We start from the raw sequence: 56,535 nt of genomic DNA, 5'->3' as shown, positions 1-56,535 counted from the left end.
CGGTGCTTGCGGGCATGTCGTTTCCATATCTCGGCGGGATCTCGGCAGGTGGTGCGTCCGGCGGGATCGTCAAACCATGGCAGCGTGACCAAAAGGCGGCAGCTTGCCGGCGTCGCGGGGGGCTGCGAGCCTCGGCGCCGTGACCGAAGGGGATTGGCGGATGCGGATCGGCGTGGTGGGGCTGGGGCAGATGGGCTTGGGCCTGGCCGGGCGGCTGGTGGCGCAGGGGGTGACGGTCTCCGGCTTCGACCTCGATGCCGGCCGCCGTGCCGCGGCGCAAGCCCTCGGCGTGCAGGTGGCGGATTCGGTCGCCGCGGTGGCGGCGCCCGTGGTGCTGCTCTCCCTGCCGCAGGACCGGGCGGTGGAGGAGGTGCTGCTGGCCCTGCTGCCGGCGCTGCCGAAGCAGGCGGTGGTGGCCGATACCTCGACGCTGGACCCCGAGGCGGCGCGGCGCTTCGCCGCCGCGGCGGCGGATTGGGGGGTGGACTACCTGGATGCGCCGGTCTCCGGCGGTCCGGCCGGGGCGGCCGCCGGCACGCTCGCCATGATGCTGGGCGGGGAGGCGGCCGCGATCGAGCGCGCCCGCCCGGCGCTGGCGCTGGTCGCCACCCGGCTGGTGCATGTCGGCGGGGCCGGGGCGGGGCAGGTGGCCAAGCTGGTGAACAACCTGCTGGTGGCGACGCATCTGGCCGCGGCCGGGGAGGCGCTGCGCCTCGGCGCGCTGGCCGGGGTGGCGCCGGAGGCGCTGCTGCCGGTGATCAACGCCGCCTCCGGCCGCTCCGCCGCGACCGAGGTGAATTTTCCGCGCTGGATCCTGCCGGGCGGCTTCGATTCGGGCTTTGCCGCGGGGCTGATGCGCAAGGATGTGCGCCTGGCGCAGGCGCTGGCGGGGGATGTCGGCGCGCAATTGCCTGCGAGGCGGCCGTGGCGCGATGGGAGGCGAGCGAGGTCCCGGACGGCGCCGATTTCAACCGGGTGCCCGCCGCCATCCTGGGGGGCGCATGAGCATGTTCGACGCGAAGGCGGTGCTGGCGGAAGAAGTGGCGCGGCTGCTCGGCGGGCGCATCGGCAGCGTGCTGCAGGGCGAGGTGACGGAGGGGCAGGGCGCCCCGATCACCCTGCAGGACCCTGCCACAGGCCAGGCCATGGCGGATTACGCCGATGCCGGCGCGGCAGTGGCGCGCGAGGCGGCGCGAGGCGCGGCGCGGGCGCAGCGGGACTGGATGGCGCTGAGCGCGGCGGAGCGCGGGCGCCGCATCTGGAAGCTCGGCACGCTGCTGCGCGCCAATGCCGAATCCCTGGCCCGCCTCGAATCGGCGAATGCCGGCAAGCCGCTGCGCGACTGCCGCGCGCAGGTGGCCCGGGTGGCGGAAATGGCGGAATACTGGGCCGGCTGGTGCGACAAGATCGAGGGGCGGACCGTGCCCGTGCCCTCCGGCCATACCGTGATCATCCGGCGGGAGCCGATGGGCGTGGTGTTGGCCATCACGCCCTGGAACGCGCCGATCTTCACCTGCGGCTGGAACGTGCTGCCGGCCATCGCGGCGGGCAATGCGGTGGTGCTGAAGCCCTCGGAATACACGCCGCTCACCTCGCTCGCCTTCGCGCTGCTGGCCGTGCAGGCGGGGTTGCCGCGCGGGCTGGTGCAGGTGGTGGCGGGGCTGGGGGCGACGAGCGGGGAGGCGCTGCTGGCGGCGCCGGAGGTCGCCATGGTGACCTTCGTCGGCGGCGCGGCGAGTGCCAGCCGCATCGCCGCCGCCTGCGCCGCGCGGATGATCCCCTGCGTGCTGGAGCTGGGCGGCAAGTCCGCCAATATCGTCTTCGCCGATGCCGACCTGCCGGCCGCCGTGCAGGGCGCCCAGCAGGCGATCTTCGCGAGTTCGGGCCAGAGCTGCGTCGCCGGGTCCCGGCTTCTGGTGCAGCGGTCCATCCACGACAAGTTCGTGGCGCTGCTGGCCAGGGCCTCCGCAAGAATCCGGATGGGCGATCCGCTGGATGTGGCGACGGAGGCCGGGCCTGTCGCGACCGCGCGGCAATTCGCGCATGTGACGGCGATGCTGGCGGCCGGGGTGGCGGAGGGGGGGCAGTTGCTGGCCGCGCCCCGGGCCAAGGCCCTGCCGGAGGAGGGCTTCTGGGTGATGCCGAGCATCCTCGCCGGCCTGTCGAACGACGCGCAGGCGGCGCAGACGGAAATCTTCGGCCCCGTCGTCACCGCCATCCCCTTCGAGGAGGAGGCGGAGGCCGTGGCATTGGCGAATGCCACCCCCTATGGCCTGGCGGGCGCGGTCTGGACCCGCGACCTCGGCCGGGCGCATCGGGTGGCGGCGGGGGTGCGGGCGGGCAGCTTCTGGGTGAATGGCTACGGCACCATCCATGTCTCCGTGCCCTTCGGCGGCTTCGGCGCCAGCGGCCATGGCCGGTCCTCGGGCGCGGAGGCGCTGGCCGCCTATACCCAGTCCAAGGCCGTCTGGATCGAGACCGCGGCGGACCCCGTTTTGGGCTTCGGCCATCGTCCCGGCTGATTGTTGCGGGCCTTGCATCGCGCCCGGGAAGCCTGTTCCCTTGAGGGGCGGGGGCGGCGCGGTGCCGCGTGATCCAATGCGGCGCCTCGAAGCGCCCCAACGTCTGGAGATGAGACAAGATGCTGCGACGCCACCTCTTGACCGGCGCCGGGGCGGCGCTGGGCGCCTCGACCCTCGGGGTGCCCGCCTTCGGCCAGGGCACCTCCGCCGCGTCCCGCGTGCTGAAGTTCATCCCGCAGGCGGACCTGGCGGTGGTCGATCCCATCGTCACCACCGCCTATGTCACGCGCAACCACGCCTATCTCATCTGGGATACGCTCTACGGCTTCGACGCCGACTACAAGGCGCAGCCGCAGATGGCGGCGGGCCATACGGTTGAGGATGACGGCAAGCGCGTCACCATCACCCTGCGCGACGGGCTGAAGTGGCATGACGGCACGGCGGTGACGGCGCGCGACTGCGTCGCCTCCATCCGACGCTGGGCGGCGCGGGATGCGCTGGGCCAGGTGCTGATGACGCAGACGGATGAGCTTGCGGCCTCCGGCGACAAGGCCATCGTCTTCCGCCTGAAGAAGCCTTTTCCCCTGTTGTTCGAGGCGCTGGGCAAGCCTTCCACGCCCGTTGCCTTCATGATGCCGGAGCGGTTGGCCAGCCAGGACCCGGCGACGCCGATCCGCGGCGACCTGATCGGCAGCGGGCCCTTCAAGTTCGTCGCCGGCGAACGCGTGCCAGGCGCCCGCATCGTCTATGAGCGTTTTGCGGATTACGTGCCGCGCACGGGTGGCGAGGCCAGCTGGACCGCCGGGCCGAAGGTGGCGCGCTTCGACCGCGTCGAGTGGCATGTGACGCCGGATGCGGCGACCGCGGCGGCCGCGCTGCAGAATGGCGAGATGGATTGGTGGGAGCAGCCGACCGGCGACCTGCAGCCGGTGCTCCGCCGCAACCGCAACGTGGTGCTGGAGATTCCGGACCCGACCGGGTTGCTGGCGATCGCGCGCTTCAATCACCTGCACGCGCCCTTCGACAAGCCGGCGGTGCGCCGCGCGCTGCTGGGCGCCGTCAACCAGGCGGATTTCATGACCGCCGTGATCGGCACGGATCGCAGCCTGTGGCGCGAGGGCATCGGCTATTTCCCACCCGGCACGCCGCTCGCCTCCGATGCCGGGCTCGAGGCCATCACCAGCCCGCGCAACATGGACAAGGTCAAGGCCGATCTGGCCGCGGCCGGCTATAACGGGGAGAAGGTGACGCTGATCGCGGCCTCCGACTTCCCCTCGCTGAACGCGCTGGCGCAGGTGGGCAACGACATGCTGCGGCGCGCCGGCATGAATGTGGACTATATCTCCACCGATTGGGGCACCGTGGTGCAGCGGCGCGCGAGCCGCGAGCCCGGGGAGCGCGGCGGCTGGAGCATGTTCTTCACCTTCTGGTCGGGCCTCGACATGTTCAACCCGGGCGTGCACCAGAGCCTGCGCGGCCATGGCCAGCAGGCCTGGTTCGGCTGGCCGACCATCCCGCGGCTGGAGGAGCTGCGCGCCGCCTGGTTCGACGCGCCGGACCTCGCGGCGCAGCAGGCGCTGGGCCGGCAGATCCAGGAAGTGGCCTTCCAGGAAGTGCCCTATCTGCCGCTCGGCCAGTACTTCCAGGCGACCGCCTATCGCCGCGACCTGACCGGCGTGCTGAAGGGCCTGCCGCTGTTCTGGAACGTGCAGCGCGGTTGAGTGCGGCGCGGGGGAGGGGTGCGCGGGCGCCCCTCCCAAGCGGTTACGGCTTGCGGGATGCGGCCAGGGCTGGTCTGATCCGTTCTCAGGAAGGCTTGAACGGGAGACTGGTATGCTTCGCAGGGACCTGCTGAAGGCAGGCGCGGCTGTGGCGGGCGCATCCGCATTGCCGCGCGTCGCGATCGCGCAGCCGGCACAGAATCGCGTCTTGAAGATGGTGCCGCAGGCGAATCTGACGAGCCTCGATCCGGTGTGGACCACCGCGAATATCACCCGCAACCACGGGCACATGATCTACGACACGCTGTATGGGCTGGACGCGCAGTTCCGCCCGCAGCCGCAGATGGCCGCGGGCCATGTGTCCGAGGATGGCGGCAAGCGCATCATCATCACGCTGCGCGAGGGTCTGCGTTTCCACGACGGCACGCCGGTTCTGGCGAAGGATGTCGTGGCGAGCGTGACGCGCTGGATGAAGCGCAACCCCTTCGGCCAGAAGCTGGCGACGCTGACGGAGGAGGTCTCCGCGCTGGATGACAAGCGCCTGCAGTTCAGCCTGAAGCGACCCTTCCCGCTGCTGTTTGCCGCGCTCGGCCAGGTCTCCAACAGCCCGGCCTTCATCATGCCGGAGCGCATCGCCAGCACGGATGCCTTCACGCAGATCCGCGAGACGGTGGGCAGCGGGCCCTTCCGCTTCAAGGCGGATGAATACAATTCCGGCTCGATGGTGGTCTATACGCGTAACCCCGACTACCTGCCCGTCTCGACCGGCACGCCGAGCCTGACGGCGGGCCCGAAGATCGTGAATTTCGACCGCGTCGAGTGGCACATCATCACGGATGCGGCGACGGCGGCCGCGGCGCTGCAGACCGGCGAGATTGACTGGTACGAGCAGCCGCCGCCCGAGATCCAGATGCTGCTCCGCCGCAACCGTAACGTGAAGATCGAGGCGATCGACCCGCTGCCGCTGACCGGCATCCTGCGCATGAACCACCTGCACGCGCCCTTCAACGACAAGAAGATGCGCCAGGCGCTGCTGCCGGCGATCAGCCAGTCCGACTTCATGCAGGCGATCGTCGGCACCGACCCGAACCACTTCAACGCGGCGACCGGCTTCTTCACCCCCGGCACGCCGCTGGCCAACGATGCCGGCATGGCGCCGCTGATGGGGCCGCGCAGCATCGACCGCGCGAAGGCCCTGATGCGCGAGGCCGGCTACACCAACGAGCCGATGCGCCTGATCGGCCCGACCGATATCCTGGCACCCTCCGCCATGACGCAGGTGGGCGCGGATCTGGTACGCCGCCTCGGCTTCAACGCGGATATCGTGCTGACCGACTGGGGCACCACTGTGCAGCGCCGCGCCTCGCGCGAGCCGATCTCGGCGGGCGGCTGGAGCATGCTCTTCACCAGCTTCTCCTCCTTCGACTTCGCCAATCCCGCGGCGCATTTCCCGCTGCGCGGCAATGGCGCCGGCGCCTGGTTCGGCTGGCCCAGCATTCCGAAGCTGGAGGAGCTGCGCGACGCCTGGTTCGAGGCGCCGGATGTCGCGGCCGAGCAGCGCCTGGGCCGCGAGATGCAGGAAGTGGCGATGGATGAGCTGCCCTATATCCCCGTCGGCGCCTACCTCTCGCTGACCGCCTTGCGCAGCAACCTCTCGGGCCGCGTGCCCGGGCTGGCGCTCTATTGGGGCATCAAGCGGGACTGATCGGCGACAACCCAGGAAGGGACGTGCAGATGATCGGACGGCGTGGATTGATGGCGGCCTCGGCCGCGGCGGTGGCGGCCCCCAGCGTAGTCTTGGCGCAGGGTGGCGCGCAGCGCGTGCTGCGGGTGATCCCGCAGGCGAACCTCACCTCGGTGGATCCGGTCTGGACCACGGCGGTGGTCACCCGCAACCACGCCTTCATGCTGTATGACCAGATCTGCGCGCAGGACAGCAACGGCGAGATCAAGCCGCAGATGGCGGAAGGCTGGACCGTCGCCGACGACCAGCTCAGCTGGACCTTCGTGCTGCGGGAGGGGCTGGCCTTCCATGATGGCGAGAAGGTCCTGGCCAAGGACTGCGTCGCCTCCATCAAGCGCTGGGCGCGGCGCGATCCCTTCATGCAGGTGCTCTCGGCCAATGTGGCGGAGGTGGAGGCGCTGGACGACCGCCGCTTCCGCTTCCGCCTGCACCGGCCGGTGCCGCTGCTGACCATGGCGCTGGGCCAGACGCAGTTTCCCTGCTTCATCATGCCGGAGCGCATCGCCGCGACGGATGCCTTCACCCAGATCCGCGACACGGTGGGCAGCGGTCCCTTCAAGTTCGTCCCCGGCGAATGGAATCCGGGCCAGCGCGCCGTCTGGGCGAAGAACGAGCGCTACGTGCCGCGCAGCGAGGCGGTGGATGGCCTGGCCGGCGGGCGGCGGCCGAATATCGACCGTATCGAATGGACCATCATCACGGACCCCGCCACCAGCGCCAATGCGATGATGCAGGGCGAGCAGGACTACTGGGAATATCCGCTGCACGACCTGCTGCCGCTGATGCGCCGGAACCGGGAGCTGGTGGTGCAGCAGCGGCTGCTGGATGGCACCTATGGCGTCTGCCGCTTCAACACGCTGCAGCCGCCCTTCAACAACCCCGCCATTCGCCGGGCGGTGGCCATGGCGGTGGACCAGCGGGACTATCTGCGCGCCGTCGCGGGCAATGATGCCGATGGCTGGGGCGTCTGCGAGGGTGTCTTCACCTGCGGCACGCCGCTGGCGAATGAGAGCGGCAGCGAGATCCTGAAGACGCGCAATATCGAGCGGGCCAGGGCCGCGCTGCGCCAGGCCGGCTACAATGGCGAGAAGGTGGTGCTGATCGCGCCGGGCGACTATCCGCAGATCAATGCGCTGTCGCTGGTCACCGCCGATATCCTGACGCGGATGGGCATGAACCTGGAGGTGGTCTCCACCGACTGGGGCACGCTGGTGCAGCGCCGCGCCAGCAAGGAGCCGGTGGAGCGTGGCGGCTGGAGCATCATCCACACCACCTCCTCCGGCCAGTCGCTGGCGCTGCCGGTCTACCACCTGTTCCTGCGCGCCAATGCCGATGCCGCCTGGTTCGGCTGGCCGAATGAGCCGGAGATCGAGCGGCTGCGCGGCGAATGGGTGCAGACCGGCGACCCGGCGCAAAGCCGCAGCATCGCGGAGCAGCTCAACGCCAAGGCGATGGAATCGATGTACTACATCCCGCTCGGCTACTACTGGCAGCCGAGCGCCTGGCGCCGCAATGTCACCGGCGTGTTCCGCGCGCCGGCCACCGTGTTCTGGAACATCGGCAAGGGCTGATCCCATGATGCAGGCGACCAGGCGTGGCGTGCTCGGTGCGGCAGGTGCGGCGCTGGTCGCGCCCCGCCTGGCATCGGGGCAGGTGGCGGCGCGCACGCTGCGCTTCGTGCCGCAGGCCAATCTCTCGAACATCGACCCCGTCTGGTCGACCGCCGTGGTGGTGCGCAACCACGGGCTGATGATCTACGACACGCTCTATGGCCTGGGCGCCGATTTCCAGCCGAAGCCGCAGATGGCGGCGGGGCATGAGATCAGCGAGGAGGGCCGGCGCTGGACCATCACGCTGCGGCCCGGGCTGCGTTTCCATGACGGCGCGCCGGTGCTGGCGCGGGACTGTGTGGCCTCGATCGCGCGCTGGTCGAAGCGGGACGTGCTGGGCCAGCGGCTGGACGGGCTGCTGGACGGCATGCGCGCCATCGACGATTCGCGCTTCGAGATCCGGATGAAGAAGGCCTGGCCCGGCCTGGCTTTCGCCTTGGGAAAACCGTCGGCCAATATCTGCGCCATCATGCCGGAACGCGTGGCGCAGACCGACCCCTTCCAGCAGATCCAGGACTTTACGGGGAGCGGGCCCTTCCGCTTCCTGCGCGACGAATTCCGCGCCGGCGACCGTGTGCATTACGCGCGCTTTGAAGGCTACGAATCGCGCAATGAGCCCACCGATTTCATGGCGGGCGGCAAGCCCGTGCACTTCGATCGCGTGGAATGGCGGGTGATGCCGGATCCCTCCACGGCCGCCGCCGCGCTGCAGAACAACGAGGTGGATTGGTGGGAGACGCCGCTCTCCGACCTGCTGCCGCTGCTGCGCCGGAACCGCGACATCGTCGTGGACCTGGTGAATGGCGCGGGCAATCTTGGCGTGCTGCGCTTCAACTTCCTGCATCCGCCCTTCGACAATGTCGCGGTGCGCCGCGCCATCCTGCCGGCGCTGGACCAGCGCGCCTTCATGGATGCCGCCATCGGCACGGATCCCGAGATGTCCCGCGTGCCGGCCGGTGCCTTCACGCCGGGCATGCCGCTCGCCAATGATGCGGGGCTGGAGGTGCTCTCCGGCCCGCGCAACCTGGCCGCCGCCCAGCGCGCGCTGCGCGAATCGGGCTATGCGGGGCAGCGCGTGGCGATGCTCTCGGGCACGGATATCCCGGTGCTGCAGAACCTGTCCGTGGTGGCGGCGGATCTGCTGACGCGCATCGGCTTCAACGTGGATCTGCAGGCGATGGATTGGGGCACCCATATCCAGCGCCGCACCAATCGCGGCCCGGTGGAGCAGGGCGGCTGGAGCGCCTTCTGCACGACCTGGGAGGGCTTCGATGTCTCCGTCCCCGGCAGCCACCAGCCGATCCGCGGCCATGGCGCCGCGGCCTGGGCCGGCTGGCCCACCATCCCGCGCCTGGAGGAACTGCGCGAGGCCTGGTTCGAAGCGCCGGACCTGGATTCGGAAAAGCGCATCGCGGCGGAGATGCAGCGCGTGGTCTGGCAGGAGGTGCCCTTCATCCCGCTCGGCCAGGTGCTGCCGCGCATGGCCTATCGCCGCAGCCTGGCGGGCGTGGTGAAGGGCGGGCCCGCGCTGTTCTGGGGCGTGCGGCGCGCCTGACCCCGCCGCTGGCACGGCGCGTGCACCGCAACGATGCCAGGCGCGCAACCCACCGATGAACGGTTCGGGATGCTGGCGCGCCGCACAGGGATAAGGCAGTCTGCCCGGAATAAGGGCGGCTGGGGCAAGGGGTTTGAGAAGATGGATCGCAGGTCGTTTCTGAAGACCGGTGCCGCGGCCGGCGCCGCGGCCGCCATCGGGGGCGGGACCGCCGCGCCGGCGCTGTCGCAGGGCGCCAATGCGCGCACCCTGCGCTTCGTGCCGCAGGCCAACCTGGCGAATTTCGACCCGATCTGGGGCACGCAATACGTCGTCCGCAACGCCTCCGTCCTGGTGTGGGACACGCTCTACGGCTTCGACGACAAGCTGGTGCCGCAGCGCCAGATGGTGGAAGGCGAGACCACCTCCTCGGACGGCCTGGTCTGGACCTTCAAGCTGCGCCCCGGCCTGCGCTTCCATGACAATGAGCCGGTGCGTGCGCGCGACGTCGTCGCCTCCATCAATCGCTGGATGCCGCGCGACCCGATGGGCCAGCTGCTGCGCACCATCCAGAACGAGCTGGTGGCGGTGGACGACCTGACCTTCCGCTGGTCGCTGAAGGTGCCCTTCCCGAAGATGACCATGGCGCTGGGCAAGAATGCCACGCCGATGTGCTTCATCATGCCGGAGCGGATCGCGACCCGCTTCGACAGCTTCACCCAGATCAACGAATATGTCGGCTCCGGCCCCATGCGCTTCCTGCGCGACGAATGGGTGCCGGGCGCGCGCGCCGTCTTCGGCAAGTTCGACGGCTATGTGCCGCGCAACGAGCCGGCGAGCTGGCTGGCCGGCGGCAAGCGCATGCTGGTGGACCGCGTGGAATGGGTGGTGATGCCGGACCCGGCCACCGCCTCCTCCGCCCTGCAGAATGGTGAGGTGGACTGGTGGGAGAATCCCATCACGGACCTGATCCCGCTGCTGCGGCGCAACCGCAACATCATGGTCGATATCGCGGACCCGCTGGGCAATATCGGCAGCTTCCGCATGAACCACCTGCACAAGCCCTTCAACGACGTGCGCATCCGCCGCGCCGTGCTGATGGCGATGAGCCAGGAAGACTACATGACCGCCCTGGTGGGCAGCGACGCCAATCTGTGGAAGCCGCTGCCGGGCTTCTTCACGCCGGGCACGCCGCTCTATACGGAGGAAGGCGGCGATATCCTGAAGGGGCCGCGCAACCTGGACGGGGCCAAGCGACTGCTGGCGGAGGCGGGCTATAACAACGAACCCGTCACCTGTGTCGTCGCGCAGGACCAGCCCATCACCAAGGCGCTGGGCGATGTCACGGCGGACCTGTTGAAGCGCATGGGCATGAACGTGGATTTCGTGGCGACCGACTGGGGCACCACGGGCCAGCGTCGCGCCATGAAGAACCCGCCCGGCCAGGGCGGCTGGAGCATGTTCCACACCTGGCATGCCGGCGCCGATGCCATCAACCCGGCCAGCTACAATGCCGTGCGCGCCAATGGCGACGGCGCCTGGTTCGGCTGGCCGAATATCCCGGCGGTGGAGGCGGAGGTGCCGAACTGGTACGCCGCCTCGACGCTCGAGGAGGAGCGTGCGGCGATCGGGCGGCTGAATCGTGCGGCGATGGAGGAAGTGGTCTATGCACCGACCGGCTTCTTCCTGAGCTACCAGGCCTGGCGCCGGAACGTCTCCGGCGTGGTGAAGGGGCCGATTCCCTTCGTCTGGGGCGTCAGCAAGACCTGAGTTGCATGCTGAGTTGAGAAAGGTCTGAGAAGCGGATGTTCGCCTATATTGTCCGAAGAGTCCTCGCCACCATCCCGGTGATGGCGATCGTCGCGTTGTTCGTCTTCTCCCTGCTCTATCTCGCGCCCGGCGATCCGGCCGCGGTGATCGCGGGGGACCAGGCAACGCCGGACGATGTGGAGCGCATCCGCGCCAGCCTCGGCCTGGACCGCCCCTATCTGGTGCGGTTCGGGACCTGGGTCTGGGACATCCTGCGGGGTGACCTCGGCGTCTCGATCTTCACCAACCTGCCGGTCAGCACCATGATCCAGCAGCGCATCGAGCCGACGCTCTCGCTGATGATCGTGACGCTGATCCTGGCCGTCTCCATCGCCGTGCCCATGGGCGTGGTGGCGGCCTGGCGGCAGGGCACGCTGATCGACCGCGCGGTGATGGGCTTCGCGGTGCTCGGCTTCTCCGTGCCGGTCTTCGTCGTGGGCTATGTGCTGGCCTATTTCTTCGCCCTCGAATGGGACCTGCTGCCGGTGCAGGGCTATACGCCCTTCGCGCGCGGCTTCTGGCCCTGGCTGCAGAACCTGATCCTGCCGGCCATCGCGCTCGGCTCCGTCTATATCGCGCTGATCGCGCGCATCACGCGCGCCACCATGCTGGAGGTGCTGCAGCAGGACTATGTCCGCACCGCCAAGGCCAAGGGCCTCGGCCAGCGCGCCATCCTCTTCGTGCATGCGCTGAAGAATGCGGCGGTGCCGATCATCACCGTCATCGGCATCGGCATCGCGCTGCTGATCGGCGGCGCCGTGGTGACGGAAAGCGTCTTCGCCATCCCGGGCCTCGGCCGCCTGACGGTGGATGCCATCCTGCGGCGCGACTACCCGGTCATCCAGGGCGTCGTGCTGCTGTTCAGCTTCGTCTATGTGCTGGTCAACCTTGCCATCGACCTGGCCTATACCCTGTTCGACCCGAGGATCCGGTATTGAGCACCACCACTCTCCCCCCCGGGGTGAACGCCGCCGTCCCGATGCCGGACATCATGCCGCCCGTGCGCGCGCGGCGTGGCGTCCTCGGCTTCATCCGCCGGAATCCCACCATCGCCATCGGCGGGTTCCTGATCTTCCTGATGGTCTTCATCGCGGTCTTCGCGCCCTTCCTGACCAGCAAGGACCCCACCGCGCTGGCGCCCGCGCTGCGCACCCGTGAACCTTCCGCGCAGTTCTGGTTCGGCAGCGACATGCTGGGCCGCGACATCTATTCGCGCGTGCTCTACGGCGCCCGCGTCTCGCTGACCGTGGGCTTCGCCGTGGCGATCTGCGCCAGCGCCATCGGGCTGTTCATCGGCCTGATCTCGGGCTTCATCCGGGTGGCGGATGGCATCATCATGCGGATCATGGACGGCATGATGTCCATCCCCTCCATCCTGCTGGCGATCGCGCTGATGGCGCTGACCCGCGGCAGCGTGGGCAATGTGGTGCTGGCCATCACCATCGCGGAAATCCCCCGTGTCTCCCGCCTGGTGCGCGGCGTGGTGCTGAGCCTGCGGGAGCAGCCCTATGTGGATGCGGCCATCGCCTCGGGCACCCGCACGCCGATGATCATCCTGCGCCACATCCTGCCGAATACGCTGGCGCCGCTGACCGTGCAGGCCACCTATATCTGCGCCAGCGCGATGATCACGGAGGCGATCCTGTCCTTCATCGGCGCCGGCACGCCGCCGATCATCCCGTCCTGGGGGAATATCATGGCGGAGGGCCGCGCCCTCTGGCAGGTGAAGCCCTATATCGTCTTCTTCCCGGCGCTGTTCCTGTCCATCACCGTGCTGGCCGTGAACCTGCTGGGCGACGGGCTGCGCGATGCGCTCGACCCGCGCATGGCCAAGAGGCTCTGACCCAGATGGCACTTCTCGAAGTCGATGCGCTGCAGACGCATTTCCGCACGCCGGACGGCATCAACCGTGCCGTGGACGGCGTCACCTTCCATGTGAATGCGGGGGAGACGCTGGCCATCGTGGGTGAGTCCGGTTGCGGCAAGTCCGTGACCGCCATGTCCATCCTGCGGCTGATCCCGGAACCGCCCGGCAAGCTGGCAGGCGCCATCCGCTTCAACGGCAAGAACCTGCTGGAAGCGACCGACAAGGAGATGCGGGCGATCCGCGGCAACGAGATCAGCATGATCTTCCAGGAGCCGATGACCAGCCTGAATCCGGTGCTGACGGTGGGCCGCCAGATCGGCGAGACGCTGCGACTGCACCAGGGCATGTCCGCCCAGGCCGCCGAGGATCGCGCGGTGGAGATGCTGAACCTGGTCGGCATCCCGGAGGCGAAGCGCCGCGTGCGCGAGTATCCGCACCAGCTTTCGGGCGGCATGCGCCAGCGCGTGATGATCGCCATCGCGCTGGCCTGCAACCCGAAGCTGCTGATCGCGGATGAGCCGACGACGGCGCTGGACGTCACCATCCAGGCGCAGATCCTGGACCTGATGCGCGACCTGAAGCACCGCGTCGGTGCCGCCATCGTCCTCATCACCCACGACCTCGGCGTGGTGGCGGAAGTCGCGGAACGGGTGGTCGTCATGTATGCGGGCCGGAAGGTGGAGGAGGCGCCGGTCAGGGCGCTCTTCAACACGCCGCGTCATCCCTATACCCAGGGGCTGCTCGGCTCCGTGCCGAAGCTCGGCTCATCCCTGACCGGGGAGGCGACGCGGCTGGCGGAAATTCCGGGCCTGGTGCCCAGCCTGAAGCAGAAGATCCCGGGCTGCGTCTTCGCCAGCCGCTGTGCGCATGCCACCGAACTCTGCACCGCCGTCGCGCCGGCGCTGGAGGAAAAGGCACCGGGGCATGTCGCCGCCTGCCACTACGCGCTGCGCGAAGGGGCCCTCGCGGCATGAGCACGCCGGTTTTGCAGGTCAACGACCTGAAGAAGCACTTCCCGATCCATGGCGGGTTCTTCGGCGGCGTCACCGCCAAGGTCTATGCCGTGGACGGCATTTCCTTCTCCATCGCGAAGGGGGAGACGCTGTCGCTGGTCGGTGAATCCGGCTGCGGCAAGTCCACCGTGGGCAAGGCACTGCTGCGGCTGTTCCCGCTGACCGATGGCCAGGTGATCCTGGACGGGCAGCGGATCGACGACATGCCCTCCGGCACGCTGCGGCCGCTGCGGCGGCGGATGCAGGTGGTGTTCCAGGACCCCTTCAGCAGCCTGAACCCGCGCATGCGGGTGCGCGACATCCTGGCCGAGCCGATCCGCAACTTCGGCCTGGCGAAGGGTTCGGCCGACCTCGAGGCACGGCTGGCCGCGCTGATGGACAAGGTCCGGCTGCCGCGGGATGCGATCAATCGCTGGCCGCATGAATTCTCCGGCGGCCAGCGGCAGCGCATCGGCATCGCGCGCGCGCTGGCCGGCGAGCCGGACCTGATCATCTGCGACGAGGCGGTCTCGGCGCTCGACGTCTCGGTGAAGGCGCAGATCGTGAACCTGCTGCAGGACCTGCAGAAGGAGCTCGGCCTGGCCATGCTCTTCATCAGCCACGACCTGGCGATCGTGGAGCACATGACGCACCGCGTCGCGGTGATGTATCTGGGAAAGATCGTGGAGGTGGCGCCGCGGCGCAGCCTCTTCGGGGCGCCGAAGCATCCCTATACGGAGGCGCTGCTCTCCGCCGTGCCGCAGCCGACGCCGGGCGTGCAGCGCCAGCGCATCATCCTCAAGGGCGATGTGCCCAGCCCGATCAACCCGCCCAAGGGCTGCCGCTTCCACACCCGCTGCCCCTATGCCTTCGACCGCTGCCGGGTGGAGGAGCCCGCCCTGCGGCCGGTTCAGGATGCGATGGGGGAGGGGCATGTCAGCGCCTGCCACCTGCACGACCTGCCGGCGGCGGAAAACCCGCTCTCCGGCGCCAAGGGGGCGCAGCTTCTGGCGGTCGGGTAGCGCGGCGCATCAGTTTCGCCATCGCCACGCTTGACGAGGCGCGGCACCGGGACGACTCTCCCAGGCCAGGGCGGCCCCCAAACCGGGGGGCCGGCAGGCCAAATTCGGGGAGAGGCGCGATGCCGCAGGTCACACTGACGGTCAACGGCACGAAACACACGGTCGAGGTCGAGGCCCGCACCCTGCTGGTCGAGACGCTGCGGGAGCAGCTGCGCCTCACCGGCACCCATGTCGGCTGCGACACCAGCCAGTGCGGCGCCTGCGTCGTCCATATGGGTGGGGATAGCGTGAAGTCCTGCACCATCCTGGCGGTGCAGTGCGACGGCAGCGAGATCACCACCATCGAGGGCCTGGCCGCCGCGGACGGCACGCTGCATCCGATGCAGGAAGCCTTTCGCGAATACCATGCGCTGCAATGCGGCTTCTGCACGCCGGGCATGGTCATGTCAGCCATCGACCTGGTGAACAAGCACCCGGATGGCATGAGCGAGAAGGAGATCCGGGAGGGGCTGGAGGGCAACCTCTGCCGCTGCACCGGCTACCACAACATCGTGAAGGCGATCGCCGCGGCGCAGGACGTGATGCATGGCCGGGTGAAGGAGCTGGCGCGCGCCGCCGCCGAATAGGCCGGAGTTCCGGTTGGGTGCTCCGCGGACCAGCCCCCCGGCAGAGGGGGCACCGCGGCGGGCCAGCCTGTTGCAACGCGACGGGGAGGATCTGAACCATGAACGTGGTGACGCCCTTCGAGGGCATCGGCGCCAGCCTGCGCCGCAAGGAGGATTTTCGCTTCCTGCAGGGCCGTGGGCAGTACACGGATGACATCAACCGGCCGGGCCAGACCCATGCGGTGATGCTGCGCAGCCCGCATGCGCATGCGACCATCGACCGGATCGACACCGCGGCCGCGAAGGTGATGCCCGGGGTGAAGGCCATCTTCACCGGCGCCGACATGGCCGCCGAATCCATCGGCGGCATTCCCTGCGGCTGGCAGATCCACAACAAGGACGGCTCGCCGATGGCGGAGCCGATGCACCCGGCGCTGGCCCTCGGCAAGGTGCGCCATGTGGGCGACCCGGTGGCGGTGGTGATCGCGGAAACCCGCCTGCAGGCGCGCGATGCGGCCGAAGCCATCATCGTGGACTATACGCCGCTGCCCGCCGTCTCCGGCACCGAGGCCGCAATCCAGCCCGGCGCGCCGCAGGTGCATGAGGGGGCGCCCGGCAACCTCTGCTACGACTGGCATATCGGCGACAAGGCGGCGCAGGAAGCGGCCTTCGCCCGCGCCGCGCGGGTGGTGAAGTTCGAGACGACGAACAACCGCCTGGTGCCGAATGCGATGGAGCCGCGCGTCGCCATCGGCGACTTCGACAGTTTCTCGGGCGACTACACCCTCTATACCACCAGCCAGAACCCGCATGTGATCCGGCTGCTGATGGGCGCCTTCGTGCTGCATATCCCGGAGAGCAAGCTGCGCGTGGTGGCGCCCGATGTGGGCGGCGGGTTTGGTTCCAAGATCTACCACTATGCCGAGGAGGCGATCGTCACCTGGGCCGCCGGCAAGGTGAAGCGCCCGGTCAAATGGACCTGCGAGCGGTCCGAATCCTTTATGTCCGACGCGCATGGGCGCGACCACGTTTCCATCGCCGAGCTGGCGCTGGATGCGGAGGGGAAGATCCTGGGCCTGAAGGTGCATACGCTCGCGAATATGGGCGCCTATCTCTCCACCTTCGCGCCCTGCGTGCCGACCTATCTCTACGCCACGCTGCTGTCGGGCGTGTATTCCACGCCGGTGATCTATGCCGAGGTGAAGGCGGTCTTCACCAACACGGTTCCTGTGGATGCCTATCGCGGCGCCGGGCGGCCGGAGGCGACCTATCTGCTGGAACGGCTGATGGACGTGGCGGCCGCCGAGGCCGGCATCGACAAGGTCGAGTTCCGACGCCGCAATTTCATCCGCCCCGACCAGTTCCCCTACCAGACGCCGGTGGCGCTCCAGTACGACAGCGGCAACTACCATGCGACGCTGGATGCCTGCCTGGAGACGGCGGGCTGGGCCGGCTTTGAGGCACGCCGGGCGGAGGCCAAGTCGCGCGGCAGGCTGCGCGGCATCGGCATCTCCACCTATGTCGAGGCCTGCGGCATCGCCCCCTCCGCCGTGGTCGGCTCGCTGGGCGCCCGGGCGGGGCTCTATGAGGTGGGCACCATCCGCGTGCATCCCACGGGCAGCGTCACCGTGCTGACGGGCGCGCATAGCCACGGGCAGGGCCACGAGACGACCTTCGCCCAGCTGGTGGCGGAAAAGCTCGGCGTGCCGACGGCCAATGTGGATATCGTCCACGGCGACACGGCCAAGGTGCCCTTCGGCATGGGCACCTACGGGTCCCGCAGCCTGGCCGTGGGTGGCTCCGCCATGGACAAGGCGATGGACAAGATCATCGCCAAGGGCAAGCGCATCGCCGCCCATCTGATGGAGGCCAGCGTCGAGGATATCGAATTCGAGCGCGGCACCTTCCGGGTGGCCGGCACGGACCGAACCAAAAGCCTCACGGACATCAGCCTGGCGGCCTATGTCCCGCACAACTACCCGATCGACGAGATCGAGCCGGGGCTGGAGGAGACGGCCTTCTACGACCCGAAGAACTTCACCTATCCCGGCGGCTGCCATATCTGCGAGGTGGAGATCGACCCGGATACGGGCCGTGTGGAGGTGGTGAACTTCACCGCGGTGGACGATGTGGGCCGCGTCATCAACCCGATGATCGTGGAGGGCCAGGTGCAGGGCGGCGTGGCGCAGGGCATCGGCCAGGCGTTGCTGGAGGCGGCGATCTATGACGCCCAGGGGCAGCTGATCTCCGGCTCCTTCATGGACTATACCATGCCGCGGGCCGGCGACCTGCCGGATGTCGGCGTCGCCACCCATACCACCCTCTGCACCCACAACCCGCTGGGCGTGAAGGGCTGCGGGGAGGTGGGGGCCATCGGGTCGCCGCCGGCGGTGATGAATGCGGTGGTGGATGCGCTGCGCGACTATGGCGTGCGCCATGTGGAAATGCCGGCGACGCCGCAGAAGATCTGGGGCATCGTCAATGCCCACAGGCTCGCGGCCGAATAGACAGGGGATTCGGAAGATGTACGATTTCGCTTACCACAAGCCGGCCTCGGTCGCGGATGCCGTGAAGATCCTGGCCGCCGACCCCGATGCGCGGCCGATCTCCGGCGGCATGACCCTGCTGCCCGCGCTGAAGCTGCGGCTGAACAAGCCGACCGCCGTGGTCGACCTCTCCGGCATCGCGGAACTCCGCGGTGTGAAGCGGGAAGGGGACAAGCTGGTGATCGGCGCCCTGACCCGGCACTACGAGGTGGCGACCTCGGCCGAGGTGAAGGCGGCGATCCCGACGCTGGCCGCCATGGCGGCCACCATCGGTGATACCCAGGTGCGCAACCGCGGCACCATGGGCGGCTCCGTCGCCAATAACGATCCCTCCGCCGATTACCCGGCCGCGCTGCTGGCGCTCGGCGCCACCATCCAGACCGACAAGCGCCAGCTTGCGGCGGAGGATTTCTTCACCGGCATGTTCACCACGGCGCTGGATGTGGGGGAGCTGGTGACGGCGATCCATATCCCGATCCCCGCCAAGGCCGGCTATGCCAAGATGCGCAACCCGGCCAGCCGCTATTCCATGGCCGGTGTCTTCGTGGCCAAGACCGCCTCCGGCGTGCGCGTGGCGGTGAACGGCGCCGGCGCCAATGGCGTCTTCCGCGAGGCGGCGATGGAAGCGGCGCTTGCCGCCAACTGGTCGCCGGATGCGGTGGCCGGCGTGAAGGTCGACCCCGGCCTGCTGAACGGTGATATCCATGGCAGCGCCGAATACCGCGCGCATCTGGTCACGGTGATGGCCAAGCGCGCGGTGGTGGATGCTGGCTGAGACTCCGGAGCCCAGCCTGCGGGACCTGCTGGTGGCGCGCCATGAGCGCGTCACCGAGGGCATCCGCTACCTGCATGTGCCGAACCCCGCGAATACGCAGAAGCGTCTGATCGTCACCTTCGCCACCCACAACAACAATGGCCGCTACGCCGCCATCGACAGCATCCATCGCAAGATGCCGATGGACCTGCTGGCCTTCTGCGATCCCGACAACAGCTACTATCTCTATGACGATGGCGGCGCCCGCTTCGGCGCGCTGCTGCGCGAGCTTATCCGGCCCTATGCCGCCCGCCGGGTGCTGTTCTTCGGCTCCTCCATGGCCGGCTATGCCGCACTGCGCTGGGCCATCGAGCTGGAGGCCGCCTGCGTCGTCTCCAACCCCCAGGTGAACCTGGATGCCTCCGTGCCGCATGCCTGGCGGCCGCTGCGCGACAATATCCTGCGCATTCCGCAGCGGGTGAACCTGGATGAGCTGCCGGCCCAGCCGCGCCGTGCGGCGCTGACGGTGCTGCATGGCCGGCACCCGCTGGACCTCGAGAATATGCGCCGCCTGTTCAGCCTGTGGCTGGCCTCGCCCGGCATGTCGCTGAACATCCGGCAGGTGGATGAGACGCAGCACGCCTATCTGATCCGCGATTTCCGGCACTTCACGCAGCTGGTGGAGCAGACCTATGAGCAGCGGGCGGCGCTCGAGGTGCCGGTGCTGAAGCCGTCGGCGTGAGGAGTCACGCCGCGCTCAGCGGCACCTGCAAGCACAGGCTCTGCGTCGGCAGCACCTCGCGCCAGGACTCGATGAGCCGCTTATAGGCCAGGCCGACGCGCCGCGGCTTGCGGTCCAGGTCGTAGAGGCCACGCGGATTCACCACGCCGGCCGGGTCCCGCAGCGCGCTGGTCCAGTCGATCTGGTCGGTCAGGGAATACCAGGTGAAGCCGAGCACCGGGATGCCCTCCCGCCGCAGGCGCAAAATGCCGGACCACTGCTTCCACAGCCAGCGCTCCGCCTCGTCGCCATTCGGGCCTTCGTCCAGGTTGGTCTCGGTGTGCATCACCGGCAGGCCGTAGCGGGCATGGTAGTCCCGCGTCACGGTGTCATACCCAAAAACCTCCCCGGCCCAGCGGCCATGGCCCTCGGCATTCAGCAGATGCTCGTTGGTCTGGTACCAGTCATTGCCCATGACGCAGTGGCGCTTCAGGCGGTTGTCGAGGAAGAAGTGGTACTCGGCCCGCGTCATGCCGTTATCCAGCAGGAACTCGTACATGCTGCTGTCGACGCGGCGGCCGTAATTCAGGTCCAGCGTCAGGAAGCGCTCCGCATTGCGGAAATCGGCGTGGGGGACGGAGGCGGGGCATTCCGGGTGGAAGGCCTCCGTGCTTTCGGACTGGATGAAGATGGCATCGGGCCGGTGCTTCAGGATCTCCCGCATCGCCAGGACATTGGCGCGCACCACATGCTTGATGGCGGTGACGTAGCTGCGGTCGTCGGTGCGCTGCTCGTTCCACCAGCCGTAGCGGGCGCTGAAGACGGCGGTGATGAACATCTCGTTCACGGGCGTGTAGAGCTGCACCCAGGGAAAGCGTTGTGCAAATGCGCCGGCATAGTCGGCGAAGAGCGCCGGGAAATCCGGGTTCTGGAAATCGCCGATCCAGTCCGGCACGCCGAAGTGGCAGAGGTCGACGATGGGGCGGATGCCGAGGCGGCGGATTTCGGCAAAGGTCTCGTCGGCGAAGGACCAGTCATGCAGCCCGGGGGCGCGCAGCGTGCTATGCAGCTGCGGCCCGTAGCGCAGGGCATCGCAGCCCAGCTCCCGCACCAGCGCGAAATCCTCCCGCCACCGGTCGTAATGCCCGCATTCGCGCATCTGGTCCCGGCGCAATCGGCCGCCCTGGATGGTGGGGGCGCTGTTCTCGATTCCGGTGGCAAATAGGAAGCCGTGTTGCGGCGCAGCGGCGTTGGAACCGAATTGGTTCTGTGGCATGGGCGCGTCGAGCATGCGCGTGTCCCGGTTTTTTTGTTGCGAAGCGGCGAATCCCCTCGTGATACTTATAGGTTACTGATCACGCCGGCGTGAAGCGGAATTTGCCCTCGGCTTTGCATCCCGGCCCGTGACGGGCATCCTGCCGCCGCAAGGCAGGAGAATGCGCGTGCAGATCGACGACCCGGCGGTGATCGCGGAGGTCCGCGCGGTCTTCGACCGCTACGAGGCCGCCCTGATGGCGAATGAGACGGCGACGCTGGACGCCATCTTCTGGGCCGATCCGCGCACCGTGCGCTTCGGCATCGGCGAGATCCTCTATGGCATCGAGGCGATCCGCGCCTTCCGCGCCTCCGTCCGCGCCTATGCCCAGCGCATCCAGCGCGAGGTACGCATCACCGCCTTCGGCCGGGATGTCGCGGCGACGCATCTGGAGTACGAACGCATCGGCACCGGACTCGTGGGCCGCGAGACGAAGATCATGGCGCGCATCCCAGGGCAGGGATGGCGGGTGGTCTCGGCCCATGTCTCGCTGCTGGCGGCAGAGGATCCGGGCCGTGTGATGGGGAACAAGGCGTGAGTACGGAATTTGCGATGCGGCCCGAGGCGAGTGCGCCCCCGCATGTGGTGGTGATCGGCGCCGGCATCATCGGCGCCGCGACGGCGCTGGGCGCGCTGCGCGAGGGCTTCCGGGTGACCATCCTGGAGCCGGGCGAGCCGGGCGGGGAACAGGCGGCGAGCTACGGCAATGGCTGCTGGCTCAGCCCCATGTCGGTCATCCCGCCCTCCAGCCCTGGGCTGTGGAAGAAGGTGCCGAAATTCCTGGCCGATCCGCTGGGGCCGCTGGCGATCCGCTGGTCCTATTTCCCGAGGGTGCTGCCCTGGCTGGCGCGCTACCTCTGGGCCGGCTGGACCGAGGCCAAGGTGCTGCGCGCTGCCCAGGCGCTGCGCCCGCTGCTGGTGGGCAGCCCGGCGCTGCACAAGCAGCTCGCCGAACAGGCCGGGGTCGGCCATCTGATCGAGCAGCGCGGTCTGGTCTATGTCTATGAGAACCGGGCGCAGTTCGAGGCCGAGGCGCTGGCCTGGCGGGTGCGCCGGCAGGTGGGCATCGAATGGCTCGAACTGGACGCGGATGAGATGCGCCAGCGGGAGCCGGAGCTCGACCGCCGCTACGGTTTTGGCGCGCTGGTGGAGGAAGGCGGACATTGCCGCGATCCCGGCGCCTATGTGGCCGCGCTGGTGGCCCAGGCCCGCGCGGAGGGCGCCGAACTGCGGCGGGAGGCGGCGACGGGATTCCGGCTGGAGGGTGGCCGGCTGCGCGCCGTGGTGACGGCCGCGGGCGAGGTGGCCTGCGACCGCGCCGTGATCTGCGCCGGCGCGCATTCGAAAAAACTCGCGGCCGCCGTGGGGTCCCGCGTGCCGCTGGAGACGGAGCGCGGCTACCACGCCATGGTCGCGGATGCCGAGGTCGGGCCGCGCACGCCGATGATGCCCTATGACGGCAAGATGTCGATCACCTGGACCGATCGCGGCCTGCGCTGCGCCGGCCAGGTGGAGATCGCGGGGCTGGAGGCGGCGCCGAACTGGAAGCGGGCGGAGATCCTGCGCGACCACCTGCTGCGCAGCTTTCCGGGCCTGCCGCGGGACCTGCCGGCGGAGCGGGTGAAGCTGTGGATGGGCCACCGCCCCTCCATGCCCGATGGCCTGCCCTGCCTCGGCGCTTCGGCGGCCACGCCGGATGTGCTGCTGGCCTTCGGCCATGGCCATACCGGGCTGGTGGCGGCGCCACGCACGGCGACGGCCATCGTCGATCTGCTGGCGGGACGGAAACCGGCGCTGCCGATGCAACCATTTCGGCCCGAGCGTTTCGCATAATCACGCTTTTCGCTGGTTTTTCTTGCGACGTGGTGCAATCTTGCATGGTGGCGGCCCTGCATCGTGTCGGGTCGTGTCCACAAGTACGGATTGCATAAGATCGTGTTTCCCGACAACGAGCAGGGCGGCGCCGGCCCCGTCGAAGCCGAAGTGAAGTGGTACAATGCCCGCAAGGGTTTCGGCTTCGTACTGGGTCCGGATGGACAGGACGTCTTCTTCCACGCCTCGGCCTTGACCGAGGCGGGCATCGAGCCGCCGGACACCGGCGACAAGCTGAACTGCGAGATCGGGACGGACCGCCAGGGTCGGCGCCTGGTCACGCGGATTCACTCCGTCATCAAGGGTCCGGGCGGCGACAGGGCCGCGCGTCCGGGCGGCTTCGGGGATCGTCCGCCGCGTCGGGATTTCGGCGGCGCGCCCGGTGGCTTCGGCGATCGTCCGCCGCGTCGGGATTTCGGCGGTGCGCCGGGTGGCTTCGGCGACCGGCCGCCGCGCCGCGATTTCGGCGGCGGTGGCTTCGGCGATCGTCCGCCGCGCCGGGATTTCGGTGGCCCGCCGGGTGGCGGCTTCGGTGGCGGCTTCGGCGCGCCGCGTGGCAATTTCGGCGACCGGCCGCCGCCGCGCCGCGACAACCGCGACGAGGGCGGCCCGACCTATGCCGTCAGCGGCACGGTGAAGTGGTTCGACCAGGTGCGCGGCTTCGGCTTCGTCACGCCCGAGGATGGCGGACAGGACGTCTTCCTGCACTCCTCCGTCCTGCAGCGCGCCGGCCGGGCCGATGTGCAGCAGGGTGAGAAGGTGGCGCTGGATGTGCGGGACGGGCAGCGCGGGCGCCAGGCCGTCAATATGAAGGAATAGTCCGACCCTCATCCGAGGTGGACGGCGGAACCCCGGTCACGCAAGTGGCCGGGGTTTTTGCGTTGATTTAACCCGTTTCGCGGACGAACCCCCCTCCGGGGGCGATTTCTTTACCAAGCGTTCATCATTTGCAGTCGATTGTGAGGCTTCCAGGACGGTAACCCCGGGACGACGGATGGTCGTCCGGCCCGCCTGACAGAAAGAAACCTGACGGGAAAACCCCGGAGGAAAGCACGATGTCGACCACGCATGTCATGCCCTCGCCCATGGCATCCTACCGCCCCATCCCCGAGGAGGGCGGGCTGTTCTACGACCCGGTGCTGCGCATGGGCATCTCCTGGCTCGACACGCCGGCCGGCCGGCCGGAGCCCCCGCCGCAGGGGACGGAGGCGCTGATCCACGCCGTTGCCGCCGTCCTGGCCATTGCCGCAGCCCGGACCCGGCATGCCGGCAATTTCCTGGCGCTGCGCGAAGCCGTGGACCGCGCCATGGGGCCGATGTCGGCCGAAGGTGAGGGCGCGCCCGATCCGCGCGAGGCCGGGCTTGAAGCCTTGCCCGCCATCCGCGACGTGCGCCCGGTGCAGGAGGTGCGGCGCCTGGCCGCCTTGCGGCAGCGCCAATCAGCCGCCTGACCCGGCGGCCGTCCCCGGCTCGGCTGCAGAAGGCCCGGCCGCGGAGGGTTCAGCCGAAGCGGGCGGGGCGCAGCCCGCCATGCAGCCAGGTCACCAGCGTGTAGATGTCATAGACCGGCAGGCCGAGCTCCGCCTGCAGGGCCGCCGCATAGGGCGGCATATTGGTGCATTCCAGGACAATGGCCCCGACTTCCGGATGACGCGCCAAAAGGGCGCGGCCGGCGTCCAGAATATCCTGCTCGGCCAGGGCCACATCCAGATCCGCCTTCTCCGCCTTGATGAGCACGCGGAAGAATTCGCGGCCGCCCTCCGTCCCCTCCATCGGCACATCCAGCGGCACGCCGGCCGCCTGCAGATGCGCGGGCGTCAGGGAGGCGCGGCTCACCGTCACCACACCCACCCGCTTGCCGGGCGGCAGCATGGCCTGCACCCAGGGCACCTGCATGAGGGAGGAGGTCGCGACCGGCACCTGCACCGCCGCCGCCAGCTCCGCCTGGAACAGCGACAGGAAGCCGCAATTGGTGGTAATCGCCTCCGCACCCAGATCCACCAGGTCCCGCGCGGCCGCGATGAAATCCGGCAGCAGGCCGCGCGCGCCCTGCAGCACCACCTTCTCCGGGCTCGCGCCGCGCACCACGCGGAACAGCACGGGGAAGGGCCAGGTGGTGCCATTGCCCATATCGCCGGCAATGCGCGGGAAACGTGCCTCCAGCATCAGGATGCCGAGCGGCGCGCCGTAGATGGATTTGCCGCCGCGGGCGATGCGGGGAGAATGGACGGGTTCTTGCATGGGCGAAGCCTAGCCGGCGGGTGCTTTCTGTCCAGCCTAGGGTGGCAAGGGGTTGCGCAGGGTGCGCGCCGGCGGCTTTTCTGCGCAGGAACAGGTTGAGGACTGACTTATGAAACTCCGACATCGCCTTCTGCTGCCACTGCTGGGCGGCCTTCTCGCCGCGATGCCGGCGCTGGCGCAGGACAACTGGCCCTCCCGCCCCATCGAGTTCCTCGGCGGCTTCCCGAATGGCTCGGGGGTCGACATCTATGCCCGCCGCATCGCCGCCCCGCTGTCCCAGGCGCTGGGCGTGCCGGTGGTGGTGAACAACCGCGTCGGCGCCGGCGGCAATATCGCCTCCGACTTCGTGGCCAAGGCGCGGCCGGATGGCTACGTGATCCTGTTCGGCACCGCGGGCACGCATGCGATCAACGCCACGCTGTACCGGCGCCTGCCCTTCGATCCGCTGCGCGACGTGACGCATATCGCGCATCTCGGCGACGTGCCGAATGTGCTGACCACCAGCATCCAGCACCGCCCCAACTACACCAGCTGCGCGGCGCTGGTGGCGGATGCCAAGGCGCGGCCCGGCGCGCTGAACTATGCCAGCACCGGCAATGGCGCCTCCACCCATCTCGCGGGCGCGCGATTCGCCACGGCGGCGGGGATCGACATGGTGCATGTGCCCTTCCCGGGTCAGGGTGGTGCCGTCACCTCCCTGCTCGGCGGGCAGACCGACCTCTTCTTCAACCAGGTCGGGCCGGCCATCGGCCTGATCCAGCAGGGTGCGGTCCGCGCCCTGGGCGTCACCACGCCGCAGCGCCTGGCCGCGCTGCCGGATGTGCCGACCATCGCCGAGGCCTGCAACCTGCCGGGCTTCGAGAGCACCACCTGGTACGGCGTCTTCGGCCCTCCCGGCCTGCCGGCGCCGATCCAGCAGCGGCTGAACATGGAGATCCGCAAGATCATCGAGGCGCCGGAGTTCCGGGACTGGCTGGTGAACAACCAGGGCATCTCGCCCTCCACCGTCACGACGCCGGAGGAGTTTCGCCGCGTGCATGAGCAGGACATCGCCCGCTGGGGCGAGGTGGTGCGCGCCGCGCGCGCCCAGGTGGACTGAGACGGGAAGGGGGGCTCGCGCCCCCCTTTTCAGTTCCGTCGCCGACGCTGCGCGGCCTCTTCCTGCCGCATGGTGACGAAGACCTCGTAATCCGAATGCTGGGTCGGCACCCAGCCGATGACGTTGCCGCGTTCAACCGCGCGGTGGATCTCCGGGTATGCAGCGGGCAGGGCCAGGTGGAAGGCGGTGATATCCGCCTTGAAGCCATCCGGCGTGTCCTTGCGGACGACGATCGGGCCGTTCTTGATTGGCCTGGACTGCCAGATGATGCGCAGGTCACGCATGTTCAGCAGGCCCTTCTCTGCCGTCGAGCGCAGCATCCCGCGCGTAAAACCTTCCGAGGCCTCGCCGACGCCGGAGGCCCAGGTGACGCCGGCATCGAATTGCCGCCCCATCACGGCGACGATGGCCTGTTCATGCCCGCCGGCGAAGCCTGTGCGGCCGAAGAACTGCTCGGGGTTGATGCCGGCGGCGCGCAGCTCCGCGCGGGGGATCAGGTAGCCGCTGGCGCTGTTCGGATCGGCCCAGGCCATGGTCCTGCCGCGCATCTGCTCCAGGCTGGTGATGCCGCTATCGGCGCGGGTGTACATCACCGCGATGTAGCTGGTGCTCTGGTCCGCCTCCTGCGTCACCAGGATGGGCTCGACATTGCCGTTGGATTCCATCCAGCTCGCCGCATAGGCGGCGGGCGACATGGAGGCCATCTCGATATGCCTGCCGGCAAAGGCCTGGACCACGCCGGAATAGTCGCTGGCCTGGAACAGGCGGACGGGGACGCCGAAGGTCTCCTCGATCAACCGGCCATAGGCGCCGTAGCGGCCGATGCGATCCGCCTCATTCTCCCCGCCCAGGATGCCGATGCGGATCTGCCCGAGCTGCTCCGCCCAGGGACGGCGCCCCTTCGCCGGCATGGCCGGCGCCTGGGCGCGGGCGGCGAGGGGGGTGAGGGCGGCGGCGGCGATCAGGGCGCGGCGGCGGATCAGCATGGTGCGAATGCCTCGGTGACGGAACCGCGACACTAACGTGACGCCGCGCGGGAATCACCAGGATTGGGCATCCGGACGCAGGATGGCCCTGGTCGTCGTCGCCAGGTTGCGCGGCGCGGGTTTCGGCATTTCGGGCCGCTCCATCCGGCCCCAGCCGGGCGCGTCCAGCACCGTGCCGCCTTCCATCACCACGCGGCCGCGGACGATGGTGGCCACCGGCAGGCCGACCGTCTCCATCCCCTCGAAGGGCGTGAAGCGGCTGCGCAGGCTGTGCAGCTCCGCGCCACGGATCACGCCTTCCTTGGCGGGGTCCACCACCGCGATATCCGCATCCGCGCCCGGCTGGATCACGCCCTTGCGCGGATAGAGCCCGAAAGCCTTGGCCGGCGCGGCGCAGGCCATGCGGACATACTGCTCCATGCTCATGCGGCCCTGATGCACCAGGGTGAGCATGAGGCGCATGGAGGTCTCGACGCCCGGGAAGCCGCAGGCATTGTCCCAGAAGCTGGCATGCTGCTTTTCCGCCATGGCATGCGGCGCATGGTCCGTGCCCAGCATGTCGATGGTGCGATCCAGCAGCGCGGCCAGGATGGGTTCCTGCTGCGCCCTTTCACGGATCGGCGGGTTGAGGCGGGCGATGCGGGCCTTGTCGCCGGTCAGGTCCTCGGCCGCGAGGAGAAAATACTGCGGTCCCGTCTCCACCGTCATCGGCACGCCGCGCGCCTTGGCATCGCGGATGATGGGGAGGGAGCGCATGCAGCTCTCATGCACGATATGGATGCGCGCGCCGGTCCATTCGGAGAGGGTGATGGAGCGGTTCAGGCTCTCCAGCGCGACGATATCGGCGCGCGCCGCCAGATGCGCCCAGGCGTCATCGCGCCCCGCGGCCTTCATGCGGTTCTCGCGCCAGAAGAGCATGGGCGAGTTCTCGGCATGGATCGAGCAGCGCAGGCCGAGCTCGGCCAAAATCTCGAAGCCTTCCAGCACCGCGCCATCATTCGGCGCGGGCAGGTTGCCGGTGGTATTGCCGTAGAACAGCTTCGTGCCAATGATCCCGGCCTCGGCGAGCTGCGGCAGGATGTCGAGCGTGCGTTCGTCCAGCAGGCCGTAGAGGCCGTAATTCACATGCGCCTGGCGGGCGGCGGCTTCCTGCTTGATGGCCAGCGCATCCAGCGACCAGACGGGCGGGTCGGTATTCGGCATGTCGAAGACGGTGGTGACGCCACCGGCCGCGGCGGCGCGGGTGCCGGTGGTCCAATCCTCCTTCTGCGTCATGCCGGGTTCGCGGATGTGGGTATGCACGTCGATGGCGCCGGGGATGACGAATTTCCCCGCCGCTTCCATGCTGCGGCGCGCGCGTGGCGCGAAATCCGGATGGCCGACGAAGACAATCAGCCCGTCCTTCACCGCGACATCGGCGACGAAGCGGCCGGTCTCGTTGATGACGGTGCCGCCGGTGATCAGCAGGTCTGCGAGTATGTCCTGCATGGTCAGATCACCCAGCCGCCATCGACGGTGAAATCCTGGCCCGTGGTCTGGCGGGACAGGTCGGAGGCGAAGAACAGCACGGCATTGGCCACGTCCACATCGGTGCTGATGCGGCGCAGCGCATATTCGCTGGCGTGCTTCACGCGCGCCTCATCGAGGCTGATGCCCTCCTTGCGCGCCATGGTGGCCAGCACATTGTCGAAGCGATCGCCCTCCACCATGCCCGGAGCCACGATATTCACGTTGATATTGTGCGGGCCGAGCTCCAGTGCCGCGGATTTGGTCAGGCCCCGCAGGCCCCATTTGCTGGCGGAATAGGCGCTGCGCCCGGCGCGGCCGCGCATGCCGAAGGTGCCGCCGACATTGACGATCTTGCCTGATTTCGCCGCGATCATCGTCGGCGCGAAGGCGCGCATTGTCAGGAAGCAGCCGGTGACGTTCAGGCGGAGGATTTCGTCGAATTCCTGCGGCGTCGTCTCCCAGAAGGTTTTCCCAAGCGGGCCCCGGCCGCCGGCGATATTGATGAGGGCATCGCAGCGGGTGAAGGAGGCGAGCACGGACTTCGCCATGGCCTCCACGCTGGCGGCCTCCATCAGGTCGCAGCCAAAGATCTCGGCGCGGCGGCCCATGGCGCGGACCTGTTCGGCGACGGGCTCGATGGCGGCGGTGTCGCGGCCAACGAGGGCGAGGTCGGCGCCATGCTCGGCCAGCAGCAGGGTGCAGGCAGCGCCCATGCCCTTGGCGGGGCCGGTCACCACCGCCACGCGGTTCTTCAACAGCATTCGTGGTTCCTCCACAATTGCCCCCACCCGAACCAGCCTTCGGCGTCGCGGCAGTGCCGCGACCCCCCGCTTCGCGGGGGAGGGTCGGGGTGGGGGGGCTCTGCCTTATTCCGCCTTCAACAGCCGCTTGGACCGCGTCCAGCCCTTCGCCATCGCCCGGCAATGGCAGGCCACATGCGGCGCCACCGCCTCGCACCATTCGCGCGCCCCGGCATTCACGCCGCGCAGCCGCTCCGCCGCCTCATTCGCCGCGGCCGCGAGCTTGGCCTCGTCGATGCCGAGGACCTTGCGGTCGCGCAGCTTCCACTGGCCGGCGACCATCACATCGGCGACCGCGCTGCCATCCTCGGTCCAGACCAGCTGGTTCGCCGCATCGTTCAGCGGCGCCCAGTTCACATGCGCCAGGTCCAGCAGCACCAGGTCCGCATTCTGGCCGGGCTCGATGGTGCCGCCGCCGAGGCCCATCAGCTTCGAGGAGCCTTGCGTCGCCAGCCGCACCGTCTCCGCCGTTCCCAGCCAGTCGTCATCCTCCGCATCCTCCCAGAGGCGGGAGGCGAAGGCGGCCAGGCGCATGGCCTCGAACATGTTCTGGTTGTCGGAGGAGGAGGAGCCATCGGTGCCGATGCCCACCGTCACGCCGGCCGCAATCGCCTTGCGCACCGGCGCGATGCCGGAGGCGAGGCGCATATTGGCGCCCGGATTGTGCGAGATGCCGGCGCCGCGTTCCGCCAGCAGCGCCAGGTCGCCCTCGGTCAGCCAGACGCCATGCGCCACGCTGAACCAGGGCCCGACCAGGCCGAGGCTGTCCATGTGGCCGAGAAGGGTCGCGCCTTCGTAGCGGATTTCGCCGCCCGCGGCCTGGTAGCGGCTTTCGGCGACGTGGCTCTGCATCGGCAGGCCGTGTTCCGCGGCCAACGCGCGGCAGGCCTTCAGGAAATCATCCGTCCCGTGCAGCGGGATGGTTGGCGCCACGCCGAAGCGGATGTTTTTCGACGTATGCGACCAGCCGCGGGCGATGGCGTCCATCGCGCCGAGGGTCTTCTCCGCCGGGGCCGCGGACATGGCCTCGACCTTGCTGCGAAAAGGTTCGGGCAGGCTCTCGATCAGGCCCGGCGTCGCCTGGAAGAAGGTGAGATCGCCCAGCATCGGCGCCAGCACGGCGCGGATGCCGACCGCGGCATAGGCCTCCGCCATCGCATCCAGCCCCTCGGCGGTGGGAAGCGGGATTTCGGAGGGCAGGTCATAGACCGCGGTGCAGCCCTTCTTCAGGTTTTCCAAGGCATTCAGGGCGGAGGACAGGTACTTGTCCTGCAGCAGCCGCCCGCCGGTGACCCAGGGCGCATGGGCCAGCAGCAGGGCCAGGTCCCATTTGTCGCCCGAGCCCTTGGCCAGGCCGCCATGGCCATGGCTATGGCCATTCACCAGCCCGGGGATGATGAGTCGGCCCCGGGCATCATGCGCCTGCGCGGAGTCCACCTTCGTGCCCGGCGGCAGCAGCGCGGCAATCTTGCCGTCCTCCACCAGCACGTCCTGGAAACGGGTGGAGAGCGCATCCGGCGCCAGGACGCGGGCGCCGGTCAGCAGAATCTTCGACATGGCCGCAGCCTCCGACTATTGGGCGGCCGGTGCTCTTCGCACCGGCTGAGCGGCCAGGTGGATCAAAGCATCCGCTCGGACTTCGGCGGCAGGTAGCGGTCGGTGAACATGGTCTCCGCCGCGGGCGGATTGGCCACGCCCAGGGCTTCCGCATTCACCTGCACCAACTGCTGCGCGCGCGCCATGTCGAGATAGCCCATGCCATTGGCGCGGCTGTTCGGGGTGATGATGGAGCGGTCGCGCGTCATGGCGAAGCGGCGGGATTCCAGCGCCTCGTCGAACAGCGGCTCGCGCCGCTTCAACGCCGCCATGCCGCCGGGGATGTCGTTCAGCAGCAGCTTGAGGCCCTCGATCGAGGCCTTCACGAAGCGCGCCGCCACCTCCTGGTTCCGCTCCAGCCATTCGGCGCGGACGAAGACGCCGGAGCCGTAGAGATCCAGCCCATGCTCGGCATAGGGCCAGGAGAGGATATTGTCCTCCGGGATGCCGAGGCCCACCAGGTTGAAATGCACGGTGAAGAGGAAGCCGGTCACGGCATCCACCTGGCCGGTGCGCAGCATGGTGTCGCGCAGGTTCGCGGCCATGGAGGTCCAGCGCACGCGGCTGGCATCGATGCCGGCCACCTTGGCGAAGGCCGGGAACAACAGCCGGGACCCTTCGCCTTCCGGCGCGCCCAGGCTCCTGCCCTGCACATCCTGCGGCTTCTCGATGCCCCGCCCGCGCATGGTGACGATGGCGGCCGCCGTGCGGTCGAAGACCGGATAGAGCATCACCAGCCGGCTGTTCGGATTCTCCGCATTGAACTTCACCGCGCCCGAGAAATCCGCGAAGCCGATGTCATAGGCGCCGGAGCCCACCTTCACGAGAGCATCGCCGGAGCCGAAGCCGCGATCCATGCGAACCGCCAGCTGCTCTCGCCGGAAGATCCCGCGATCCTCGGCGAGCGCCCACATGCCGTGATTGCCCTGCAGCGCCCAGTCCAGGGTGAAGCGCACGGCGGACTGCGCCTGGGCGGTGCGGATGGCGGGCAGGGCGAGCGTGGTGCCGGCGGCGGCAGCCATCAGGGTGCGGCGGGTCAGCATATGCGGGTCCTCCTCGGTGGCGGCACCATAGCCCGGAAATGCGCCCTGTCACCGCCCCGCGAGGCCCCGCGGCGGCTGTGTAGAGGCCGATCTGCCTTCGGGGCGTGCAGCGTGACCGCGCCTTGGGCAGCTCAGCCGCCGCGCTGGCTGCGCTGGGCGAGGTAGAGGGTGGCCGCCACCATGATGAGCGTGCCCCAGAGCAGGCTCCAGCCCGGCGCCTCCCCGAAGGCCACCAGGCCGATGAGGGCCGCGGCCGGGATCTGCACATATTCAATGGGGGCCAGCAGCCCGACGGGCGTGCGCCGCGCGGCCCAGGAGGCCAGGAAGTCGCCCAATATGGCGCAGGCGGACCCCGCCATCAGCAGCAGCAGCGCCGCCAGCGTCGGGGTCTGCCAGACGAAGGCGGAGACCGGTCCCCAGATGACTACGGAACAGATGGCATACCAGGCTACGACCCGCGCCGGCGGCTCGGTGGAGGACAGGTTCTTCACCGCCACCAGCACCATGGCCCCCGAAGCCCCGCCCGCCAGCGCCGCCAGCGTGCCGGACGAGGGCGGCCATTCCAGCCCGCCATCCGGCCCGATGATCACCAGCACACCCGCGAATCCGACCGCCGCCGCGATCGCGCGATCCCACCCCACCCTCTCCCCCAGGAGAAGAAAAGCCAGCGGCAGGGCCCAGAGCGGCTTGGCATGCAGGATCGCCACCGCATCGGCCAGCGGCAGCCAGAGCAGCGCGAACATGGAGAGGATGAAGCTGCAGGACCCGGCGGCGCAGCGCGCCACATGGGCGCCGGGGCGGCGTGTGGCCAGGGCAGCGGTGCCTTGGCGCAGCAGCCAGGGCAGCATGACCAGGGTGGTGAAGACGCCGCGGGCAAAGGGCACCAGCGGCACCGGCAGGCCTTCCTGCATCGCGGCGCGGAAGCAGGCGCCCATCACGGCGAAGACCAGGCAGCAGGCCAGCATCAGCCCCATGCCGGCCAGCAGGCGGCGCCTCTCCAGGGGGTGGGGCGCCGCCTGCGGCATGCAGGGCTACTTGCGTTCCGGCGCCAGCTCCGCCTCCAGCTCCTTGATCCGCGCCAGAAGCGTGGTGCGGAGGCTGGGGGAATTGTGCGGCTTGATCCCGGCCAGGGTCTCCTTCAACTCCGCCAGCAGGCGGCGCTTCTCCTGGGGAGACCGTTTGATGGGGCGGTTGTCGGAGAACTGGCCCTCATGCGAGCGCATCGGCGTGACCTTCCCGGGCTGTTGTTGATGGGGCTGGGGTTACGGGCAGGCGCGGCGGGCGTCAACGCGCGGCGGAAGCTGCCCCATCATGCGGCAGCCTGCCTTGCGCGGCGGCAGCCTGTGCCGGCAGGACGCAGCCGGCTTGTCCGGACAGCTTGCCGAAAAGAGCGCGGCAGCGCAGATATCGGCCCAACGCGGGGGTGCCGCGCCACAGGGATCACCAACAGGGGACCGAGACGATGCCGAACGCATTCCTGCCCTCCCGCCGCGCCGTGCTGCTGGGGGCTGCCGGAGCCTCCCTGGGCGCCCTGGCCGCGCCGGGCCTGCTGCGCGCCCAGCCGGCCGCCATCAAGCTCGGCATCCTGCAGCCCGTGACCGGCGCCCTGGCGCAGGACGGCGAATATGGCCGCCTGGGCGCGGAGCTCGCGATTGCCGAGATCAATGCGACCGGCGGCATCAAGGCCCTCGGTGGCGCGCCGATCCAGATGGTCTTCGGCGATGCCCGCTCCTCGCCCGAGGGCGGCACGGCCGAGGTGGAGCGCATGCAGGCGGAAGGCGTGGTGGCCGTGGTCGGCGGCTTCGCCAGCCCGATCTGCCTCGCCTCCTCCCAGGCCGCCTCGCGCTACGACCTGCCCTATGTGGCCGATGTCGGCGTCTCGGATGCCATCGTCACGCGCGGGCTGAAGAACACCTTCCGCTTCTCACCGGGCTTCGGCAGCATCACCGCGGCGGCGCTGGACAACCTGGTCAAGCTGAACGACGCGGCGGGCAAGCCGGCGAAGACCGTTGTGGTGGTCCATGAGGACGGGCTCTTCGGCTCGGGCATGGCGCGGCTGATGCAGGCCGAACTGCCGAAGCGCGGATTCGAGGTGCTGGAGACGATCAGCCATCCGACTCCGGCGCGCGACATGTCCAATATCGCGCTGCGCATCCGCAGCCTGAACCCGGACCTGATCATCCCCTCCAGCTACTACGCCGAATTCGTGCTGCTGAGCCGCACGCTGCAGCAGCGCCGCATCCGGCCGAAGGGCATCTACTGCGTGCTGAACGGCGCGGCCTCCAACTTCCGCTTCGTGCGCGAATTCCCGGAAGCGGCGAACCTGGTGATGGACGTGAATCACTGGGCCGATCCGCGCAAGCCGAAGACCGCGGAGCTGCGCCGGCAGGTGGAGGCGCAGGGGCGCTTCTGGCTCTACAACACGCCGATGAACTACTCCGCCGTGATGCTGGTGGCCGATGCGCTGGAGCGTGCGGGTGCGGCCGACCGCGCCAAGGTGACCGAGGCGCTGGCCGCGACCGATGGCAGGTTCGACCGCCACATCATGCCCTATGGCCCGACCAATTTCGTCAATGGCCAGAACCAGGCCGGCCAGGCGGTGAACACCCAGGTGCAGGGCAACGACATCAAGGTGATCTTCCCGACCGATTTCGCCGACGCCCAGGCCGTCTTCCCCTGGCCGGCCTGATTGATCTTGCGGTCCTTTCCACCTGAGATCGTGATGGAGGCCGTGGCGAACGGCCTCCTCACCGGTGCCGTCTACGGACTCGTCGCCCTGGGCCTGACCCTGGTCTATGGCGTGCTGCACATCATCAACTTCGCGCATGGCGCGCTGCTGACGCTGGCCATGTATGCCGCCTGGGTGTGCTGGGCCGCCTTCGGGCTGGATCCCTATGTCGCCATCCTGCCGCTGGTGCCGCTATTCTTCGCCCTCGGCTACGGCGTGCAGCGGCTGGTGATCGGCCCGGCGAGCGGCGGCAATGACCAGAATATCCTCCTGGTCACGCTCGGCCTTTCGATCGTGCTGGAGAACGCCATGCTGGCGATCTTCCGCTCCGACACCCTCTCCGTGCAGGTCGATTATGCGATGGAGGTGGTGGAGGCCGGGCCGATGCTGCTGTCCTTCCCGCGCCTGGTCGGCTTCGGCGTGGCCTTCGTGGTCGCGGCCGTTCTCTTCGTGCTGCTGCGGATGACGGATACCGGGCGCGCGATTCGCGCCGTGGCGAAGGAACGCACGGGCGCGGCGCTGGTCGGCATCGATGTCGGCCATGTCTATGCCGTGACCTTCGGCATCGGCACGGCCTGCCTGGCTGTGGCCGCCTGCCTGCTGCTGCCGTCCTTCTATGTGAATCCGCGCGTCGGCAATGCCTTCGTGCTGGTGGCCTTCACCATCGTCGTGCTGGGCGGCATGGGCAGCGTGCCCGGCGCGCTGCTGGGCGGGCTGGTGATCGGCGTGGTGGAGTCGCTCTCGGGCCTCTATCTCGGCGACAGCCTCGGCCAGCTCGGCATCTTCGTGATCTTCATCCTGGTGCTGCTGTTCAAGCCGACCGGCCTGTTCGGAGCGCGCGCATGACGGCGCGCGATGTCTGGCCCATCCTGCTGTTCGGCGCGATCGCGGCGCTGCTGCCGCTTTTCGTCACCGCCGGCACGCTGCTGAATTTTTCCATCTTCACGCTGATCCTCTGCCTCGCCGCCCAGGGCTGGAACATCCTCGGCGGCTTCGGCGGGCAGTATTCCTTCGGCCATGCGGCCTTCTTCGGCACGGGCGCCTATGCGGCCGCGGTGCTGCAGGTGCGCTATGGCGTGAACCCCTACATCACCTTCCTGGCCGGCATCGCGCTGGCGGCGCTGGTGGGCTGGGTGATCGGTTTCCTCTCCTTCCGCTCCGGCCTGCGCGGCAGCTATTTTGCGCTGGTCACGCTGGCCTTCGCGGAGGTCTTCCGGGTGCTGGCCAATGCTGCGGCCTTCACCGGCGGGGCGGCGGGGCTGCTGATCCCGCTGGACCAGCGCGCCGCCAATTTCCAGTTCGCCTCGCGCGGCTGGTTCTACCTGGTGGTGCTGGCGCTGGTGGTCGTTGCCTTGCTGATCACGCGCGCGCTCGAACGCTCGCGCCTCGGCGCGCAGCTGGTCGCGGTGCGGGAGAATGAGGAAGCGGCGCGCGCCGTCGGCGTGGATGCGCTGCGGGTGAAGCTCTCGGCCATCACGCTCTCGGCGGCCATGACCGGTGCGGCGGGCGGGCTCTATGCGCAGTATTTCCTCTATCTCGACAGCACCATCGCCTATGGCACCTGGATCTCGGTGGAGGCGCTGCTGGCGCCGATCATCGGCGGGGCAGGGACCGTCTTCGGCCCCGTCATCGGCGCGGTCATCCTGCATACTCTGGCGGAACTCACGCGCATGATGGTGGGCCGCATTCCCGGCATCGACCTGGTGATCTTCGGCGTGCTGCTGATCCTGGTGGTGCGCTATCCGCCACGACATCTGCTGCGCTTCCTGCGGTGGCGCCGATGAGCTTCCTGCAGGTTCGCAACATCTCGATGCGCTTCGGCGGGCTGCTCGCCGTCTCCGATGCCAGCTTCGAGGTGGCCGAGGGCAGCATCACCGGGCTGATCGGGCCGAATGGCGCGGGCAAGACCACGCTCTTCGCCATCGTCTCCGGCTTCCAGAAGCCGACCAGCGGCCAGGTGCTGTGGAAGGGGGCCGAGATCACCGCGCGCCCGCCGCATCTGCTGGCCGCGGAGGGCCTGTCCCGCACCTTCCAGATCGTGCAGCCCTTCGCCGGGCTGAGCGTGCGGGAGAATATCGCGGTCGGCGCCTTCCTGCGCCACAAGCGCCGCGCGGATGCCATCGCCCTCGCCGAGCAGGTGGCGGAGCAGGTCGGCCTCACGGCGGAACTGGACAAGCCCGCCGCCGCCCTGACGGTGTCCGGTCGCAAGCGCGTGGAGCTCGGCAAGGCGCTGGCCACCCAACCCAAGCTGCTGCTGCTGGATGAGGTGTTGGCGGGCCTCAACCCCAGCGAGGTGCGCGACATCGTCCCCGTGGTGCGCGCCATCCGCGATTCCGGCGTGACGGTGCTGATGATCGAGCACGTCATGCAGGCGGTGATGAACCTGTGTGAATCCGTTCATGTGCTGGCCCAGGGCCGCATCATCGCCAGCGGCACGCCGGCCGAGGTGGTGGCGACGCCCGCGGTGGTGGAAGCCTATCTCGGCCATGGCGCCGCAAGCCGGCTGACGGGAGGCGCACATGCTTGAGGTGCGGGACCTGGTCGCGGGCTATGGGCTGACGCGCGTGCTGGAGGGCGTCTCGCTCGACGTCACGGCGGGGGAGATCGTGGCCGTGTTGGGCTCCAACGGCGCGGGCAAGACCACGCTGAACATGGTGCTCTCCGGCCTGGTGAAGCCGCGCGGCGGCGAGGTGCGGTTTGGCGGCGAGCGCATCACCGGCCTCTCGCCGGCGCAGGTGATGGCGCGCGGCCTGATCCAGGTGCCGGAAGGCCGCAAGATCTTTCCCAATCTGAACGTGCGCGAGAACCTGGAGCTCGGCTCCTATCGCCGCGCCAAGGCGAACCGCGCGAAGAACCTGGAGAAGGTCTTTGCCACTTTCCCGCGCCTTCGCGAACGCGTGGCGCAGGCGGCGGGCACGCTTTCGGGTGGCGAGCAGCAGATGCTCGCGATTGGTCGTGGCATGATGGCCGAGCCAAAACTGCTGATCCTGGACGAGCCCTCGCTCGGCCTCTCGCCCCTGCTGGTGGAGGAGATGTTCGCGCTGATCCGCCGGCTGCATGGCGAGGGCCTGGCGATCATGCTGGTGGAGCAGAATGTCGCGCAATCGCTCGATATCGCGGATCGTGCCTATGTGCTGGAACACGGCGTCTTCGCGCTCGCCGGCCGCGCGGCCGAGGTGCGCGAGAATCCGGAACTGAAGCGCGCCTATCTCGGATTGTAGGGAAGGAAAAAGCCAGATGGCCATGGTGACGCCGGGCGTCGAGCCCGCCTCCACGCTGCTTGCCGCGCCGCCGCCCTCCTGGCTCGGCGAATGGGCCGGCTTCGCGGCGCGCGCGCGTTTCGCGGATCTGCCGGCGGAGGTGGCGCAGCGCACGCGGCTTGCGCTGCTGGACTGCATCGGCGCCATCGCGGCCGGTGCGCAGGAGGCCGAGACGCAGGCGCTCGCCGCGCGGATGATCGCGCGCGAGGGCGGCGGCGATTCGCCCGTGATCGGCTTCGCCGGCGGCGCACGGCCCGGCACCGCCGCCTTCCTCAACGGCACCGCCGGCACCATGCTGGAACTGGACGAGGGCAATCAGTACGCCCGCGGCCACCCGGCCATCCATGTGGTGCCGGCGCTGCTGGCCGCGCCGCGTGGCGATGGTGCTGGATTCCTGATGGCGCTGGCGCTGGGCTACGAGATGGGCAGCCGCGTCGGCATCGCGAGCAAGCTGAATGTCGCGATGCATCCCCACGGCACCTGGGGCACGCTTGGCGCGGCCGTGGCTGTAGCCAAGTTGCATGGAGGCAGCGCGGCGGAGTTCCGCGGCGTCATCAACATGGCCTCCTCCCTCGGCCTCGCGACCTCGCGCAACAACATGCTGGAAGGCGGCACGGTGCGGAACACCTATGCCGGCGTCTCCAATATGCTCGGCCTGACGGTCTGGGACCTGGCGCGTGCGGGCTTCGAGGCGGAGCGCGACGGTGTCGCCACCATCTTCGGCAAGGTTTCGGCCAGCGATTTCCGGCCGGAGGAGATGGTGGCGGAGCTCGGCACGCGTTGGGAAGTGGCGCGCAACTACTTCAAGCGCCACGCCGCCTGCCGCTACACGCATGGGGCGCTGGACGCGCTGGCGCGCATCACGGCCAGCACCGGCAAGCTGGACCCGGCGCAGGTGAAGTCCATTGCCGTGCAGACCTATGTCTGGGCCGCGCAGCTCGACAGCCCCGCGGCGCCGAACATGCTGGCCGCGAAGTTCAGCATTCCCTTCGCGCTGGCCACCTTCATCGTCCACGGCGCGGCGACCGTGCCGGCCTTCCGCGGACCAGCTCGCGAGAATCCCGAGATCCTGGCGCTGGCCTCGCGCGTCAACGTTGATGAGGAAGCGGCGATGACGGCGCAGCTGCCGGGCCTGCGCCCCGCGCGCGTCACCGTCACGATGCAGGACGGCACGCGCCATGTGGCCGAGGTGACGACGAATCGCGGCGACACCGAGGACCCTTTCACCGAGGCCGAGGTGCGCGAGAAATTCCATGAATTGACCGACCCGGTCTATGGCCGCGAACGCGCCGCGGCAATCGAAGGCGCAGTGATGGGAATGGGGCCGCATACCGAGGCCTCCGCATTGGTGGAACTGTTGAAATCATGAGTCTGGATGCCGTCACGCTGGCTGTCCTCAAGGGACGGCTGGAACAGATCGCCGATGAGATGGATGCGACGCTCTACCGCAGCGCCTTCAATCCCATCATCGCGGAGGCGCGCGACGCCTGCCACGGGCTGTACCAGGCCGAGACCGGCGCCACGCTGGTGCAGGGCACCAAGGGCCTGCCCATTTTCGTTGGCGCCATGTCGTTTGCCGTCCAGGCCGTGATCAAGCGCGTGCAGGCCGGCGCGGGGCTGGAGCCCGGCGATACCTTCATCTTCAACGACCCTTATGAGGGCGGCACCCACCTCAACGATTTCCGGCTGGTGCGCCCCGTGTTCCGTTCCGGAAAGCTGTTCTGCTGGCTGGCGAGTGTCGGCCACTGGCTCGACATCGGCGGCAATGTGCCCGGCAACTACAATCCGCGCGCGACCGAAAGCCACCAGGAAGGCGTGCGCTTCCCGCCCGTGAAGCTGTTCCGCGCCGGCGTGATCCAGCAGGACATCCTCGATATCCTGAGCGCGAATTCGCGCGTGCCGCAGTCCAATTGGGGCGACCTCAACGGCCAGCTCAATGCGCTGGACCTCGGCGAGCGCCGGCTGCTGGAACTGCTCGACGATACCGGTGACGATGTGGTGCAGGCCGCCTTCGGCGCGCTGGCCGACCGTGCCGCCGCGCTGATGCAGGCGGAGGTCGAGGCGCTGCCGGATGGCCACTACGCCTTCGAGGACTACCTCGACAATGACGGCGTGACGGATGAGCGGCTGACCATCGCGCTGGACATGACGGTGCAGGGCGGGCGGATGACGCTCGATTTTTCGCGCAGTTCCGCGGCTTGCCTCGGCCCGATCAATATCAGCTACGCCACGTCAGTGGCCGCCTGCTACGTCGCGCTGAAGCACGCCTTCCCGGATGTGCCCGCCAATGCCGGCGTGCTGCGGCCGATCGACTTCGTGATCCCCGACAATTCGCTTCTGGCCGTCGGTCCGCCGCGGCCTGTGGCCGGCTATACCGAGACGATCCTGCGACTGATCGGCGTGATCTTCGGCGCGCTCGGCAAGGCGGTGCCGGAACGCGCCACGGCGGCGCCCTTCGGCACCATCAATGCGCTGTCGCTCTCCGGCCAGCGGCAGGACGGCACGCGCTGGGTGATGTTCTCCTTCTTCGGCGGCGGGCTCGGCGGCAATCCGGAGACGGATGGGCTGCACCACGCGAACAATCCGATCTCCACCGCGACGATTCCGCCGGCGGAGATCATGGAGGCCGCCTATCCCGTGATGTTCACGCAATGGGCGCTGCGGCCGGACAGTGGCGGCGCCGGGCTGCATCGCGGCGGCGTCGGCGCGGTCTATGAGATCGAGGCGCTGTCGCCCGGCACCACGGAAGTGGCGCTGCTGGGCGAGCGCGGTCGCTACGCGCCCTTCGGTGTGACCGGCGGCAGCGAGGGCGCGCTGAACACCTTCGCCTGGCAGGACGGCACCGGCTGGCAGACGCCGCCCATGGCCAGCAAGATCGTCGGCGTGAAGCTGCAGCAGGGCCAGCGGCTGCGCCTGGAAAGCCCCGGCGGCGGCGGATGGGGGGATCCGAAGCAGCGGGCGAGGGAGGACGTGGCGCGTGACCTGCGCCTCGGCTTCGTGACGGCGGAAGTGGCGAAGCGCGAATACGGATACGAGGCATGAGCGGCGAGACCAAGGGCGGCCCGATCGTGGGCGTCGATGTCGGTGGCACTTTCACCGACCTGTTCCTCTTCGACCCGGCGAAGGGCACCTTCCGCACGGAGAAGGTTCCGTCCAATCGCGGCGACGAGGCGGTGGGCTTCATGTCCGGCCTGCGCAAGCTCGGCGGCCCCGCGGGCTTCGAGGCGATCGTGCATGGCACGACGGTCGGCACCAACGCGCTGCTGGAACGCAAGGGCTGCAAGCTCGGCGTCATCACCACCGCCGGTTTCCGGGATGTGCTGGAGATGCGCCGGCGCGATCGTCGCCACACCTGGGGCCTGTGGGGCGACTTCCTGCCGGTGACGGATCGCGACATGCGGCTGGAAGTGGCGGAGCGCGTGCTGGCCGATGGCACCATCCACACGCCGGTGCAGGCGGAGGAGGTCGCTGCTGTCGCGCGCGAATTGCTGGCGCGCGGCGCCGAGGCCTGCGCCATCATCTTCATCAACTCCTACGCCAATGCGGCGAATGAGCGTGCGGCGGCGGCGGCCGTGCGCGCCATCTGGCCGAATCCGCATGTCTCCGTCTCCGCGGAAATCCTGCCTGAGATCCGTGAATTCGAACGCGCCTCCACCACCGCGCTGAACGCCTATCTGCAGCCTGTTGTCGCCAGCTATCTCGGCAAGCTGGAATCGGCGCTGTCCGAGGATGGTTTCGGCGGCCGCTTCCACATCGTGCAGTCGAATGGCGGCATCATGTCCACCGCGACCGCGCGCAGCGTGCCGGTGCGCACCGCGCTGTCCGGCCCCGCGGCGGGCGTGATCGCCGCGGCGGCCATCGCCAAGGCGGCGGGTTTCGAGAACGCCATCACCTGCGACCTCGGCGGCACCAGCTTCGACGTCTCGCTGGTCAGCCGCGGGCGGATGGAGTTGGCGGCGCAGGCCACCATCGACTTCGGCCTGGTGATCCGCAGCCCGATGATCGAGATCACGACCATCGGCGCCGGCGGCGGCTCCATCGCGCATGTCGATCGCGGCGGGCTGCTGCAGGTCGGGCCGGAATCCGCCGGCAGCCGGCCGGGCCCGGTCTGCTACGGCCAGGGCAATACGCGGCCGACGCTGACGGATGCGAATGTCGTGCTCGGCCGCATCAATGCGGACAAGCCCATCGGCGGCGCGCTGGCGCGGCTGGATGTGGAGGGTGCGAAGGCGGCGATTGCCGAGCATGTCGGCAATCCGCTCGGCCTCGATCCGATGCAGGCCGCGGAGGCCATCGTTCGGCTGGCCAATGCGAAGATGGCCGGCGCCATCCGTCTTGTCTCGATCGAACGCGGTCATGATCCGCAAAAATTCGTGGCGCTGCCTTTCGGTGGCGGCGGCGCGCTGCATGTCGGCGCACTTATCAAGGAGGTCGGGCTGCGCGCCGCGCTGGTGCCGCGCTTCCCGGGCGTGACCTCGGCCATCGGCTGCGTCATCGCCGATGTGCGGCACGACCAGGTGCGCACGCTGAACCTGAACCTGGATGGCATCGACGCCGCCGCGCTGGATGCGCGCATGGTGGAGGAAGCCACCGCCGCGCGCGCCGTGGTGGATGGCGCCGGCCTGCCGGTGACGCGCACGGAAATCCGCTTCGAGCTCGACATGCACTATGCCGGCCAGACCCATACGGTGGGCGTGCCGGTGCCCGTTCATGTCATCGACGGCACCACCGGCGTGTCGGAGGCGATCATCCGCACCGCCTTCGAGGCCGCCTACCAGACCGCCTTCAGCCGGCTGCTGCCGGGCCTGCCCATCCGCATCGTCTCCCTGCGCACGGCGGCCATCGGCGTGCGGCCGGACTTCGACCTGAAGGCGCTGGCGCCGCCCAGGGATGCGACGGTGGAGGGTGCCGCGCGTGGCGTGCGCCAGGTGTGGTTCGACGGTGCCTGGCACACGGCGAATGTCTGGTCGCGCCTGGACCTGCCGGAAGGCGCGCGGGTGCATGGTCCCGCCATCCTGGAACAGGGCGATGCCACGGTGGTGGTGGACCCGGATCTGGTCGCGCGCGTCGACGGCTACGGCAATCTGATCATCGAGCGGGAGTGACGCCGTGCTGAGCGATACCGCGCTGCTGCTCTGCGACCTGCAGAACGACTTCATCCATCCCGATGGCGCCTATGGAAGGGCCGGGCAGGGGGCGGCGGAGATCGCCGCCATTCCGGCGCGGCTGAAGCCGCTGGCGGACAAGGTGCGGGAGAAGGGCGGCTGGATCGCCTCCACCCACTTCACCCTGTTCACCGGGAAGGGCGGCGAGCCCTTCATCGACCCGCATCTGCGCCATCTGCGGCCCTTCCTGAAGAAGGGGGATTTCGTGCAGGGCAGCTGGGGCCATGCGGTGGTGGAGGAACTCGCGCCCTCCGACCTTCCGGTGGAGAAGGTGGGCTACGACGCCTTCTACCAGACCCGCCTGGAATGGATCCTGCGCAAGGCGGGCGTGCGCAAACTGCTGGTGGCGGGCATCGTCACCAATGGTGGCGTGGCCTCCACCGTGCGCGGCGCGCATGTGCGGGAATTCGACGTGACCGTGCTGGAGGATGCCTGCGCCGCCTTCTCCCGCGAGGTGCATGAGACGGCCATCGCGGCGCTGCGCCCAGTGGCGAAGATCAGCACCGTGGCGGCCGAACTGGCGAAGCTGTCATGAGCATCAGCCGCGAGCAGGACCCGGTCTTCGATGCCGAGGTGCCGGTTGCCATCATCGGCGCCGGCGCCGCCGGCCTGGTCGCGGCGCTCGCCTGCCGCGGCGCGGGGGTGGAGCCGCTGGTGCTGGAGCGGGATGCGGTGCCGCGCGGCAGCACCTCGCTCTCCGCCGGGCTGATCCCCGCCGCCGGCACGCGCTTCCAGCGCGCGCATGGCATCGCGGACGACACCGAGACCTTCGCGGCGGATATCCAGCGCAAGGCGCATGGCGAGGCCGAGCCCGGTACTGTTGCCACCGTGGCGCGCGAGGCCGCGCCGACGCTGGAATGGCTGGCCGATACCCACGGCCTCGATTTCAGCGTGGTGCATGACTTCGACTATCCCGGCCACAGCCATCGTCGCATGCACGGCCTGCCGAGCCGCAGCGGCGCGGAGCTGGTGGACCGGCTGCGCACCGCGGCCGAGGCCGCGGAAGTGCCGCTGCTGACGGAAGCCCGCGTCACCACGCTGGTGCTGGACCAGCACGGCGCGATCCGCGGCCTGGTGGCTGAGCGGCCGGATGGCACGCTGGAACGCATCGGTGCCAAGGCCATCGTGCTGGCCTGCTGCGGCTATGCCGGCAACAAGGCGCTGGTCGCGCGCTACATCCCCGACCTCGCCGGGGCCGTCTATTTCGGCCATCCCGGCAATGAGGGCGAGGCGCTGGCCTGGGGTGAGGCGCTGGGTGCCGAGCTGCGCGACATGACCGGCCACCAGGGGCATGGTTCGGTCGCGCATCCGCAGGGCATCCTGGTCTCCTGGGCCGTCATCATGGAAGGCGGCTTCCAGGTGAATGCGAATGGCGTGCGCTTCTGGAATGAATCGAGCGGCTATTCCGAGGCCGGCCGCGCCGTGATGGGCCAGCCCGACCACATCGCCTGGGACATTTTTGACAACCGCATCGCCGGCATCACGCGGCAGTTCGAGGATTTCCGGCAGGCCGAGGCGCAGGGCGCCGTTCTGCGCGCGGACAGCATCGCGGATCTGGCGCGCATCACGAAGCTTCCACTGGAGTCCGAGATGCAGACGGTGGCCGCGCTGAAGCAGGCCGGCGCCACCGATGGTTTTGGGCGCAACTGGGCCGGTGTCGCGCAGCTCGCGCCGCCCTATTGCGCCGTGCGCGTCACCGGCGCGCTGTTCCACAGCCAGGGCGGCATGGTGGTGGATGATCGGGCGCGGGTGCGTCTTGCCGCCGGCGGGATCGTGCCGAATCTCTTTGCCGCCGGCGGCGCCGCCTGTGGCGTATCCGGGCCGGATGCTTCGGGCTATCTGTCGGGCAATGGCTTGCTCACCGCCGTCACCCTCGGCCGCATCGCCGGGGAACAGGCAGCGAGGCTCGCCCAAAACTAGGGGACGAACCAGGATGGACGCGAACGTGACGCAGACGGCCGAGGACCAGTTCGGCATCGGCCAGCCCGTGCGGCGGAAGGAGGATGTCCGCCTGCTGACCGGCGGCGGCACCTATACCGACGACATCAACCTGCCGGGCCAGGCGCATCTCGCCATCCTGCGTTCGCCGCATGCCCATGCGCGCATCCTCTCCCTCGATACCAGCGCGGCCAAGGCCGCGCCCGGCGTGCTGCTGGTGCTGACGGGGCATGACGCTGAAGCGGACGGGCTCGGCCTCTTCCCGGTGATGGTGGAGGTCCCCTCGATGGAGGGCACGCCGCCGCTGTTTGCCCCGCCGCGCAGCATCCTGCAGACGGAGGCCGTGCGCTTCGTCGGTGACCCCGTCGTCGCCATCGTGGCGGAGACCCGCGCCCAGGCGATGGATGCGGCGGAGCTGGTCGAGATCGACTACGAGATGCTGCCCTCCATCACCGACACGGCGCGCGCGCTGGATGCGGATGCGCCGGTGATCTGGCCGGAGCGCGGCAGCAATCTCTGCGTCACCTGGTCGAATGGCCGCGCCGCGGAAACGGATGCCGCCTTCGCCAAGGCGCATGCCATCGCCAAGGTCGAGCTGGTGCAGAACCGCCTGGTCGGCAATCCGATGGAGCCCCGCGTCGCCGTCGGCGCCTTCGACACGGCGCGTGACCGCTACGAGCTGCACAGCCCGAGCCAGGGCGTGATCCGCGTGCGGGAATCCCTGGCGAAATTCATCTTCAAGATCCCGATGGAAAAGCTGCGCGTCGTCTCCGGCGATGTCGGCGGTGGCTTTGGCCTGCGCGGCAAGAACTTTCCTGAATCCGCAATGGTGCTCTGGGCCGCGAAGAAGCTGGGGCGGCCGGTGAAGTGGCGTGCCGACCGGACGGAAACCTTCCTCTCCGATCCGCATGGCCGCGATCATGTGACGAAGGCGGAGATGGCCTTCGACGCCAATGGCAAGGCGCTCGGCATGCGCACCGAAACCTTCGCCGCGATGGGCGCCTACCTCTTCGATTTCGGCCCGCGCATCCCGACCGTCGCCGGCGCCCGCATCGCCGGCACGGTCTATGACCTGCAGGCGGTGAACCTGCAGGTGCATTGCGTCTTCACCAATACGCATTCGACGGACGCCTATCGCGGCGCCGGCCGGCCCGAGATCGCCTATACGGTGGAGCGCCTGCTGGATGTCGGCGCGCGCATCTTTGGCCTGGAGAAGGACGAGATCCGCCGCCGCAACTACATCCGCGCGGACCAGATGCCCTACGTCAATTGCGTGGGCAATGAGCTGGACAGCGGCGATTTCGCCGGCACGCAGCAGATGGCGCTGGACCTCGCGGACTGGACCGGTTTTGCGGCCCGCCGTGCGGCGTCCGAAGCGCGTGGCAAGAAGCGGGGCCGCGGCATTGGCTATTTCATCGAGGCCTCGGGCGGCCAGCCGCAGGAATGGGCGCGGCTGCACATGTCTGCGGACGGCAAGGCGCGGCTGCATGTCGGCACCTTCAGCCACGGCCAGGGGCACGAGACGGCCTTCGCGCAGATCGTCCATGCGCGCCTCGGCATTCCCTTCGGCGATATCGAACTGGTGCAGGGCGATACCGACACGGTCGAGCAGGGTTTCGGCACCGGCGGCTCCCGCTCCTCGCAGATGGGCGGCGTCGCCACCTCCCGCGCCTCGGAGGCCGTGCTCGCCAAGGCGAAGCGCATCGCGGCGCATCTGCTGGAAGCGGCCGTGGCGGATGTGGAATTGCAGGCCGGCCGCTTCGTCGTGGCGGGCACGGATCTCGCGGTGACCTGGAAGCAGGTCGCCGCCGCGGCCCAGACCCCGCCGGAAGGCGAGGCGCCGGGCCTCGACGAACAGATCCTCTACAAGCGCAGCACCGAATGCAATTTCCCGAACGGCTGCCATGTGGCGGAGGTCGAGATCGACCCGGAGACGGGCGTCCTGACGGTGGACCGCTACGCCGCGGTCGATGACGTGGGCAATGTCATCAACCCCATGCTGGTGCACGGCCAGTCGCATGGCGGCATCGCCCAGGGTCTCGGCCAGGCGGTGCTGGAGCACGCGGTCTATGACAGCGAGTCCGGCCAGTTCCTGACCGCCACCTTCCAGGACTATGCGATGCCGCGGGCGGGAGATCTGCCGGACCTCGCCATCGGCTTCAACATCGTCCCCACGCCGATCAACGAGCTCGGCGTGAAGGGCGCCGGCGAAGGTGGCGCCTGTGGCGCACCGCCGGCCATCGTCTCTGCGGCCTGCGATGCGCTGGGTCTCGACCACATCGACATGCCGCTGACGCCGGAGCGCGTCTGGCGCGCCATGGGGCGGTAGTCAATCGGCGAAGGTCAGGCGCAGCTCGGCACCCCCGCCGGGCCGCGCCCGCTGCTCGACCGTCTCCGCATTGCGGGTCGCCAGCCATAGCGCAAAGGCCTGCCGCGCCGCCTCGCTGCCTTCCAGGTCGGCGGCGTCCGGGCGGCTGGAAGGCTTGGGCAGCGGCGCGCCGTCCCAGGCGGCGCTGACAAGGATCTGGTCGGTGGCGTAGTCCGCCTGCACGCGGATCTCACCCTCGCCGCGCTCGGCCAGCAGCTCCTCCAGCTCCAGCAGCGCATGGCCGATGCGGCTCATCGTCTCCCGCCGCGCGCCCCATCGACCGCCCAGCGCCTCCACCTCGTCCAGCAGCGCCTGGTTCATACCGGCGCCGGGCCGGATGGTGAAGCTGGCGCGCTGCGCCACCAGCGGCGCGGTGGCCAGGTTCAGCAGGATGGCGATCAGCGCGCCGGCGGTGACCGGCGCCTTCAGCATCGGCGGCAGCAGCTGCTCCAGCACCGGCACGTTCAGCAGCGTCGCCAGGCCGAGCGCCAGGCCGAGCCCCACGGTGAAGGTGCGCCGCGCATCCAGCATCCGCGCGCCCATCAGCTGGCAACCCGTGGCGATCATGAAGCAGCAGACATAGAGCAGCATGGCCGCTTCCACCGGCTCCGGCAGTTCCAGCAGCAGGGCCAGAAGCTTCGGGCAGCAGGCCAGCAGCAGCAGCGCGATGCTGCCCCAGATGGCGACCCGCCGCGCCAGCACGCGCGTTGCGATGGACAGGCCGACGCAGGCCGAGGAACTGGCCGCCGGCATCGCGCCCGCCAGCGCGGAAAGGCCGAAGGCGGCGCTATAGGCCAGCAAGCCGCGGCGGATCGGCGCCGTATCCGGCCTGCGCCAGCTGCCATCAGCCGCCCGCTGGAAGGCCACCAGATCCCCGGTCCAGGAGGCGAAGGAGGCGAAGAGCGCGACCAGGAAGGCCGGCAGCAGGCCCGGATCCAGGCCGGCCAAGGCCGGAAGGGAAGGGCGCGGCAGCGCGAACCAGGGGGCCGCGCGCAGCATCGCCCCGTCGCTCAGCCCGATTCCATGGGCCACGGCGATCACCGTCCCCGCCGCCGCGCCGACCAGCACCGCGAAGCGCGCCAGCCGGCCGCCGGACAGCGCCACGGCCATCATGGCCAGCAGCGTCACCACCGTCACCGCCGCCGGCTCCGCCGTGCTGCCGGTGGAGGCGAAGGCGCGCGGCAGCAGGCTGACGCCGATCAGCAGCACCACCACGCCCGCCACCTCGGTCGGCACCACCTTCTGCAGCCGTCGCAGCGTGCCGGCCAGCAGCATCCCCACCAGCCCGGTCAGCGCCGCGGCGATGGAGACCATCTCCAGGCTCGCCGAGGAGGTGGCGGTCAGATAGACCGCGACGAAGACCGGGGAGGGGATGGCGGCAATGGGATAGCCGGAGCCGATCGGACCCCGCGTCAGCACCTGCAGCAGCCCGGTCAGCGCCAAGGCGGCCACGGAGAGGCTGACGAAATTCAGCACATCCAGCGGCAGCAGCCCGAATTGCGCGCCGACCAGCCCGGGCAGGATCAGGTAGATCGACTGGATGCCGATCTGCTGCGCCACCAGCCCCGCGGTCTGCAGCGCGCCGGGCCGGTCCTCCAGCCCGTGTTCGATCTGGGCAGGCCGCGTCGTCGGGCGATCGGTGCGGGGCGCGCGCAGCCAGCGAAGCGCCGCCTGCGCGGGGGGGGCTGTGCCGAGGCTCTGGGAAATGCGCAGTGTTCCTTGCAGCAGACATGGCATAGTAACGAGATCAGTTGCAACAGTCCCGGTGTCCGTCGCGCATGAACCGAGGCTAAGACGATGGTCAAAACCGCCGCGATCCGAGTCCCCATCCAACAGCACGTATTCGGACAGAAGCGCGTTATCTCGTAAAGACATCATCTCCGTGGCAGAAGGTGCCGCCGTGAGCCTTGCCGTCTTCGCGCTTTGACGAAGTGGCTGCGGTGCAGGCCCCTCAGCGCGGCTCCGCCAAAAGCGCCTGGCGCCGCACCAGCCAGACCGCGCGTTCGAATTGCGCGGTCGCGGCCAGCAGCAGCGCGCGGGCGGCGGGGCCGAGGTCCGGCTCGCGCTCGGCCAGGCGGCGGCGCAGCCCGGCCATCAGCGCACCGCGGTCATCCGCCATCTCCCGCAGCATTCCGGCATCCCCGGCGTCCCTGGCCTCCGCCAATTCGCCGAGCAGCAGGTGCAGCGCCTCCGCCAGCCGCTCCAGCGTCGGGCGCAGCGGCGCGGAGGCGGTGGTGCCGTCCCGGGCGGTGGCGGCGAATTCGGCCAGCGTCTCCCGCAGCGCGGCCAGGCCCGCATTCGCCGCCTCCATCGCCAGCACGCGGTCGAGCAGTGCACGGTCGCCGCCGCGCCCCAGCAGCTCCGCCAGGAAGCGGGCGATCGCGGCTTCCAGCGCGCGGCCGGCGGCCTGGCTGGCCTCGGGCGAATCCGCGGGCAGCTCGGGCTCGGCGCGCAGCGGGTCCACATAGGCGGGCAGGCGCAGCGCCAGCCGCCGCTGTTCGCGCGCCACCAGCTCCAGCGCCGTGGCCGGGTCGTCCAGCGCCCGGTCGTAGAGGTAGCGGGGGCGGGAGGCCGCCTCGGCGGGGCTCTCCGGGCAGAGCCGGGTCAGCAGCGCCACCATCCGCGCCGGCGCCAGCACGCCGAGCAGCGCGGAGACAAGCTGCAGCAGCAGGAATAGCAGCCCGATGCGGGCCTGCGGGTCCGGCGCGATCTCCCCTGTCGCGGCCAGGACCAGCGGCAGCCCGGCCAGGCGTTCCAGCACGAAGAGCGCCAGGAACAGCGCCGCCCCCGCCGCCTTCACCAGCGCCTGGAACACCGCCAGCCGCCGCGCCGCGCCGGTGAGGCCGGCCGCCAGCAGCAGCACCGCGCCGCCCGAGCCCAGCGAGGCGCCATAGACCGCCAGCGCCGCCTGTTCGAAGCCCAGCAGCCCGGCCGCATGCAGGGTCAGCGCCAGGATGCTGACCGTGGAGGAGGACTGCGCCAGCAAGGTCACCGCCGCGCCGGCCAGGAAGGGCAAGGCGAGCCCGGCGCCGCCGGCAATGGCGGCCAGCAGCGGCAGGTCGCGCAGCGGCGCGGCGGCCGTCTTCAGCAGGTCCAGGCCGAGGAACATCAAGGCGAGGCCCAGCAGCGCGCCGAGCGCCGGCTTCAGCCGGCCATGGCGGTCCAGGTTCAGCGCGCTGCTCAGCCCGACCAGTCCGATCAGCCAGAGCACCGCCAGGCGGATATCGACCGTCGCGAGCAGGACCAGCCCGGCGGTGCCGGGATTGGCGAAGGCGGCGATCGGCAGGGCGCGCCGCAGCTCCAGCAGGCCGGACTGGATCATCGCCGTCAGGATGAAGGTGACCGCATTGCTCGACTGGGTCAGCCCGCCCAGCAGCAGGCCGGTGGCCGCGGCGCGCAGCGGGCTGCGCGTCGCCCGTGTCACCACGGCGCGCATCCGCGGGCCGGCCAGGGCCTGCAGGCTCCCGCCCAGGCCCTTGATGCCGATCAGGAACAGGCCGATCCCGCCCAGCAGCGCAGCGATCACCTCCATGGGTCTGTCACCGTCTCTGCTTCACACTTCATGTCATAAGTTGTTCATAAAACACGGAAATATAGCGTATTTTGTCAGAGGGCAGGGCGCTGCGCCATGGCCGCGGCCAGGGCGGCTTCCGGGGGACGCGACAAGCGCCGCCGGCCTCGCTAGGCTCCGCGCAATCGGCTTCAAGAGAGCACGGACGTGCCGCCAGCGCTGGACATCACCATTCCGCCCGAGACCGAGGCGGTCGCGCGCCTGTTGGACGCGCTGGAGGCCTTCGCCGAGGAAGCGGACCTGCCGCCCAAGGTCGCCCATCGCCTGGCCGTGGTGGTGGAGGAACTCGCCGCCAATGTCGCCATGCATGGCAGCAGCGGCCCCGGCGCCGCCACCTTCGTCGCTGTCACCGTGCGGCAGGAGGATGGCGCCGTGATCGCCAGCATCGAGGATGACGGCCGCGCCTTCGACCCGCTGGCCAATGCCGCGCCGGATACGGAAGCCGCGCTGGAGGAACGCGAGATCGGCGGCCTCGGCGTGCATTTCGTGCGGCAGATGACGCGCAGCCTGGACTATAGCCGCGCGGGGGACCGCAACCGGCTGGTCGCCGTGCTGGATGCCTCCGGCTGAGCGGTCTGGAGCCTCGCATGCCCGCCACCAACCTGGCCGGGCCGGCGCTGGGCGCCGTGCAGGAAAGACTGGCGGGGCTGGCGGGCTTTTCCGAATCGGACGTGCTGCGCAACCGGCTGCTGCGCGCGGCGCCGCTGCTCTCCCGCCTGCCGCTCGATCGCGCCAGCATCGACCATCCGGATTGGGCGGCGCTGCTGGATGCGGTGACGGTGCAGGAAACCCGCATGTTCCGCGCCTCCGCGCAGATCGCCGCCTTCCGGGGGGAGGTGCTGCCGATCCTGGCCGCGCGCGGCGCGCTGTCCCTGGTCTCGGCCGGCTGCGCCACGGGGGAGGAGGCCTGGACGCTGGCGATTCTTGCCGCCGGCACTGGCGTGCCCTGGCGGGTTGAGGGGCTGGACCTGTGCCGCCCGGCGCTGGAGGCGGCGGTGTCAGGGCGCTACCGCCTGGGCCCGCCCGATGCGCTGCGCGAGGTGCCGCAGGTGGACCGGTCCATGCTCGACATCGCCGATGGCTGGTTCGAGCCGGCCGAAAACCTGCGGCCCCATGTCGCCTTCCGCCGCGCCAATCTGCTGGATGCCTGCCTGCCGGATGGTTCGGCCGATGCCATCCTGTGCCGCAACGTGCTGATCTACATGACGGAGGCGGGGCGACTCGCGGTGCTGCGGCGGCTGGTCGCGGCGCTGCGCCCGGGCGGTGCGCTACTGCTGGGCCCGACCGACCGGCCGCCGCGCGGCATCGGCCTGGTGTCCTGGTCGCGCGACCTGATCGGCATCTGGCGGCGGGAGGTGGCGGATGAGTGAGGCCCCGGCCGCCCTGCTGGCCGGCGGCCAGGCCTGGGCCCTGCCGGCCGAGGTCGAGGTGGTCGAAGCGGCGCCGCTGCGCCCCGCGCCGCTGGCCGCGCCGGGCCTGCTCGGCATCGCCGTGGTGGCGGGGCAGGTGGTGCCGGTGATGGCGGCGGCCGCGGGCCTGGCCGGCGGCCCTGCCTGGGTGCTGCTGGACGGGCCGAATGGCCGGGTCGTCGTGGCCGGCGAGGCCTTTTCCGAGATCCCGCCGCAGGGTGCGCCGCTGCTGGTGCCGCCGCGGCTGGCGGCGCGCCGCGTGCCGCCCGCCTTGCCGGCCGGGCCCGGCGGGTGGTCCGTGCCGATGCGTGGCGGCGCGCTGCGCCAGGTCGCGCTGGCGGCGGAGCTTGGCGCGCTGCGCCTGGTGCTGCCCTTCGCCCTGCTGGAACGGGTGGTGCCCATGCCGGTGCTGCGCCCGGCGCCCGCCGCCGGCCCCTGCGCGCTGGGCTATGCGGTGGCCGGCGGCGCCCCGGCGCTGGTGCTGGACCCCGCCTGGCTGCTGCAGGCCGAAGCGCCGGGGCCGGAGGCCGGGCTGCTGGTGCTGTTCCGCCATGGCGGCCGCCGCCTCGGCCTGCCCTGCGCCCGCATCGGCCCCGCCCGCCCGGGCGAGCCCACGCTGCTGGCGCGGCTGGAGGCGGCGGCGGAGGATCTCATGGTCGCCCCGCTGGCCGAGGCCGCCGCGCCGCCGGCCCCGGAGCCGAGCCGCGCCCTGCTGCTGTGTTCCGCCGGCGGCCAGGCCTTCGCCCTGCCGGTGGAGGAGGTGGTCGCGGTGATCCCGCCGCTCGCCCCCTCACCGGCGCCGGAGCGCGACGGCCAGCCGATCCGCGGCTTCCGCGGCGTCGCGGCGCATCGGGGCGAGGTGCTGCCGGTGCTGGATGCCGGGCTGCGCCTGGGGGCGGCGGAGGTGCTGGGCCAGCAGGCCGCGGAAGCGCCCCTGCTGCGCCTGGCCGGCGCGCCGCCGGTGGCTCTCGCCGTCAGCCAGGTCACCGGCCTGCGCCGCATCCCGGAGCGGCTGATCTCGGCCGTGGCCGGGGAGGGGCTGGTCTCCGCCGTGGTGGCGCTGGGCGAGGCGCCGCTGCCGGTCTGCCGCGCCGCCGTGCTGGGCGCCTGGCGATGATCCGCGTCCTCGTCGTGGACGACAGCGGCTTCATGCGCATGGCGCTGCGCCGGATCATCGAGGCCGAGGGCGATCTGAAGGTGGTGGGCGAGGCCTCCGACGGCGAGGCGGCGATCGAGCAGGCGGCGAAGCTGCGCCCCGATGTCATCGCCATGGATGTCGAGATGCCGCGCCTCGATGGGCTGGAGGCGACGCGGCGGATCATGGCGCTGCCGGACCCGCCGGCGGTGCTGATGGTCAGCCACCACACCAGCGATGGCTCCGCCACCGCGCTGGCGGCGCTGGACCGGGGCGCGGTGGACTATCTCTGCAAGGATGGCGACCTCGGCGGCGTCGATCTCTCGATGCTGGACCGCGAATTGCGTGGCCGGCTGCGGCACTGGGCGGGGCAGCGCGCCACGGTGCGGCCGGCGGCGCGGGGCGCGGCGCCGGTGCGGGTGGTGCGGGCGGCGGGCGGGGCCGACGTGGTGCTGCTCGGCGCCTCCACCGGCGGGCCGGATGCGCTGGCCGCCTTCCTCGCCGCCGCCGGGCGGCTGCCAGTGCCCTGCGTGGTGGCGCAGCACATGCCGGCGGACCTGGCGCCTGACCTGGCGCAGCACCTGGCGCGGCTTTCCGGGGTTCCGGTCGGCGTCGGGCGGGCCGGGCAGCGGCTGATGTCGGGGGAGGTCACGGTGATCCCGGGCGGCACGGATGGGCATCTCGCGCGCGGCGCGGGGACGGAGGGCGGGCTCGTCCTGCGGCTCGCAACCGGGGCCGCGGCGGTGCATCCTTCGGTGGACCTGCTCTTCCAGTCGGCGGCGCTGGTGGCGCAGCGGGCGCTGGGCGTGGTGCTGACGGGCATGGGGCGGGACGGGCTGCTGGGGGCGCGGACGATGCAGGACAGGGGGATGCCGGTGCTGGCCCAGACGGTGGCGAGCTGCGTCGTCGGCGGCATGCCCGGCGCGCTGGTCGAGGCCGGGCTGGCCATCGAGACCGCCGATCCCGCCGGCCTCGGCCGCCGCGTGGCGGCGCTGGTGCGGGAGAAGGTGGCGTGACGCCATGACCCTGGATCGCGACCTGCTCGACGCCTTCGTGCCGGAATTCGAGGCCGAGGCGGTGCGGCTGGCCATGGTGCGGGACGTGGCGGTGGCCGGACGGGCGCTTGACCAGCTGCGCGCCATGGCCGCGGCCCTCGGCGTGCCCTCCCTCGCCGCGCTGGTGGAGCGGACGGCCCAGGCGCTGGACCCGCTGGACTGGCCGGCCCTGCATGCAGGGGCGGAGGCGCTGGCGCGGCAGGCCCTGGCCATCGGCGCGGCCGGCGCCGATGTGCCGCTGGCCGAAGCCCAGCCCGAAGCCCCGCCCGAAGCTCTGGCCGAGGGGGCCGAGGCGTCCGCCCCTGGCGCCTGGCTGGACCGCGAGATGCTGGAAGCCTTCGCGCCCGAATTCGCCGCCGGCTGCGCACGCCTCGCCGCGGCCCCGGATGCGGCGGAGGCGGGCCGGGCGCTGGACAATCTGCGCGCCATGGCCGGCGCCGTCGGCCTTGCCTCCCTGCGCACCATGCTGGAGCCGGCGGCGGCGCTGCTGGACCCGCACGACCCCGCCGCGCTGCACGCCCTGGCCGGTGCGCTGGCGGCGCAGGCGGAGCGGGTGGTCGCGGCCGGGGCGGACCTGCCGCCCCCTGCCGCGGCGGAGGCGCCCCATGCGGCGCCGCTGGATGCCGAGCTGCTGGCTGCCTTCGCGCCGGAATTCACCGCCGCCTGCCAAAGGCTCGGCGCCGCGACGGAGCCCGCTACGGCACTGCGGGCGGCGGAGGCGCTGCGCGGCATGGCCGCGGCGCTCGGCCTAGATTCCCTGCGGATCCTGCTCGACGCCCTGCCTTTGGAGCCCTTCGCGCCCGCCGCCCTGCCGGGCCTGGCCGCCGCCCTGGCGGATCACGCCCGGGCCATCGCCGCGGCCGGGCACGACCTGCCGCCGCCGGAGCCCGCGCCGGCCGGGGCGCGCCGCCGCGTGCTGGTGGTGGATGACAGCGCCATGATGCGACGCCTGGTGCGGGAAACCCTGGCGCTGGATGGCGAATTCGAGGTGGTGGGAGAGGCCGCGGATGGCGTGCAGGCGCTGGCCGCCATGGCCCGACTGGCGCCGGACCTGACCATGCTGGATATCGAGATGCCGGAGCTGGACGGGATCGGCGTGCTGCGGCGCTGGGCGCTCTCGGGCGGCGGCGCCGTGGTCATTGTCTCCTCCGCCGCACGCCCCGGCTCCGCCACGGCGGTGGAGGCGCGACGGCTCGGCGTGGCGGGGATTGTCGGAAAACCCTCGGGCGCGCTGAGCCCGGATCTGCGCGAGCGCCAGGGCGTGGCGCTGCTGCGCACCGCGCGCCGCGCGGCCGGGCTGCCCGTGGAGGTGCCCCGGTGATCGAGGACGAGGCCCTCTGGCAGGAATTCGCGGGCGAATCCGATGACCACCTGGACGCGATCGATCGCATCCTCTCGGCTGGCGAATCCGATCGCGGCGCGGTGGACCGGCTGTTCCGCGCCTTCCATTCGCTGAAGGGCATGTCGGACGCGCTCGGCGCGCCCGGCATGAAGAATGTCGCGCATCGCTGCGAGGATCTTCTGGGGCTGGCCCGCAACGGCCGGCTCGCGGTGCAGGGCGCGGTGGCGGATGGGCTGCTCGCGGCGGTGGATACGCTGCGGCGCCAGCGCGCGACGGTGCTGCAGGCGCATCGGGACGTACCGGCGCCGGCCGAGCTTCTGGCCCGCCTTGCCGCGCTGGCAGAGGGTGGCCCCGCGCCGCCCGCGCCGCAGCCGGCGCCCGCCGCCCCGGCGCCGCAGCTCGGCGCCGGCGAGGCCCTGCTGGGCGCGCTCGCCTCCCGCTTCGAGGCGGCGGCGCCGCTGCTGGCCGGGCTGGTGCCGGAACGCCGGGCGGAGGCGCTGAAGGAGGCGGGCGAACTTGCCGAGGCGGCGCGCCTGCTGGGCTTCGCGCGCCTGGCCGCGGCGGTGGAGCGGCTGGCGCAGGCGGCCGGCGGGCTGGCCGCGCTGCCGGCGCTGGGCGCGCTGCGGCGCGGCCTGGCCCTGCTGGCCGAGGCGGCC

Annotated in this window: 48 protein-coding genes and 1 pseudogene (1 of these 49 only partly in view); 37 read left to right on the top strand and 12 right to left on the bottom strand. The window is 70.1% G+C overall.

Annotated features, from left to right (window positions below; all coding sequences use genetic code 11):
• Window positions 1–16 carry the 5' end (the start) of a GtrA family protein gene (locus ACTIF1_RS03725; protein ID WP_439595030.1) on the bottom strand. Its footprint begins 434 nt before the window's first position, so 16 of the gene's 450 nt are visible here — the first part of the coding sequence; it begins with the start codon at window positions 14–16; its stop codon lies beyond the left edge, outside the window.
• 144 nt (window positions 17–160) lie between these two features.
• Here ACTIF1_RS03725 and ACTIF1_RS03720 point away from each other — a divergent pair.
• The 15 genes and pseudogenes from ACTIF1_RS03720 to ACTIF1_RS03650 form a co-directional block, all read left to right on the top strand.
• Window positions 161–856 (top strand): annotated as a pseudogene (locus tag ACTIF1_RS03720) (NAD(P)-dependent oxidoreductase); the annotation flags it as partial.
• Between the two features lie 145 nt (window positions 857–1,001).
• Complete coding sequence (locus tag ACTIF1_RS03715) at window positions 1,002–2,522, top strand: aldehyde dehydrogenase family protein (RefSeq protein ID WP_439595029.1); 1,521 nt, start codon at window positions 1,002–1,004, stop codon at window positions 2,520–2,522.
• A gap of 119 nt (window positions 2,523–2,641) precedes the next feature.
• On the top strand, window positions 2,642–4,243 hold the full coding sequence (locus ACTIF1_RS03710) for an ABC transporter substrate-binding protein (protein ID WP_439595028.1): 1,602 nt from the start codon (window positions 2,642–2,644) through the stop codon (window positions 4,241–4,243).
• A gap of 112 nt (window positions 4,244–4,355) precedes the next feature.
• Window positions 4,356–5,948 (top strand): ABC transporter substrate-binding protein, encoded by a 1,593-nt coding sequence (locus ACTIF1_RS03705; RefSeq protein ID WP_439595027.1) that lies wholly within the window; start codon window positions 4,356–4,358, stop codon window positions 5,946–5,948.
• A 29-nt stretch (window positions 5,949–5,977) separates the two neighbouring features.
• Window positions 5,978–7,558, top strand: coding sequence for an ABC transporter substrate-binding protein (locus ACTIF1_RS03700; protein WP_439595026.1), 1,581 nt, complete (start codon window positions 5,978–5,980; stop codon window positions 7,556–7,558).
• 7 nt (window positions 7,559–7,565) lie between these two features.
• Complete coding sequence (locus tag ACTIF1_RS03695) at window positions 7,566–9,152, top strand: ABC transporter substrate-binding protein (RefSeq protein WP_439595312.1); 1,587 nt, start codon at window positions 7,566–7,568, stop codon at window positions 9,150–9,152.
• Between the two features lie 141 nt (window positions 9,153–9,293).
• Window positions 9,294–10,901, top strand: coding sequence for an ABC transporter substrate-binding protein (locus ACTIF1_RS03690; protein ID WP_439595025.1), 1,608 nt, complete (start codon window positions 9,294–9,296; stop codon window positions 10,899–10,901).
• A 35-nt stretch (window positions 10,902–10,936) separates the two neighbouring features.
• The gene (locus ACTIF1_RS03685; RefSeq protein WP_439595024.1) at window positions 10,937–11,878 is read left to right on the top strand and encodes an ABC transporter permease; all 942 of its coding nucleotides are present in this window, start codon (window positions 10,937–10,939) and stop codon (window positions 11,876–11,878) included.
• On the top strand, window positions 11,875–12,783 hold the full coding sequence (locus ACTIF1_RS03680; protein WP_439595023.1) for an ABC transporter permease: 909 nt from the start codon (window positions 11,875–11,877) through the stop codon (window positions 12,781–12,783). Before ACTIF1_RS03685 ends, ACTIF1_RS03680 begins: the two co-directional genes overlap by 4 nt.
• A 5-nt stretch (window positions 12,784–12,788) precedes the next feature.
• A complete protein-coding gene (locus tag ACTIF1_RS03675; protein WP_439595022.1) occupies window positions 12,789–13,781 on the top strand; it encodes an ABC transporter ATP-binding protein in 993 nt (330 codons plus the stop codon).
• Window positions 13,778–14,821, top strand: coding sequence for an ABC transporter ATP-binding protein (locus ACTIF1_RS03670; RefSeq protein WP_439595021.1), 1,044 nt, complete (start codon window positions 13,778–13,780; stop codon window positions 14,819–14,821). The genes ACTIF1_RS03675 and ACTIF1_RS03670 overlap by 4 nt, the downstream gene beginning before the upstream one ends.
• Before the next feature lie 119 nt (window positions 14,822–14,940).
• The gene (locus tag ACTIF1_RS03665; protein WP_216836095.1) at window positions 14,941–15,447 is read left to right on the top strand and encodes a (2Fe-2S)-binding protein; all 507 of its coding nucleotides are present in this window, start codon (window positions 14,941–14,943) and stop codon (window positions 15,445–15,447) included.
• Between the two features lie 98 nt (window positions 15,448–15,545).
• The gene (locus ACTIF1_RS03660) at window positions 15,546–17,933 is read left to right on the top strand and encodes a xanthine dehydrogenase family protein molybdopterin-binding subunit (RefSeq protein WP_439595020.1); all 2,388 of its coding nucleotides are present in this window, start codon (window positions 15,546–15,548) and stop codon (window positions 17,931–17,933) included.
• A gap of 16 nt (window positions 17,934–17,949) precedes the next feature.
• The gene (locus tag ACTIF1_RS03655; protein ID WP_439595019.1) at window positions 17,950–18,747 is read left to right on the top strand and encodes an FAD binding domain-containing protein; all 798 of its coding nucleotides are present in this window, start codon (window positions 17,950–17,952) and stop codon (window positions 18,745–18,747) included.
• Complete coding sequence (locus tag ACTIF1_RS03650; RefSeq protein WP_439595018.1) at window positions 18,737–19,468, top strand: hypothetical protein; 732 nt, start codon at window positions 18,737–18,739, stop codon at window positions 19,466–19,468. The genes ACTIF1_RS03655 and ACTIF1_RS03650 overlap by 11 nt, the downstream gene beginning before the upstream one ends.
• Before the next feature lie 4 nt (window positions 19,469–19,472).
• Here the strand turns inward: ACTIF1_RS03650 and ACTIF1_RS03645 are convergent, their stop codons facing one another.
• The gene (locus ACTIF1_RS03645) at window positions 19,473–20,738 is read right to left on the bottom strand and encodes a family 1 glycosylhydrolase (RefSeq protein ID WP_439595017.1); all 1,266 of its coding nucleotides are present in this window, start codon (window positions 20,736–20,738) and stop codon (window positions 19,473–19,475) included.
• Window positions 20,739–20,889: 151 nt separating this feature from the next.
• On the opposite strand from ACTIF1_RS03645, the gene hpxZ reads away from it, so the two are divergent.
• The 4 genes from hpxZ to ACTIF1_RS03625 all read left to right on the top strand — a co-directional run bounded on the left by hpxZ (window position 20,890) and on the right by ACTIF1_RS03625 (window position 24,085).
• Window positions 20,890–21,300, top strand: a complete 411-nt coding sequence (hpxZ, locus tag ACTIF1_RS03640) for an oxalurate catabolism protein HpxZ (protein ID WP_439595016.1) — start codon at window positions 20,890–20,892, stop codon at window positions 21,298–21,300.
• Window positions 21,297–22,595 carry an NAD(P)/FAD-dependent oxidoreductase gene (locus ACTIF1_RS03635; RefSeq protein WP_439595015.1) on the top strand — a complete coding sequence of 433 codons (1,299 nt, stop codon included), beginning with the start codon at window positions 21,297–21,299 and terminating at the stop codon, window positions 22,593–22,595. The genes hpxZ and ACTIF1_RS03635 overlap by 4 nt, the downstream gene beginning before the upstream one ends.
• Window positions 22,596–22,685: 90 nt before the next feature.
• Window positions 22,686–23,453, top strand: coding sequence for a cold-shock protein (locus tag ACTIF1_RS03630; RefSeq protein WP_439595014.1), 768 nt, complete (start codon window positions 22,686–22,688; stop codon window positions 23,451–23,453).
• A 236-nt stretch (window positions 23,454–23,689) separates the two neighbouring features.
• The gene (locus ACTIF1_RS03625; protein WP_439595013.1) at window positions 23,690–24,085 is read left to right on the top strand and encodes a hypothetical protein; all 396 of its coding nucleotides are present in this window, start codon (window positions 23,690–23,692) and stop codon (window positions 24,083–24,085) included.
• A gap of 49 nt (window positions 24,086–24,134) precedes the next feature.
• On the opposite strand, the gene ACTIF1_RS03620 is transcribed toward ACTIF1_RS03625, so the two are convergent.
• Entirely contained in the window at window positions 24,135–24,875 is a 741-nt protein-coding gene (locus ACTIF1_RS03620) for an aspartate/glutamate racemase family protein (protein WP_439595012.1), read from the bottom strand.
• A 109-nt stretch (window positions 24,876–24,984) separates the two neighbouring features.
• On the opposite strand from ACTIF1_RS03620, the gene ACTIF1_RS03615 reads away from it, so the two are divergent.
• Window positions 24,985–25,974: a Bug family tripartite tricarboxylate transporter substrate binding protein gene (locus tag ACTIF1_RS03615; RefSeq protein ID WP_439595011.1), complete on the top strand. Its 990-nt coding sequence runs from the start codon at window positions 24,985–24,987 to the stop codon at window positions 25,972–25,974.
• 29 nt (window positions 25,975–26,003) lie between these two features.
• Here the strand turns inward: ACTIF1_RS03615 and phnD are convergent, their stop codons facing one another.
• The 7 genes from phnD to ACTIF1_RS03580 all read right to left on the bottom strand — a co-directional run bounded on the left by phnD (window position 26,004) and on the right by ACTIF1_RS03580 (window position 33,131).
• Window positions 26,004–26,960: a phosphate/phosphite/phosphonate ABC transporter substrate-binding protein gene (gene phnD, locus ACTIF1_RS03610; protein ID WP_439595010.1), complete on the bottom strand. Its 957-nt coding sequence runs from the start codon at window positions 26,958–26,960 to the stop codon at window positions 26,004–26,006.
• 54 nt (window positions 26,961–27,014) lie between these two features.
• On the bottom strand, window positions 27,015–28,448 hold the full coding sequence (locus ACTIF1_RS03605) for a dihydroorotase (RefSeq protein ID WP_439595009.1): 1,434 nt from the start codon (window positions 28,446–28,448) through the stop codon (window positions 27,015–27,017).
• A 2-nt stretch (window positions 28,449–28,450) separates the two neighbouring features.
• Window positions 28,451–29,230 (bottom strand): SDR family NAD(P)-dependent oxidoreductase, encoded by a 780-nt coding sequence (locus ACTIF1_RS03600; RefSeq protein WP_439595008.1) that lies wholly within the window; start codon window positions 29,228–29,230, stop codon window positions 28,451–28,453.
• A gap of 105 nt (window positions 29,231–29,335) precedes the next feature.
• Window positions 29,336–30,826: an amidohydrolase family protein gene (locus ACTIF1_RS03595; protein ID WP_439595007.1), complete on the bottom strand. Its 1,491-nt coding sequence runs from the start codon at window positions 30,824–30,826 to the stop codon at window positions 29,336–29,338.
• Window positions 30,827–30,888: 62 nt separating this feature from the next.
• Window positions 30,889–31,908 (bottom strand): ABC transporter substrate-binding protein, encoded by a 1,020-nt coding sequence (locus ACTIF1_RS03590; RefSeq protein ID WP_439595006.1) that lies wholly within the window; start codon window positions 31,906–31,908, stop codon window positions 30,889–30,891.
• A gap of 131 nt (window positions 31,909–32,039) precedes the next feature.
• Window positions 32,040–32,933 carry a DMT family transporter gene (locus tag ACTIF1_RS03585; RefSeq protein WP_439595005.1) on the bottom strand — a complete coding sequence of 298 codons (894 nt, stop codon included), beginning with the start codon at window positions 32,931–32,933 and terminating at the stop codon, window positions 32,040–32,042.
• 6 nt (window positions 32,934–32,939) lie between these two features.
• The gene (locus ACTIF1_RS03580) at window positions 32,940–33,131 is read right to left on the bottom strand and encodes a hypothetical protein (protein ID WP_439595004.1); all 192 of its coding nucleotides are present in this window, start codon (window positions 33,129–33,131) and stop codon (window positions 32,940–32,942) included.
• A gap of 239 nt (window positions 33,132–33,370) precedes the next feature.
• Here ACTIF1_RS03580 and ACTIF1_RS03575 point away from each other — a divergent pair, with 239 nt between their 5' ends.
• The 11 genes from ACTIF1_RS03575 to ACTIF1_RS03525 are packed head-to-tail and all read left to right on the top strand — an operon-like array spanning window position 33,371 to window position 47,328.
• A complete protein-coding gene (locus ACTIF1_RS03575; protein ID WP_439595003.1) occupies window positions 33,371–34,597 on the top strand; it encodes an ABC transporter substrate-binding protein in 1,227 nt (408 codons plus the stop codon).
• A gap of 33 nt (window positions 34,598–34,630) precedes the next feature.
• Window positions 34,631–35,482: a branched-chain amino acid ABC transporter permease gene (locus tag ACTIF1_RS03570; protein WP_439595002.1), complete on the top strand. Its 852-nt coding sequence runs from the start codon at window positions 34,631–34,633 to the stop codon at window positions 35,480–35,482.
• Window positions 35,479–36,420: a branched-chain amino acid ABC transporter permease gene (locus ACTIF1_RS03565; protein ID WP_439595001.1), complete on the top strand. Its 942-nt coding sequence runs from the start codon at window positions 35,479–35,481 to the stop codon at window positions 36,418–36,420. The genes ACTIF1_RS03570 and ACTIF1_RS03565 overlap by 4 nt, the downstream gene beginning before the upstream one ends.
• Window positions 36,417–37,163: an ABC transporter ATP-binding protein gene (locus tag ACTIF1_RS03560; protein WP_439595000.1), complete on the top strand. Its 747-nt coding sequence runs from the start codon at window positions 36,417–36,419 to the stop codon at window positions 37,161–37,163. Before ACTIF1_RS03565 ends, ACTIF1_RS03560 begins: the two co-directional genes overlap by 4 nt.
• On the top strand, window positions 37,156–37,857 hold the full coding sequence (locus ACTIF1_RS03555) for an ABC transporter ATP-binding protein (protein WP_439594999.1): 702 nt from the start codon (window positions 37,156–37,158) through the stop codon (window positions 37,855–37,857). The genes ACTIF1_RS03560 and ACTIF1_RS03555 overlap by 8 nt, the downstream gene beginning before the upstream one ends.
• A gap of 16 nt (window positions 37,858–37,873) precedes the next feature.
• Complete coding sequence (locus ACTIF1_RS03550; protein ID WP_439594998.1) at window positions 37,874–39,265, top strand: MmgE/PrpD family protein; 1,392 nt, start codon at window positions 37,874–37,876, stop codon at window positions 39,263–39,265.
• Window positions 39,262–40,938 carry a hydantoinase B/oxoprolinase family protein gene (locus ACTIF1_RS03545; protein WP_439594997.1) on the top strand — a complete coding sequence of 559 codons (1,677 nt, stop codon included), beginning with the start codon at window positions 39,262–39,264 and terminating at the stop codon, window positions 40,936–40,938. The genes ACTIF1_RS03550 and ACTIF1_RS03545 overlap by 4 nt, the downstream gene beginning before the upstream one ends.
• Window positions 40,935–43,001, top strand: coding sequence for a hydantoinase/oxoprolinase family protein (locus tag ACTIF1_RS03540; RefSeq protein WP_439594996.1), 2,067 nt, complete (start codon window positions 40,935–40,937; stop codon window positions 42,999–43,001). The genes ACTIF1_RS03545 and ACTIF1_RS03540 overlap by 4 nt, the downstream gene beginning before the upstream one ends.
• 4 nt (window positions 43,002–43,005) lie before the next feature.
• Complete coding sequence (locus ACTIF1_RS03535) at window positions 43,006–43,596, top strand: cysteine hydrolase (protein ID WP_439594995.1); 591 nt, start codon at window positions 43,006–43,008, stop codon at window positions 43,594–43,596.
• A complete protein-coding gene (locus ACTIF1_RS03530; protein ID WP_439594994.1) occupies window positions 43,593–44,981 on the top strand; it encodes an FAD-dependent oxidoreductase in 1,389 nt (462 codons plus the stop codon). Before ACTIF1_RS03535 ends, ACTIF1_RS03530 begins: the two co-directional genes overlap by 4 nt.
• 25 nt (window positions 44,982–45,006) lie before the next feature.
• Window positions 45,007–47,328, top strand: coding sequence for a xanthine dehydrogenase family protein molybdopterin-binding subunit (locus ACTIF1_RS03525; RefSeq protein WP_439594993.1), 2,322 nt, complete (start codon window positions 45,007–45,009; stop codon window positions 47,326–47,328).
• Here ACTIF1_RS03525 and ACTIF1_RS03520 read toward each other — a convergent pair whose 3' ends face one another.
• A complete protein-coding gene (locus ACTIF1_RS03520; RefSeq protein WP_439594992.1) occupies window positions 47,329–49,104 on the bottom strand; it encodes a solute carrier family 23 protein in 1,776 nt (591 codons plus the stop codon). It lies immediately after the preceding gene.
• Between the two features lie 214 nt (window positions 49,105–49,318).
• Window positions 49,319–50,899: a Na/Pi symporter gene (locus ACTIF1_RS03515; RefSeq protein ID WP_439594991.1), complete on the bottom strand. Its 1,581-nt coding sequence runs from the start codon at window positions 50,897–50,899 to the stop codon at window positions 49,319–49,321.
• A 186-nt stretch (window positions 50,900–51,085) separates the two neighbouring features.
• Here ACTIF1_RS03515 and ACTIF1_RS03510 point away from each other — a divergent pair, with 186 nt between their 5' ends.
• The 6 genes from ACTIF1_RS03510 to ACTIF1_RS03485 form a co-directional block, all read left to right on the top strand.
• On the top strand, window positions 51,086–51,508 hold the full coding sequence (locus ACTIF1_RS03510) for an ATP-binding protein (RefSeq protein ID WP_439594990.1): 423 nt from the start codon (window positions 51,086–51,088) through the stop codon (window positions 51,506–51,508).
• Between the two features lie 17 nt (window positions 51,509–51,525).
• A complete protein-coding gene (locus tag ACTIF1_RS03505) occupies window positions 51,526–52,308 on the top strand; it encodes a CheR family methyltransferase (RefSeq protein ID WP_439594989.1) in 783 nt (260 codons plus the stop codon).
• Window positions 52,301–53,464, top strand: a complete 1,164-nt coding sequence (locus ACTIF1_RS03500; protein ID WP_439594988.1) for a chemotaxis protein CheW — start codon at window positions 52,301–52,303, stop codon at window positions 53,462–53,464. Before ACTIF1_RS03505 ends, ACTIF1_RS03500 begins: the two co-directional genes overlap by 8 nt.
• Window positions 53,461–54,498, top strand: a complete 1,038-nt coding sequence (locus ACTIF1_RS03495; RefSeq protein WP_439594987.1) for a chemotaxis protein CheB — start codon at window positions 53,461–53,463, stop codon at window positions 54,496–54,498. Before ACTIF1_RS03500 ends, ACTIF1_RS03495 begins: the two co-directional genes overlap by 4 nt.
• 4 nt (window positions 54,499–54,502) lie before the next feature.
• The gene (locus tag ACTIF1_RS03490; protein WP_439594986.1) at window positions 54,503–55,858 is read left to right on the top strand and encodes a response regulator; all 1,356 of its coding nucleotides are present in this window, start codon (window positions 54,503–54,505) and stop codon (window positions 55,856–55,858) included.
• Window positions 55,855–56,535 (top strand): Hpt domain-containing protein (locus tag ACTIF1_RS03485; protein WP_439594985.1); only part of this gene is annotated, 681 nt, incomplete at its 3' end. The genes ACTIF1_RS03490 and ACTIF1_RS03485, both read left to right, overlap by 4 nt.

Origin of the sequence: Falsiroseomonas sp. (assembly GCF_051860665.1) — a bacterium.
GTDB lineage: Bacteria > Pseudomonadota > Alphaproteobacteria > Acetobacterales > Acetobacteraceae > Falsiroseomonas.
Note: the sequence above shows the minus strand (reverse complement) of the source record. Positions and strands in the feature narration are given on the sequence as shown.

What these genes read in the sequence shown, in the direction of transcription:
- ACTIF1_RS03715 (WP_439595029.1), top strand. Translation starts at nt 1,002, where the DNA reads ATGAGCATGTTCGACGCGAAGGCGGTGCTGGCGGAAGAAGTGGCGCGG.
- ACTIF1_RS03710 (WP_439595028.1), top strand. Translation starts at nt 2,642, where the DNA reads ATGCTGCGACGCCACCTCTTGACCGGCGCCGGGGCGGCGCTGGGCGCC.
- ACTIF1_RS03705 (WP_439595027.1), top strand. Translation starts at nt 4,356, where the DNA reads ATGCTTCGCAGGGACCTGCTGAAGGCAGGCGCGGCTGTGGCGGGCGCA.
- ACTIF1_RS03700 (WP_439595026.1), top strand. Translation starts at nt 5,978, where the DNA reads ATGATCGGACGGCGTGGATTGATGGCGGCCTCGGCCGCGGCGGTGGCG.
- ACTIF1_RS03695 (WP_439595312.1), top strand. Translation starts at nt 7,566, where the DNA reads ATGCAGGCGACCAGGCGTGGCGTGCTCGGTGCGGCAGGTGCGGCGCTG.
- ACTIF1_RS03690 (WP_439595025.1), top strand. Translation starts at nt 9,294, where the DNA reads ATGGATCGCAGGTCGTTTCTGAAGACCGGTGCCGCGGCCGGCGCCGCG.
- ACTIF1_RS03685 (WP_439595024.1), top strand. Translation starts at nt 10,937, where the DNA reads ATGTTCGCCTATATTGTCCGAAGAGTCCTCGCCACCATCCCGGTGATG.
- ACTIF1_RS03675 (WP_439595022.1), top strand. Translation starts at nt 12,789, where the DNA reads ATGGCACTTCTCGAAGTCGATGCGCTGCAGACGCATTTCCGCACGCCG.
- ACTIF1_RS03670 (WP_439595021.1), top strand. Translation starts at nt 13,778, where the DNA reads ATGAGCACGCCGGTTTTGCAGGTCAACGACCTGAAGAAGCACTTCCCG.
- ACTIF1_RS03665 (WP_216836095.1), top strand. Translation starts at nt 14,941, where the DNA reads ATGCCGCAGGTCACACTGACGGTCAACGGCACGAAACACACGGTCGAG.
- ACTIF1_RS03660 (WP_439595020.1), top strand. Translation starts at nt 15,546, where the DNA reads ATGAACGTGGTGACGCCCTTCGAGGGCATCGGCGCCAGCCTGCGCCGC.
- ACTIF1_RS03655 (WP_439595019.1), top strand. Translation starts at nt 17,950, where the DNA reads ATGTACGATTTCGCTTACCACAAGCCGGCCTCGGTCGCGGATGCCGTG.
- ACTIF1_RS03650 (WP_439595018.1), top strand. Translation starts at nt 18,737, where the DNA reads ATGCTGGCTGAGACTCCGGAGCCCAGCCTGCGGGACCTGCTGGTGGCG.
- ACTIF1_RS03645 (WP_439595017.1), bottom strand. Translation starts at nt 20,738, where the DNA reads ATGCTCGACGCGCCCATGCCACAGAACCAATTCGGTTCCAACGCCGCT.
- ACTIF1_RS03625 (WP_439595013.1), top strand. Translation starts at nt 23,690, where the DNA reads ATGTCGACCACGCATGTCATGCCCTCGCCCATGGCATCCTACCGCCCC.
- ACTIF1_RS03620 (WP_439595012.1), bottom strand. Translation starts at nt 24,875, where the DNA reads ATGCAAGAACCCGTCCATTCTCCCCGCATCGCCCGCGGCGGCAAATCC.
- ACTIF1_RS03615 (WP_439595011.1), top strand. Translation starts at nt 24,985, where the DNA reads ATGAAACTCCGACATCGCCTTCTGCTGCCACTGCTGGGCGGCCTTCTC.
- phnD (WP_439595010.1), bottom strand. Translation starts at nt 26,960, where the DNA reads ATGCTGATCCGCCGCCGCGCCCTGATCGCCGCCGCCGCCCTCACCCCC.
- ACTIF1_RS03605 (WP_439595009.1), bottom strand. Translation starts at nt 28,448, where the DNA reads ATGCAGGACATACTCGCAGACCTGCTGATCACCGGCGGCACCGTCATC.
- ACTIF1_RS03600 (WP_439595008.1), bottom strand. Translation starts at nt 29,230, where the DNA reads ATGCTGTTGAAGAACCGCGTGGCGGTGGTGACCGGCCCCGCCAAGGGC.
- ACTIF1_RS03595 (WP_439595007.1), bottom strand. Translation starts at nt 30,826, where the DNA reads ATGTCGAAGATTCTGCTGACCGGCGCCCGCGTCCTGGCGCCGGATGCG.
- ACTIF1_RS03590 (WP_439595006.1), bottom strand. Translation starts at nt 31,908, where the DNA reads ATGCTGACCCGCCGCACCCTGATGGCTGCCGCCGCCGGCACCACGCTC.
- ACTIF1_RS03585 (WP_439595005.1), bottom strand. Translation starts at nt 32,933, where the DNA reads ATGCCGCAGGCGGCGCCCCACCCCCTGGAGAGGCGCCGCCTGCTGGCC.
- ACTIF1_RS03580 (WP_439595004.1), bottom strand. Translation starts at nt 33,131, where the DNA reads ATGCGCTCGCATGAGGGCCAGTTCTCCGACAACCGCCCCATCAAACGG.
- ACTIF1_RS03575 (WP_439595003.1), top strand. Translation starts at nt 33,371, where the DNA reads ATGCCGAACGCATTCCTGCCCTCCCGCCGCGCCGTGCTGCTGGGGGCT.
- ACTIF1_RS03570 (WP_439595002.1), top strand. Translation starts at nt 34,631, where the DNA reads ATGGAGGCCGTGGCGAACGGCCTCCTCACCGGTGCCGTCTACGGACTC.
- ACTIF1_RS03565 (WP_439595001.1), top strand. Translation starts at nt 35,479, where the DNA reads ATGACGGCGCGCGATGTCTGGCCCATCCTGCTGTTCGGCGCGATCGCG.
- ACTIF1_RS03560 (WP_439595000.1), top strand. Translation starts at nt 36,417, where the DNA reads ATGAGCTTCCTGCAGGTTCGCAACATCTCGATGCGCTTCGGCGGGCTG.
- ACTIF1_RS03555 (WP_439594999.1), top strand. Translation starts at nt 37,156, where the DNA reads ATGCTTGAGGTGCGGGACCTGGTCGCGGGCTATGGGCTGACGCGCGTG.
- ACTIF1_RS03550 (WP_439594998.1), top strand. Translation starts at nt 37,874, where the DNA reads ATGGCCATGGTGACGCCGGGCGTCGAGCCCGCCTCCACGCTGCTTGCC.
- ACTIF1_RS03545 (WP_439594997.1), top strand. Translation starts at nt 39,262, where the DNA reads ATGAGTCTGGATGCCGTCACGCTGGCTGTCCTCAAGGGACGGCTGGAA.
- ACTIF1_RS03540 (WP_439594996.1), top strand. Translation starts at nt 40,935, where the DNA reads ATGAGCGGCGAGACCAAGGGCGGCCCGATCGTGGGCGTCGATGTCGGT.
- ACTIF1_RS03530 (WP_439594994.1), top strand. Translation starts at nt 43,593, where the DNA reads ATGAGCATCAGCCGCGAGCAGGACCCGGTCTTCGATGCCGAGGTGCCG.
- ACTIF1_RS03520 (WP_439594992.1), bottom strand. Translation starts at nt 49,104, where the DNA reads ATGCCATGTCTGCTGCAAGGAACACTGCGCATTTCCCAGAGCCTCGGC.
- ACTIF1_RS03515 (WP_439594991.1), bottom strand. Translation starts at nt 50,899, where the DNA reads ATGGAGGTGATCGCTGCGCTGCTGGGCGGGATCGGCCTGTTCCTGATC.
- ACTIF1_RS03505 (WP_439594989.1), top strand. Translation starts at nt 51,526, where the DNA reads ATGCCCGCCACCAACCTGGCCGGGCCGGCGCTGGGCGCCGTGCAGGAA.
- ACTIF1_RS03500 (WP_439594988.1), top strand. Translation starts at nt 52,301, where the DNA reads ATGAGTGAGGCCCCGGCCGCCCTGCTGGCCGGCGGCCAGGCCTGGGCC.
- ACTIF1_RS03495 (WP_439594987.1), top strand. Translation starts at nt 53,461, where the DNA reads ATGATCCGCGTCCTCGTCGTGGACGACAGCGGCTTCATGCGCATGGCG.
- ACTIF1_RS03490 (WP_439594986.1), top strand. Translation starts at nt 54,503, where the DNA reads ATGACCCTGGATCGCGACCTGCTCGACGCCTTCGTGCCGGAATTCGAG.